The following is a 46,332-nucleotide window of genomic DNA, read 5'->3' on the forward strand; positions in this document are numbered from 1 at the left end:
GTGCCGCTAGATCTACGGCACAGGTTCCAAGCCCAAAGGCTGGCGACGGCGTGCACCCGCTCCGCCCGGGTTGCCCCGAACTCTTAGAGTCTAGGAAAGAAACATACAAGGCTGGCGGTGAGCACCGCGAACCCCAGCGATCCAGCGTAGCGCAGCGAGCTGGGGTTCGCCTGCGGCTCACCACCAGCCTACGGTTTGCGATTCAACCGCACAGGGCCGCACCAGGTGTGATTCGCGCACGGCGAACGAGGGTGGCTTGCCCTGGATTCAGCGTGCCGCGGGTGCGGACAGGTGAACGCAGAGGACGCAGAGATTACGCAGAGAGCGCAGAGAGCGCAGAGAAGTCAGAAAACCATTTCATGATGATCTTCTCTGCGCCCTCTGCGAAACCTTTGCGTCCTCTGCGTTCGTCTTGCTCAAATCGCCACAGGCCCTCGAACACGCCACGCATGGCGCACCGCAGCGTGGCTCAGCCCTCAGCCCCGGACTGCACGCTTGGCTGTGCGACGACGACACGCAAGGTCGTGCGGTTCCTACAGCGCAGCAAATTCACGCTTCCTAAAGTGGATGGCACAGGTGGTCGCGATCCCCGTGGCCCGAAGCAGTTTCATATCGGAGTGAATTCCATGAACACCAAGATCGTCTCCGCGGCCGTGCTGGCCGCCTCCCTCCTGGGCCTGGGTGGCTGCGCCACGATGGACCGCCAGACCGTGGGTACCGTGGGTGGTGCCGCCGTGGGCGGCCTGGTCGGCAGCGCCATCGGTGGCACGGGCGCCACCATCCTGGGCGCCGGCGCCGGCGCGCTGGTCGGCAACCAGATGACCAAGCCCGGTCATACGCTGAACAAGTAATTCACTTCAAAGAGTCGCAAGCGACTTTTGAAGTGGCTGATCGGTGCGAAGTGCCGCTGTGCGCTTCGGGTCCGTGCCGGCACAAACCGTAGGCTGGTGGTGAGCCGCAGGCGAACCCCAGCTTGCTGCGCGACGCTGGATCGCTGGGGTTCGCTCTCGCTCACCCCAGCCTACGGTGGAGTGCCGCAGGTGGGGCCGGGTGCGCGCCGCAGATTCAGATCGGGTAGATCAGCGAGTTGAGGATCATCTCGCTGTCGTAGACGCACGTCCTGCGGGCGAACTTCAGGCCCTCGGGCGTGCGCACGATCTCGTCGATGTAGCGGCCGACGTTGTAGACCTCGCTGGCGTCGCCGGGACGCGTGCGGAAGACTGCGTAGTGCGTTTGCGCGCGGATGCGCTCGCCCTCGGGCGAGAGCAGTTGCGCGGGGCTCAGCACGTGGCGCGTGTAGTAAGGGCCGTGGAAGATGGTCTGCGTGATGCCGTACACGCGGTCCTTCATCATGCCGCGGCTTTCCAGCGCGATGAGCGCGAGCGGCAGTCCGCGGTCGAAGTTCTCGCGGGCCTGCACGGTGTAGCGGCCGTCTTCCAGGAAGAACGCGGGCCAGTCGTCGAAGCGGCGCTCGTCAAGCGCAGCGGCGTAGCGCGCATTGAGCTGGTCGATCTCCAGCTGCAGCAGCAGTTCGTCGCGATTCATGCGCCCATGACCTTGCGCCAGTAGGCGTACATGCTGCGGATCAGCGTCTCGGTGACCATGTGCTCGGTTCCCTGCGTGTCCGTGCCCCCGAGCTCGCACAGCGTCTCGCCGTCCTCGCCCCATTGGCGGAAGCCGTCCTGGCTGAACTGGATCACCTCGCCGTCGTCGGCGCTGACGAAGCCGGCGGGTCCGAACAGGTTCGCCTGCCGCAGGCGCCGGCGCGTCATCTCCTCGCTGTCGTCGGCGAAGCCGAAGTGCGTCCAGACGAAGTCGAACTCGCCCTCGCCGCGCGGCACGATGTGCCGCGTGGACAGCGAGTTCACCTGCTGCTGGATGATGAGGCTGGGGAACAGCGTGATCATGGTGACCGACGGCATGATGTCCGTGCCGGGGTTGGCGGGATCGGGCACCTTCCACCAGGGCTCGGGCACGACGTCGAGCAGGCGCGTGTCGTTCAGCGCCATGTCGGCCTTGAAGCTGGTGACGCCCTGCGTCACCGCCTTGTTCTCGCCGCCCTCGTTGCGCCGCGAGATCATCACGGCATGCCGCCCTTGCGCGTCCATCACCATGCGGCTCTTCTGGTCGGCGCGCCACAGGCCGAAGGTGACGAACCAGGTGTGGAGCAGGCCCGGGTGGTACGGGTCCTTGATGTTCTCCATCATCAGCTTCCAGTTGCCCGGGATGCGCTGGCGGTTGTAGCCCAGCAGCGTGAGCTGGCGGCCGGAGAAGATGCGGTCCAGCCACGGCAGGATCTGAGGGCCGAGGTACTCCTCCAGCGGCTCAGCCTCGTCGCTGAACGTGGCGAACACCAGGCCATGCAGCACGGCCACGCGCAGTTGCCGCAGGCCATGCTGCTTCACGTCGAAGTCCGCGGGCATGCCGCCTTGCACGCAAGGCTGGCCGGCGGCATCCACCGCCGGCACGCCTTCCTTGAACGGCAGCCCCGCCAGTTCGCCATTCAGCTTGTACGTCCACTGGTGGTAAGGGCACACGAAGCTGCGCGCGTTGCCGTGCGGCTGCTGGCAGAAGCGCACGCCGCGATGGGCGCAGCGGTTCTCGACGACGCGGATCCCTGTATCGGTGCCACGGTCCTTCGGCGCCACACGATCGCGCACCAGGATCACGCTGCGCTCGCCGACCCAGGTGAGCCGGTAGTCGCCGACCTTGGGCACCTCGATCTCCAGTCCCACGTAGCACCAGTGCGGGCCGTAGAAGATCTTCTCCAGCTCCTCCCGATACAGCTGCGGGTCGGTGTAGGCCCAGAAGGGCACGCGGCTGGAGCCGGCGCGGCTCCAGCGCGGCAGGGATTCGGGGGCGTTCATGGCGGGTCTCCTGCCCCGATCATATGAACGCTTAGCGATCGGGTCCAGCCGGGGTGCAGCCTCAGGCCTGCGCGCCGACCGCCTTGCGCCGGGACTTCCACGCCCCGAACAGCACCAGCAGCCCGGGCACGAGGATCATCGCCCAGATGATTTTCTCGAGGTTGTCCTTCACCCAGGGAATGCTGCCGAAGAAATAGCCGGCGGTGATGACGCCGCCGACCCACAGGGTGCCGCCCGTGACGTCGAACAGGGTGAAGCGGCTGCGCGTCATCTCCGCGACGCCGGCCACGAAGGGCGCGAAGGTCCGCAGGAAGGGCATGAAGCGCGCCAGCACGATGGTGATGCCGCCGTACTTCTCGTAGAAGGCATGGGCCTGCTGGAAGGCGCGCTTGTTGAAGTAGCGCGAGTCCTCCCACTGGAACACCCGCGGGCCGAAGTGCCGCCCTATCGTGTAGTTGCTCTGGTTGCCCAGCACCGCCGCGGCGATCAGCAGCAGGACGGAGACGGGGTAGTTCATCGTGCCGACGCCGCACAGGGCGCCCACAACGAACAGCAGCGAGTCCCCCGGCAGGAAGGGGAACACCACTACGCCCGTTTCCACGAAGATGATCAGGAACAGCAGCGCGTACACCCAGGCGCCGTAGTGCGTGACGAAGGCTTCGAGGTACTTGTCGACGTGCAGCACGAAGCCGACGAGGGTCATGAGGACATCCATGCGGGGATTATCCCCGGCTGGCCGCATGCAGGCGCTGCGCGTGCACGCCCAGGCCCTGCGCCACGCTCGCATGACGGTCGCCCTGGATCGCGCGGGCCCGCGGCACGGCGGCCGCGATGCGCTGCACCAGCGGGGTGAAGCCGGTGGAACCGCCGGTGAGATAAAGCACCTCCACCGCCTCGGGACCGACGCCGGCGGCGCGCAGGGTGTCCCGCGCGGCCTGCACGATGCGCTCCAGGTCCGCCTCCAGCGCGGCCACCGCCTCACGCTCGTCCAGCGCCGAGGCCAGTCCCCGCTCCAGGCGGCCCAGGTCGATGCGCGTGGCGCCACCTTCCGCCACGGCGATCTTCGCCGCCTCGGCCTGGCCCAGCAGCGCGTGGCCCAGGTGCTCCTCGACGACGGTCATCAGCCGCGCGTGCTGGCGCGGATCGCCGTAGAAGGACTTCATGCGGCGCAGTTCGTGCACGCGCGGCGCCGTGTACACGGTGTTCACCAGGTGCCACGTCGCCAGGTCGAAATACACGCGGCTGGGCACTTCGCGCGGCTCGACACCGGGGCGCGCCGGACCCAGCCCGCGGTAGCCGCACGCCGGCAGGATGGTCGCCAGCTCCACCTGCCGGTCGAAATCGGTGCCGGCCACGTGCACGCCGTGGTTGGCGAGGATGTCGGCGCGCCGGTCCAGCCGCTGCCGCCGCTCGGGCCCGACGCGCACGAGCGAGAAGTCGGAGGTACCGCCGCCGATGTCGGCCACCAGCACAAGCTGCTCGTGGTCGGCCTGCAGCTCGTAGTCCAGGGCCGCCGCGATCGGCTCGTACTGGAAGCTCACGTCGGTGAAGCCCACCGCGCGCGCCGCGGCAGCGAGCGCGTCCTGCGCCTGCGCATCGCGCCTGGGGTCGTCGTCGACGAAGTGGACGGGGCGGCCCAGCACCACGCGCTCCAGCGCAGCGGCGCTGGCGCGTTCGGCCAGGGTCTTCAGGTGCTGCAGGTAGCCGCCCACGATGTCGAGATAGCGCACCGCGTGGCCGCCGCCCACTTCGGTCTGCTGGTCGGCCAGCGACGATCCGAGCACGCTCTTCATCGAGCGCATCAGCCGGCCCTCGTGCCCTTCGATGTACGCCGCCAGCGCGGCGCGGCCGTACAGGCGCAGCGGCGGCTCGTGCGCGGCGCGTCCCTCCACCTGGTAGAACACGGCGGTCGGCATGGTGACCTGCCCGTCCTCCACGTCCACCAGCGCCATGCGGCCATCCGCGCCGGGCACCGCGATGGCGGAGTTGGAAGTGCCGAAGTCGATGGCGCAGAAGGCGGAGGTCTGGGGGGATCGGGACATGGGGGCGCGGATTGTAGCGAGGGTGTCTGGTGCCGGGGCTCCTAGAATGCAGCCCAGATGAGCGCCGTCCTCTCCCCTGCTGCCCGCCGCCCGATCCGCGAACTGCCCGACGAGCTGGTCAGCCAGATCGCCGCGGGCGAAGTCGTGGAGCGCCCCGCGTCCGTGGTGCGCGAGCTGGTGGACAACGCGCTGGACGCGGGCGCCACGCAGGTCACCGTGCGGCTGCTCGCCGGCGGCGTGCGCCTGATCGCTATCGAGGACGACGGCTGCGGCATCGAGCGCGAGCAGTTGCCGCTGGCGCTCAAGCGCCACGCCACCAGCAAGATCGGCTCGCTCGCGGACCTGGAGTCCGTCGGGACCATGGGCTTCCGGGGCGAGGCGCTCGCGGCGATCGCGTCGGTGTCGGAGCTGCACCTGCTGTCGCGGACCGCGGGCCAGGCCAGCGCCTTCCTGCTGGACGCCTCCAGCGGCGAACTGCGGCCCGCCGCGCGCTCGACCGGCACGACGGTCGAAGTGAAGGAGCTGTTCTTCTCGACGCCCGCCCGCCGCAAGTTCCTGAAGACCGACGCCACCGAGCTTGCCCACTGCCTGGAGGCGGTGCGCCGCCATGCGCTCGCGCGCCCGGACGTGGGCTTCACCGTGTGGCACGAAGGCAAGCTGGTGGAGCAGTGGCGCGCCGGCGCGCGCGACCAGCGGCTGGCCGATGTGCTGGGCGAGGACTTCCTGGGCGACAGCGTGGCGATCGAGCACGTGGCCGGGCCGCTGCGCATCACGGGCCGGGCCGGCATCCCCGACGCGGCCCGTTCGCGGGCGGACTGGCAGTACGCGTACGTCAACGGCCGCTACGTGCGCGACAAGGTGATCACGCACGCGGCGCGCAGCGCCTACGAGGACTTGCTGCACGGCCAGCGGCAGCCGGTGTACGTGCTGCACCTGGCCATCGACCCGACGCGCGTGGACGTCAACGTGCATCCGACCAAGATCGAGGTGCGCTTCCGCGACAGCCGCGAGGTGCACCAGGCGGTGCGGCGTGCGGTGGAAGCCGCGCTGTCGGCGCCGCGCGCGGGGCAGGCCGCCCACCCGCAGGCCGTTCTGCCCGTGGCGGCGCCCGCACCTTCGCTGCCCGCGTGGCGGCAACCGGGCATCCCGTTCGCCGCCGAGCGCAGCGCCGACCTGGCCGCCTTGTGGCAGCCGCCGCAGGACGACGGCGGCGGGGCCGCGGCGGCCTCGACCTGGAGTTCACCCGCGGAGCTCGCCCCTCCTGCAGCGCCGCTGCCGGCCGGCGACTGGCCGCTGGGCCGGGCGATTGCGCAGATCCAGGGCATCTACATCCTCGCGGAGAACGCGCAGGGACTCGTCGTCGTCGACATGCATGCGGCGCACGAGCGCATCGTGTACGAGCGGTTGAAGGCGCAGATGGATGCGCAGGCGATCCGCAGCCAGCCGCTGCTGATCCCCGCGACCTTTCCGGCCACGCCCGCCGAGATCGCCACGGCCGAAGCGATGCAGTCCACGCTGGAACTGCTGGGCCTGCAGGTCACGCCCTTCACGCCGAAGACGCTGGCGGTGCGCGCCGTGCCGGCCACGCTCGCCCAGGGCGACGCCGTGGCCCTCGCGCGCGGCGTGCTGGCCGAACTGGCGCAGCACGACGCCAGCAGCGTGGTCGAGCGCGCCCGCAACGAGTTGCTGGCCACCATGGCCTGCCACGGCGCGGTGCGCGCCAACCGCAAGCTCACGCTGGAGGAGATGAACGCGCTGCTGCGCCAGATGGAGGAGACCGAGCGCTCCGACCAGTGCAACCACGGCCGGCCCACCTGGCGCCAGCTCACGGTCAGGGAACTGGATGGTTTGTTCCTGCGCGGGCGCTAGAGCGCCTGGGCGGCGGGCGCGGCGTTCCTGCGCAGCAGGATGAGGCGGGTGGTCAGGCCGTCGTCGGTGACGTCCACGTGACCGAGCACCTCGCATCCTTGCAGGCTCACGGTCAACCAGTTCTCGAGGTTCTTCGTGTCCCGGTAGCGGCGCCACTTGAAGATGGTCTTGCTGTCGCCTTCGCCGTGGTACTGCAGGTGCAGCTGGTCGTAGCCATCGACGGGCTCCCTGGTCCGGTGGACCTTCAGCCACTGCGTCAGCCTGCCATGTTCCTCGTCGTAGACCCGGTAGTCCATCGACACGCGGCGGGCGCCCTCGCCGATGAAGGCCTTGTAGCGCCGCATCATCTCCCCGTCCGGGAACAGCAGGTTGGGGTCGTAGGTGCCGGCATCGCCGGCCCCGAGCCGCTCGTCGAAGTTCCCGAGCAGCACGTCGAACAGCACGTAGTCGTTCTCGGCGACACCGCTCCAGAAGGTGGGGAAGAACTTCTGCAGGCCGGCGTCGAGGTTGGACACCGTGTTGCCCAGGATGGAGAAGAGGCGCGGCCGGGGCTGGCCCGCGAGCAGGTGCCGGAAGGCGTCCCAGCCGTATTCGAAGTCGCCGAGCACCCCGAAAGGCATGGGGGCACCGGCGTGTTCCATGCGCAGGCGTTTCATCGTCAGGAGCAACAGGCCCTCGCTGATGTCGATCGGCACATAGGATGGCCTGCTGCCCTTGCCGCCCAGCAGCGACATCAGCGCGGCGTCGACCTTCCCGTCGCCGGGCCCCAGCGAGACGAGGCTGCCCAGGGGCCGGTCCACCCGGGCCATCACATCGGCGAACGCGGAGCGCAGCTTGCCTTCGCTGATGTCGTAGTCCTCGTGCTCGCTCACGCGCAGCCAGCTGCGCGCGCCGTCCACGCCCACGTAAAGCGCACGCTGGCCCCAGCCTACCTTGCCCTTTTCGAGGTGGGTCTTGAGGTCGTCCACGAAGCCGGGGGGCGAGTAGAGGACGAAGGCATCGGCTTCGTCGACCTCGGCTGCGCCTGCAGGAGCGCGCGCGGTCATCCCGCCCGCCAGGCGCGCTTCGGCTTCCCGCCGCCCGATGAAGGTGATCGCATAGAGCAGGAGGAGGAAAGCCAGCGCTATGGCGACTCCCCAGAACACGGCCTGGATCGCTTCGGGGCCGGCTGTCACCGCGGCCAGAATGCCGGGCACCGACGCCACCGAGACGGCCGCAAGGATGCCGAACACGCCGCAGGAAAGGACCACCCAGGCGAACCGGGACAGCAGGCCGATGCGTTCGCCCCAGGTGCGAACCGGTTCCAGGGGATCGTTCACCACGGCCATGGCCCACCCTCCTCGCGCCCGCGCCGGGCTCTGGCCGGCTTATAGCACCCGGCGGCGCGCCCGCCATTCCCCCGACACGGAACTTGACCTGATCGCCCTACTCTCACCCTTCGATGAAGCGCCGCCTGCTGTTCGCCACCCTCACCGCCGCGGTCGCCCTGACGCTGGGCTGCGCCACCCTCGAAGAGAAACAGCGCGCCTGGATCTTTCAGCCCAGCGACCAGGCCTGGGGCTCGACAGCCGACGCGGCCCAGGGGATGCAGAGCATCTGGATCCCCTTCCATTCCCAGGTGACCGGCGACGACGCCACGCTGCACGGCCTGTGGCTGGCCGCCGACCGGCATCCGGAGACCGGCCCGGTGCTGCTCTATCTCCATGGCGCGCGCTGGAACGTCGAGGCCTCGGCGCCGCGCATCCGCCGCATGCAGCAACTGGGCTTCTCCGTGCTGGCGATCGACTATCGCGGCTTCGGCAAGTCCACGCGCGGCCTGCCCTCCGAAGACACGGCGTACGAGGACGCGCGCGCCGCCTGGGCCTGGCTGGGCGCGCACCACAAGGACCGCGCCCGCTACGTGTTCGGCCATTCGCTGGGGGGCGCCATCGCGATCGATCTCGCGTCGCGGGTGCACGACGAACAGGGCGTGATCGTCGAAGGCACTTTCACTTCGATTCCCGACGTGGCGAGTGCGACCAAATGGGGCTGGCTGCCGCTGCGCGGCCTGATCACGCAGCGCTTCGATTCGCTGAAGAAGATCACGCAGGTGCACGCGCCGCTGCTGGTGGTGCACGGCAGCGACGACGCGACGATCCCGAGCGCGCTGGGCCGCAGGCTCTATGACGCCGCCAAGGTCCGCAAGGAGTTCCTGCTCGTCGACGGCGGCACGCACTTCAGCACCATGGCCCGCGGCGAGGACCAGTACCGCGACGCCGTGACGCAGTTCTTCAGGCTGAAGTAGCGCGCTGCAGCACGGCGAGCGCCGCGCGCACGTCGGCGATCGCGATCTGTCCCGGCGCCGAGGCGTTCGAGCCCACCGCGAAGGTCAGGGCCGAACCGTAGACACCGCCGCACAAGCGCGTCACGGCGCCGAGCGCGCCCATGGACATCGCGATCACCGGGATCGCCAGCCGCTCGCTCGCGCGCAGCGTTGCACCGAGCAGGCGGTGCACGTCGCCCATAGCCTGCGGCATGACCGCGACCTTGGCGACGTCGGCCCCCAGTTGCGCGGCCTGCGTGAACCGCGCATCCAGTTCCGCATCGGCCGGCGTGCGCTGAAAGTCATGGAAGGACAGCACCAGCGGCAATCCGTGCCGGCGGCTGAGTTCCCTCGCCTGCGCGACGTGCGCGGGCTCGTGCGACATCTCGTAGTCCAGTGCGGCGATCGTGCCGCTGGCGGCCACGGCTTCATACAGCGCCAGCACCTGCGCTTCGTCCAGCGCGATCGGCTGGCCGCCTTCGCGCTGCGCGCGCCGCGTGAACAGGACGGGAATGCCGCGCGCGGCCTGCTGCACGGATCGCGCGGCGGCCAGCACGGCCGCCGTGTCGGCAATCCCTGCGAAGAAGTCGACACGCCACTCCAGCAGGTCGGGCTGCAAGGCGGCGACCGCCGCGGCTTCTTCGGCCAGGGCTGCGGGCGTGCGGGCCACCAGGGGGGCGCAGATGGCAGGCAGGCGGCCGCCTGCGAGGGGGCGTCCGCCCAGGGTGAGGGGGTGGGGCATTCGGCGCTCCGCGCCGGCAGGCGCAGGCGGCGATTGTAGAAGGCTTAGTCCGCGTGCTGGTCGGACGATGGGCCGTCGTCCTGGTTGCCTGCTTGCGGGTGGCCGGAGGCGGCCATCGCCTGCGGCTGTTGCTGCTGTTGCACGCTGCCGCCCTGCCCCGCCTTGCGGAAGCCGAGCTTGGCCAGCTCGCGCTCCAGCAACTCGCGGCGCAGCGACATCGGAAGCGTCTCCGAGGTCCACGTGCCGTCGTCGTCCGTTTCGCGATCCGTACTTCTCGCAGTCATGCCGACAGATTAGAAGAGTGCACGGCCGTGGACTGTCCGCACGCCGCCGCGATGCTTGTACGACTGCACTGACAGTCGGGCTGGCTCAGGAATTGGGGCACCCCTGGTCGCGCAGCGCGCAGAACCAGCCGATGAACGCCGCGGTTTCGCTCTTGTCGAACACGGCGGCCGCGCCGAGCTCCATGCAGTGCCGCCGCACGCCGGGCGTCGCGTAGCTGCTGAACACGACCACCTTGCCGCCGCCCGGCTCGGCCCGGCAGCGCCGAAGCACTTCCATGCCCGAGCCCTGGTCCAGCACGAGGTCCACGATGGCGACGTCCCATTCACCGGGATGCTCGGCGAGCCACAGCTTGGCTTCCGCTTCGGTGCGCGCGTACCCGGCCAGCGTCAGTCCGCCCAGCGAAGAGAACAGGTCCGCGAGCAGGCCGCGCATACCGTGCAAGTCTTCGACGAGGAACACCTTGAGATCCACCTGAGCTCCGCGTTGCCATTTGCGACCATTCTGGGACTACGGTCGCGCACGCCTTGTAGGCTGTGAACCTTACGACGTACCGGAGTTGGGACACAGGCATCTGCTAACCTCGACCGGATGCCCACCGACACGCTGCCCGCCGTGGTGGCGCTCGCGGGGCCGACGGCCTCGGGCAAGAGCGCCGCAGCCCTCGCCCTGGCCCAGGCGCTCCACGCCGAGATCGTCACCGTCGATTCGGCGCAGGTGTACCGGGGCATGGACATCGGCACCGCCAAGCCCTCGGCCGCGGACCGCGCCCGCGTGCCGCACCACCTGCTCGATATCCGCGACCCGGCCGAGAGCTACAGCGCGGCCGAATTCGCCGCCGACGCGCAGCGCCTCGCGCGCGAGATCCGCGGACGGGGCCGGCGCGTGCTGCTCGCGGGCGGCACCATGCTTTATTTCAAGGCGCTGTTCGAGGGACTCGCCGCGCTGCCGCCGGCCGACCCGCAGGTGCGCGCCGAGATCGAAGCGGAAGCGGCCGCACAGGGCTGGCCCGCGCTGCACGCGCGGCTCGCGCAGCTCGACCCGGTGACGGCGGCGCGCCTGGCGCCCAACGATGCGCAGCGCGTGCAGCGCGCCCTGGAAGTGCTGCGCCTCACGGGCGAGCCGCTGTCGCAGGTGCACGCGCGGTCGGCGCGCTCCCCGGCGCTGCGCCCCGATCGCTTCCTCTCGCTGGAGCCGGACGACCGCGGCTGGCTGCACGAGCGCATCGCCCGGCGCTTCGATGCGATGCTCGCCGCGGGCTTCCTGGACGAGGTACGTGCCCTGCGTGCGCGCGGCGACCTGCACGCGCAGCTCCCCAGCATGCGCAGCGTGGGCTACCGCCAGGCCTGGGAGGCACTGGCCGGTGACTGGCCGCTGGAGAGCGTGCGCGAGCGCGGCATCGCCGCCACTCGCCAGCTCGCCAAGCGCCAGCTCACCTGGCTGCGCGCGATGCCGCAGCGCGCCGTGATCGCGTGCGATGCGCCCGATGCCGTGCAGCAGGTGCTGCGTGCCTGTGGAGTGCCGGCCTGATGCTGGAGGTGCAGCAACTGGCGAAGCGCTACGGCGAGGTCACCGTCTTTCGCGACGTGTCGCTGCAGGTCGCGGCCGGCGAATTCGTGGCCATCGTGGGCGAGTCGGGGGTCGGCAAGTCGACGCTGCTCAATTGCATGGCGGGACTGGACCACTGGGACGAGGGCCGCATCCTCGTGGACGGCACCGACCTGTCGACGCTGGACGACGAGGCGCGCGCCTTGCTGCGGCGGCGGGAGCTCGGCTTCGTGTTCCAGGCCTTCCACGTGCTGCCGCACCTGGACGTGGCGCAGAACGTGGGCTTGCCGCTGCTGCTGCTGCAGCGGCCCGACGCGGCGCGCGTGCAGGCGATGCTGGAGGCGGTGGGACTGTCCGGGCTCGGTGCGCGCCTGCCGCAGGAACTCAGTGGCGGCCAGTTGCAGCGCGTAGCCATCGCCCGAGCGCTGGTGCACCGGCCGCGCCTGCTGCTGGCCGACGAGCCCACCGGCAACCTCGATCCGGCGACGGCGGCGCGGGTGCTGGAAGTGCTGCGCTCGCAGGCGCGCGCGAGCGGCGCGGCGCTGGTGCTGGTGACGCATTCCGCCTCGGCGGCCGGCCTCGCGGACCGCGTTCTGCGGCTGCAGGCCGACGGGATCCGCGGCTAGCGACTGCGCCGCAGTGCCACGGGCCTGCGCAGGCTGCTAGGAGCCTGCACCCGGCGTTGCGGTGGCCGGCGCCACCAGGCCCAGGCGCTGTGCCAGGCCTTGCGTGGCGATGGCGCCGTCGATGGTGACGAGCTCGCCCGAGACGGCATGCTTGCCCACGATGGTGGGCACGCCGCCGAAGCCGAACTGCGTGAACAGCTGCGTGTTGGCCTTGACCGGCGCGATCTGCGCGTCGCTCATGTTGACGGCGCTGATGCCGCCCGTGTGCTCGCGCACCGAGGCTTCGTTCTGCTCCATCGCGGCCACGGGGTCGGGAGCGGCGAGGATGGCGGCGCCTTGCGAGAAGCTCTTCTCGCCCAGCAGGCCCACCGGGATCCAGACGAAGCGCGCCTGCGGCTTCAGCGGCTTGGCGGCCTCCCACAGCGCCGCGCAGTGCGGGCACTGCGGATCGAAGAACACGTAGACCACGCGCGTGCTCATCGTGGAGCCCACGTTGAAGCCCTTCGCGTCCGACGCGATCTTCTCCAGCGACACCGGCACGCTCGCCGCGCCCGGCGCGGCAGCGGAGGTGGAGGACGTTTCGTCCTTCTTGCCGCAAGCGGCGAGGACGACCGCGGCAGCAGCGGCGGCCAGGCAGCTACGGCGCTTCATGCGGAGGGGGCGGCTTCCAGGCCGCCGAGTTCGGAACAGTAGTCCATGAATTCCCGGGTCTGCGATTTCAGGAACACGGCATCGGCGCCGAGGCGCAGGCAGTGTGCCCGGATGCCGTCGCTGGCGTAGTCGCTGAACACGATCACGCTGCCTCCGTGCCGGTCCGCGGCTTCCCTGGCCTGGGGGACCACCCCCATGCCGCTGCCCTGGTCCAGCACGAGGTCGACGATGGCGAGGTCCCATTCGGCCGGATGCTCGGCGAGCCACAGGCGCGCTTCCGCTTCCGTGCCGATCGCGCGGACCAGGCGGAAGTCGCCGACGCTCGCGAGCAGGTCCGCCAGCACGGACCGCACATGGAGCATGTCTTCGACCAGGAATACGCGCACGGTCACGGGGGATGAGGCCTCTCGTCTGCTACAGCACGGGGCATTCTAGTCGCTGTGCGCGGCGGTTCAGGACCGGCCGCCCTGCGCCTGCTGGAGGAGTTCCGTGACTTCCTCGAGCTCCTCGGCCGCCTCCTGGACCTTGCGCTCCAGCACCTTGTTCTGCTGGATGGCCCAGGCGATGTCGCCTTTCTTCACGTGCGGCGGCAGCTCGCGCTCGAGCGCGCCGTGGGTCAAACCGAGCTCCGCGCTCGCCACCTCGAGGTCGTGCTGGACCTGGTCGGTCCGGGAGCGCGCCTCGTCGAGGGCGGGATGGGAGGGCACCTGGTTCATGACGTTCCTTTCGTCCTTTCGCTGGGCGAAGGTTAGGTGCCGGCCAAAGCCTCAACCGTCATCCGCCGACCCGCGCGGGCGACGGAACAGCGCGCATGGCCCGGCGGTCCGTGACGCAACAGCCGTCGGTGTTGCGCACGCGCACGTGCCGCCGTTCTCCTACAAGGCGGCACCCGCCCCGTCCGGATCATCAGCGCATCTGTCACCCACAAGGAGAACGAATCATGGCGACCCGCACTGCCAAGGACGCATGCGACCTGCTCGACGCGGATCACCGCGCGGTCAAGAAACTGTTCAAGGAATACGAGGAGCTCACGAATTCGCGCGGCCGCACGGTCGCGCAGAAGAAGATGGACCTGGCGCGCCAGATCTGCCAGGAGCTGACCGTGCATGCGCAGATCGAGGAAGAGATCTTCTATCCGGCCCTGCGCAACGTGCTGAAGGACACCGACGTGATCGCGGAAGCCGAGGTGGAGCACCAGTCCGCCAAGGACCTGATCGCGCAGATCGAAGGCATGGGTGAAGCCGACGAGATGTTCGATGCGAAGGTGACGGTCCTCGGCGAGTACATCGACCACCACGTGAAGGAAGAGCGCAACGAGATCTTCCCCAAGGCGCGCGCGGCCCGCAAGCTGGACCTCGTCGGCATGCGCGACGAGCTGATGCAGCGCAAGGAAGAACTCATGGGCGAGACGGCCTGATTGGTCAAGCCGAAGCGGCACCCGTAGGCTGGTGGTGAGCCGCAGGCGAACCCCAGCTGGCTGTCGGACTCGATCGCTGGGGTTCGCCTTGCTTACCGCCAGCCTACGAACACCGGTCGCGAAGGCACCGCGCGGCACAATGCGTGCATGCTCGCGCTGCTCGCGACCTACTCCTGGCAGGAAGTCCGCCACCACGCGTGGCGCAGCATGACCGCCGTGCTGGCGGTCATGCTGGGGGTGGCCCTCGCCTTCTCCGTCCACCTGATCAACGCGTCGGCGCTGGATGAATTCGCCAGCGCCGCGCGCTCCGCCGGCGGCCAGCCGGACCTGGAACTGCGCGCCTCGCAAGGCGTGATGGACGAAGCGCTCTATCCGCGCGTTGCTACCGACCGCGACGTGGCGAGCGCGAGTCCCGTGCTGGAACTGCAGACCTTCGCCATCGCGCGCGATGGCAGCCGCGCCGGCGTGCGCGTGCTGGGCGTCGATGCACTGGTGGTCGGCAGCGTCGCGCCCCAGCTCGTGCCGGTGCCTGCCGGCGACGCCGACCGGCTGGCCGTGCTGGCCCCGGCGACCGCTTTCCTCAATGCCGCGGCGCAGGCGGTGCTGCCGGCCGATCGCGTGTCCCTGCAGGCCGGCCTCGCCTTGCGCCCCGTGCGCGTCGCGGGCACCAGCGCCGCCGCCGGCGGCCCGCTGCTGGTGATGGACATCGCCGCGGCCCAGGACCTGTTCGGCCGCGACGGCCAGCTCTCGCGCATCGACGTGCGGCTGCAACCCGGCGTCTCGCACGCGGCGTGGCTGCGCCGGATGAACTTGCCTCCGCAGGTGCAGGCCGCGGAGCCCGGGGATGCGGGCCAGCGGGTCAGCCAGCTGTCGCGCGCCTACCGCGTGAACCTCACCGTGCTGGCGCTGGTCGCGCTCTTCACCGGCGCGTTCCTGGTGTTCTCGGTGCTGGCGCTCAGCGTCGCGCGGCGCGCGCAGCAGTTCGCGCTGCTGGGCGTGCTGGGACTGACCGCGCGCGAGCGGCTGCGGCTCGTGCTGGCGGAATCCGCAGTGCTGGGCGTGCTCGGGAGCGCGCTGGGCATCGCGCTGGGCACCGGCCTGGCGCAGGCGGCCTTGTCGCTGCTGGGAGGCGACCTGGGCGGCGGCTACTTTCCCGGCGTGCAGCCGCAGCTCGAATGGAAGTGGTGGGCCGCCGCGGTCTATGGCGCGCTCGGCGTGCTCGCTGCGCTGGTGGGCGGCTGGTTGCCCGCACGCAGCGCCGCGCGCCTGCCGCTCGCGCAGACGCTCAAGGGCCTGGGCACGGCCCTGCCGCGCGGTCGCCGCCATCGGCTCGGCTGGATGGCCTTGCTGCTCGCGCTGGCCCTCGCGTTCCTGCCGCCGATCGCGGGCATTCCGCTCGCGGCCTATCTGTCGGTGGCCTTGCTGCTGGTCGGAGGCATCGCCGTCCTGCCCGCCGCGGTAGGTGCGCTGTACGACCGGCTCGCACCGCGGGTGGCGAACCGGCTGCTCCCGCTGCTGGCGGTGGAGCGTGCGCGCCGCGTGCGCGAGAGCGCCGCCGTCGCCGTCAGCGGCGTGGTCGCGGCGCTCAGCCTCGCCGTGGCGCTCACGGTGATGGTCGCGAGCTTCCGCCACTCGGTGGCCGACTGGCTAGCCGTGCTGCTGCCGGCCGACCTGTACCTGCGCACCAGCACCAGCGCCGCCGCCGGCGACACCGCCTTCCTCGAACCCCGGTTGGTGCAGGACCTCGCGCAAGTGCCCGGCGTCGCGCGCGTGGCGACGCAACGCGTGCGCACCCTGCTGCTCGACCCCGCGCGGCCGCCCGTGGGCCTGCTGGCGCGCCCCATCGGCGATCCGCGCCGCACCCTGCCCCGGGTCGGCGAGATCGTCGCCGTGCCCGCGGGCGCGATTCCGGTGTACGTCAGCGAGGCGATGGTGGACCTCTACGGCGCCCGCCGCGGCGCCCGCCTGCCCGTGCTGGAGAAGGCGCTGGGCGCGGCGCCGCTCGTGGTCGCCGGCGTGTGGCGCGACTATGTGCGCCAGAGCGGCGCCGTTCTGCTGGACCAGCGCGACTACCTGCGCCTGACCGGCGACACGCGCGTGAACGACGCGCAGCTGTGGCTCGCGCCCGGCGCTTCGGCGCAGGACGTGCAGGCGCGCGTGCGCGAGCTCGTCACGCGCGACACCGGCCGGCCGGACCTGGTCGACTTCGCTTCCGCGGCGGAGGTGCGCAACGTCTCGCTGCGCATCTTCGACCGCAGCTTCGCGGTGACCTACTGGCTGCAGGCGGTGGCGATCGCGATCGGCCTGTTCGGCGTGGCCGCGAGCTTCAGCGCCCAGGTGCTGGCGCGGCGCAAGGAGTTCGGGCTGCTCGCGCACCTCGGGCTCACGCGCCGCCAGATCCTCACGGTGGTCGCAGGGGAAGGCGCAGCGTGGACCGTGATCGGCGCACTCGCCGGCCTGGGACTGGGGCTTGCCGTCGCGATGGTGCTGGTGCACGTGGTCAACCCGCAGAGCTTCCACTGGACGATGGACCTGCTCGTGCCTTGGGGGCGCCTGCTCGCGCTGTGCCTGGCGGTCATCGCTGCCGGCACCTTCACCGCGTGGGCTGCCGGGCGCGCGGCGGCCGGCCGCGATGCGGTGCTGGCGGTGAAGGAGGACTGGTGATGCGCAGGCGCCCGCTGCTCGCAGCCTTGCCCGCGCTTGTCTTCGCACGCGCGGGCTGGGCGCTGCCGCCGCACCGCATGGCGTTTCCGGCGGACCACGGCGCGCATCCGCAGCAAAGCACCGAGTGGTGGTACATCACGGGCCACGCCGAAGCGCAGGGCCGGACCTTCGGTTTCCAGGTCACCTTCTTCCGCTCGCGCGTGGAGGCCACGCAGCAGATGCAATCGCGCTTCGCGGCGAAGCAGCTGCTGTTCGCGCACGCCGCCGTCACCGACGTGCAGGGCCGCCGGCTGTGGCACGACCAGCGCATCGCACGCGCCGGCTTCGGCATCGCGGAAGCCGCGACGGACGACGGCCGGGTGCGGCTGCGCGACTGGTCGCTGGCCCGTGCGGACGGCAGCTGGCAGGCGCACGTTCCCGCCACCGACTTCCGCCTGGACCTGCGCTGTGCCGAGACGCAGCCCGTGCTGCTGCAAGGCGAGGCCGGACTCTCGCGCAAGGGACCGCGCCCCGACCAGGCCAGCGAGTACTACAGCGAACCGCAGCTCGCGGTGAGCGGGCAGCTGGCGCTGCGCGGCCAGGTGTTCGATGTCACCGGCCGCGCCTGGATGGACCACGAATGGAGCGACGCCTATCTCGCGCCGCAGGCCGTGGGCTGGGACTGGATCGGGATGAACCTGGACGACGGCAGCGCGCTCATGGCCTTCCGCATCCGCCGCGAGGACGGCAGCACCTTGTGGGACGGCGGCGCCTTCCGCAGCGCGCGCGGCGACCTCTACGTCGCGCGTCCCGGCGAGACGCAGTTCGTGCCGCACCGTCGCTGGACCAGCCCGCTGTCCAACGCCAGCTACCCGGTGGAATGGGGCGTGCGCACGCCGGCGGATTTCTACACGGTGCGCGCGGTCATCGACAACCAGGAGCTGGACAGCCGCGGCTCCACGGGCGCGATCTACTGGGAAGGGCTGTCTGACCTCATCGACAGCAGCGGCAAGCGGGTTGGGCGCGGCTATCTCGAGATGACCGGATACGCCCACCGCCTGCGCATGTGAGCGCGCCTACTGCATGCCCTTGACGATCTTCTCGCCGTCGGCGCCCGCGCGCTTGCTCCATTCCTGGATCAGCACCTGGCTCACGCGTTCGAAGTCCGCCTTCATCGCCGGCGACGGCTCGTAGACCTTCAGCCCGTTCTTCGCGAGCGTGTCGGTCGACGCCTTCGCGGCTTCGCGCGCGAGCTTCCAGCCGCGCGCTTCCGCCTCGGCGGACACGCTCTCGATCGCCTTGCGGTTCTCCGGCGAGAGCTTCGCGAACTCGCGCTCGTTGACGATCACCGCATTGCGCGGATGCATGGCGTTGACGTCGTAGAAGGCGGTGAGGAACTCCCAGGCCTTGGTGTCCACCCCGATCTGCGGCGACGCGATCATGGTGGTCGCCACGTTCATCGTGAAGGCCTGGGCCAGCTCCGCGGCCTGGATGGTCGTGGGCTGCGCGCCCAGTTCCTCGGCGAAGCGCGCGGTGATGCGGTTGTAGGAACGGAACTTCGCGCCCTTGAAGGCGGCGAGCGAATCCATCGGCGTCTTGCTGAAGATGCCGTTGCCGGGCCAGGCGACCGAGTACAGCATGCGCATGCCCTGCTTGCCGAGCCGCTCCTGCAGCATCGGCTTCTGCAGCGTGTACAGCTTCCACGAGCGGTCGAAACCCGCGGCCAGGAAGGGCACCATGTCCGCCTCGAACAGCGCGTCCTCGTTGCCGTGGTTGGACAGCAGGATCTCGCCGATGGGCACCTGCCCGCCCTGCACCGCCCGCTTGATCTCGGGCAGCTTGTAGAGCGATGCGTTCGGGTGCACCGTGATCTCCACGTCGCCATGGGTGGCCTTCTTCACCTCGTCGGCGAACCAGCGCAGGTTCTGCGTGTGGAAGTTGTTCTCGGCGTAGCCGGCGGGCAGGTCCCACTTCACTTTTTCGGCAAGGGCGCCCGTGGCGCCGAGCGCCAGGCACAGCGTTGCCACGGCGGCGAACGTCGTCTTCATGATGTCTCCTGCTGGTTGTGGACTGCGGTACTGCGGTGCGGGCCGGGGCCCGCGCGGCTCAGGCGGGCACGTGGCCCCACTTGCGGACCCAGTCGTTGCCGACCAGGTCGACCACCTTGCCGTCGGCGTCGAAGAACTTGTTGGGCACCTGGAACACGGCGAGCATGAGGCCGCCCTCGGGCGTCCATGCGGCGTGGCGGCTGCCGGCGGGCCGGTACACGAATTCACCGGGCCCGACCTCCAGCCCCTTCTCGGGCCCTTCGATGTCCACCAGCCGGCCCTCCAGCATGTAGGTCTGTTCCACCAGCGTGTGCTCGTGGTCCGGCAGCTTCGCGCCCGCATCCATCTTCAGCAGCACGGTGAGCAGGCCGGCCTTCGGATCGACCATCAGCGTCTTGACGTAGCAGCCGGGATAGCGGATCGGCTCCCACTCCATCTCGTTGGCGTGGACCACGCGCGAGGCGAGCGGCCCCAGGTCCCGGTGGTTCTTCGCTTGCGGTGTGATGGGCGTGCTCATGTGCTCTCCGTTGGGACAACGGCAGCACAGTGCACGCAGTGCGCGCCCCGGCGAATGGGACTTCCCCTAGGACGGGCGCGGACTACAACCTCCGCACTACATCGCCGGATCCGGCCCGCGCCGGCGCGGGCTGCGCTGGCGCGCGCTATCCGGCGATGTGCGCGTCGCGCAGCCGCCCGAACTCGCCGGACGACATCCCCAGCACGTCGCACAGCACCTGCTCGGTATGTTCGCCGAGCCGCGGAGCGGGCGCCGGGGGAACGCGCGCGTGGGCCGAGAAGTCGAGCGGGATGCCCGCGGCCAGCATCTCGCCCACGCCCGGCTGCGCGATGGTCGCGAACATCGGGTTGACCGGCGAGCACTCGCGGTCCGAGGGCAGGTCCGCGACGTCCTGGTAGCGGCTCCAGCAGACGCCGTGCCGGTCGAACAGGGGCGCGAGCGTGGCGAGGGATTGCGCGGCGATGCGCGGGCCGACCAGGGCCGCGAGTTCGCGCCGCGCACGAAAGCGGTTGCCTTCCTGGTCGAGGTCAAGCCCGAGCCGCGAGCCGAGCGCGTCCACTTCCGCCTGGATGGCCAGCGCCTCGCACAGCGAGCGCCACTGCTTCAAGGTGAGGCCGACCACCATCACGTGCACGCCATCGGCGGTCGCGAAGTCGCGGCCGAACGCCCCGAACAGCTCGTTGCCGTGCCGCTCGCGCGGCTGGCCGCGCCGCGCCTCCTCGATGAAGCCCAGGTGGTTCATCACCGCGAGGCCGACGTCCTGCAACGCGAGCTTCACGTGCTGGCCTTCGCCGGTGCGGCGGCGATGCCGCTCCGCCGCCAGCAGGCCGACGGCGACCATCTGCCCGGTGACGAGGTCCCAGGCGGGCAGCACGTGGTTCACGGGCCCCTGCGTGCCCGGCGCGCCCGTGAAGAGCGGCACGCCCAGGCGCGCATTCACGGTGTAGTCGACGGCCGAACCGCCGTGCCGGTCGCCCATCAGGGTGAGCTGGATCAGGTCGGACCGGCGCGCGCGCAGCTTGTCGTGGGCTAGCCAGCCGCGCGGCGGGAAGTTGGTGAGGAAGAGGCCCGCGTCGTCGCCCGGCGCGCAGGCGATCGCCATCGCGATCTCGCGGCCTTCCGGGCGCGAGAGGTCCAGCGCCACCGAGCGTTTCGCCTTGTTCAGGCCGCACCAGAAGAGGCTCGTGCCGTCTTCCGTCACGGGCCAGCGCCGGTAGTCGAGCCCGCCGCCCAGCGTGTCGATGCGGATCACGTCCGCGCCCATCTGCGCCAGCGTCATGCCACCGAGCGGCGCCGCGACGAAAGCCGCCGCTTCGACGACGCGCATGCCGGCGAGGATGCCAGCGCCGCTCATGCTGCGCTCCCGGCGCGGCCGAGCGCGCGTTCGAGCAGGCTGCGCGCCACCACCTTCAGCGCCAGCGTCTCTTCCGCGCCCTCGAAGATGGACAGCACCCGCGCGTCGACGAAATAGCGGCTCACCGCACTCTCCTCCGCGTAGCCCATGCCGCCGTGCAACTGCAAGGCCTCGCGCGTCACCATCTCGGCCGAGCGGCACGCGAGCAGCTTCACGAGGCTGGACTCCATGCGGCCTGCACCGCGATCGACCTGCGCCGCGACCGCGCACGCCAGCTGCCTGCACGCGGCGAGGCGCGCGCCCATGCGCGCGAGCTTGGCCTGCGTGAGCGGGAAGTCGGCCAGCGCCTGCCCGAACACCTGCCGGTCCTGCGCATGGCGGATCGCGGCGCGCAAGGCGGCGCGCATGACGCCGCAGGCGCGTGCCGCGGTCTGCATCCGGCCGCCGACCATGCCCGTCATCGTCATGTAGAAGCCCTGGCCCAGTCCGGCCTCGCCGCCCAGCACATGGCTGTCGGGAACGAAGAAGCGCTCGAAGCTCAGGTCGAAGGAATGCATGCCGCGGTAGCCGATGGTGGCAATGGCGCGGCCGTCCAGCACGCCGCCCTGCGGCTGCCGGAACACGAACGCGTGCCCCTCGTACGAGGGCTTCTCCACCAGCAGCACGCTCAGGCCCTTGTGGCCCAGCGAGCGGTCGGGGTCGGTGCGCGCCACCACCATCAGCACGCCCGCCTTGCCGGCGAAGGTGCACCAGGTCTTGGCGCCATCGAGTTGCCAGCCCCCCGGCACGCGGGTCGCCTTCAGCGTGAGGCTCGCGACGTCCGAGCCGTGGTCCGGCTCGGTGATGGCGATGGCGCACAGGGGATCGCCGGCGGCCAGGCGCGGCAGCCAGTGGTCCTGCTGTGCCGGCGTGCCGCCGGCCAGCAGCGCGCGGGTGAGGATCTCCGGGCGCGTGATGAGGCTGCCGGCGGCCGCGAGCGAGCCCTCGGACAGCGCTTCGGTCACCAGCACCATCAGCAGCGCGTCCTCGCGGTCGTCGGGCGCGCTGCCGCCGTGGCGCTCCGGCACGGAGAGACCGAACACGCCCATCTCGCGCAAGGGCTGCAGCAGCGACTCGGGCACGGTGAGGTCTTCGCGGTGGATGCGCGCGGCCATCGGCGCGACCACCTGTTCGGAGAAGCGGCGGAAGCTGTCCTGCGCCAGCCGGTGCGGCTCGTCGAGTCGCACGCTGCCCACCTCGCCTTGCGAAGCGATCACCGCCGCACCGGCCGCGGCCAGCGCCCCGGTGCTCGCGGCCGCGCGCCGCAGCACGCGCAGCTCCGGGCTGCTGCGCAGCTGCTGCACCACGTCGTTGTCGCCATCGACGTCCAGGCCGATCACGTCGAGGCGATCCAGCAGCGACGCGGCCGCGTCCGCCGCGAACAGCAGCGCGAGCTGCGCGTCCAGCTCCGTGCTGTCTGCATGCAGGGCATCGACGGCGGTCTCGGCCGCCAGCAGTTCGGCGGCGGCCCAGGCCAGCTCGAAGCATGGCACCTGTTCGGCGTCGAGCTGCCGGGCGCCCAGCCGGCCCTCCACGCTGCAGCGCTGCGCGAGCGCGCGGGTCGCGGTGTCCAGCGCCGCGCGCAGGCGCGCGAGCACGGTGCGTGCAGCGCCCCGGGCGGGGGAAGAATCGGTCATGGGGTGCATCTCCTGCGTGCATTCTTGCGCAAGTGGGGACCGGCGCGGGCCGCCCGATTCCGCGCGCCCCGCCGCTCCCCCTATAGTTCGCGGCTGCATCACCTTCGCCATGCCCTTGCGCCTGCCTCGCACTCCCCTCCTCCTGGGCTGGGCCCTGCTCAGCGTGTCCGCCTACGGACTGATGTGGTTCACCCCCTGGGGCGACTTCGCGCCCACGGCCACGCCCGCGCACACCATCGTCGTGGAGACGACCATGGTGCTGGCGGGCTTCGCGTGCTGGGAGGTGCTGCGCACCGAGCGGGTCACCGCCCTGCGCGCGGTGGCGGGCGCCGTCGGCTTCCCGCTGGTACTGGTCATGCTGTGGACGCTCTGGTATGGTCTGCGACGCCATCTCGGATGGTGAGCCGCGATTCCTGGCAAAACGACAGGAGGCCCCATGGAAGCCCGCATCACCCTGGTCACGCTGTGTGTCGACGACCTCGAACGCGCGGTGCAGTTCTATCGCGACGGGCTGGGTTTCGCCACCGAAGGCATCATCGGCCAGCAGTTCCCCCATGGTGCCGCCGCCTTCTTCGACCTGGACAACGGCCTGCGCCTGGGGCTGTGGCCGCGCGCCAGCCTCGCACACGACAGCGGGCTCCCCGTGGGGCCGCGCAGCACGACCAACTTCTGCCTCGCGCACAACGTCGACTCCGAAGAGGAGGTGGACGAAGTGATGGCGCAGGCGGCGCTGGCCGGCGGCACCGTCGTCAAGCGCGCGCAGCCGACCTTCTGGGGCGGCTACGGCGGTTATTTCCAGGACCCCGACGGCCACTTGTGGGAGGTCGCCTTCAACCCCGAGCTCCTGCCGGCGGACTGACTCGTTCCCTGCACGCAACGCCGACCGCGTCCCTGAAAGCTCGCGTCACACATTCGACCGGCCCGGCGTGGACGCTCCCCCTGCACGCCCCGACAATGCGGGCATGCGCGCACGCGTCCTGACGTCCGTCCTCCTCGCCCTCGCCGTCCACCCGGCCGGTCGGGCGCAACCGGCCTCCTCCTGGAACAAGGAATGACCGGCCTGCCTCCCCTGCCCGCCACGCCCCTGGGCCGCTACCGCCACTACAAGGGCGGCGAGTACGAAGTGATAGCCGTCGCGCGCCACAGCGAGACCCACGAGCCGCTGGTGGTGTACCGCCCGCTGCGCGACGACGCCGGCTGGTGGGTGCGCCCGCACGCCATGTTCTTCGAAGAGGTCGTCATCGACGGCGTCCGCCAGCCGCGCTTCGTCCGCATCGCCGCCTGAGGTCCGCATCATGTGGCGCGTGCTTCCCTTCCAGTGGCTGGTGTACTACTTCCTGTTCGGGCTGGTGCTCGTGTTCCTGGGCATGTGGTGGTTCCAGGGCCGGCCGCACTACCTGAAGAAGGGCGGCAAGGGCTTGTTCAAGCTGTTCACCACCTTGTGGACGACGGTGACGATCTTCACGCTCATCACGGCGGCCGCGGGCAAGTTCCTGTGGTCGCCGCTCGCGTCGACTCGCTGGTTTTCCGAAGCGGTGTTCGCCGACGTGTCGGGCGACTGGCAAGGCGTGCTGCAGACGGCGGCGGCCGGCCAGTCCGCGGGCAGCCGCTCGCCGGATCCGGTGGAAGTGCACATCGAGCAGGATTTCTTCCAGCTGGAGATGAGCTTCACCTCCAACCGGCACCGCACCGACGCGCGCACGATCGCGCTGTGGCCCGAGCGCGATGCGGTCACGCGCAAGCAGCGCCTCTGGTACGTGTACGAAGCGCGCACGCCGGGTCCGCTGCCCGGCGATCCCGCCGTCTACCAGGGCGCCGGCTTCCTCGACGTGCGCAAGAACCGCTCGGGCGTGCTGCTCGAAGGCCTGTTCTGGACCGACCGCAACTGGCAGCGCAACGCCCACACCGCCGGCACGATCCGGCTGCACGCGGCCGGCGTCGGCCTGCCCGCTGCCGCCGGCGGCGTGCCGATGTAGCGCTCGCCGGCACGCGGCCGCCGCGTGACCCGGCAGCGGATCCGTCCTACAGTCCGCCCACTGGCGAGCGCGGAAGATAGGCGCCAGCACGACACGAGGTGAACGATGGCGCTGCCCCATGCGCAACTGATGGACGTGATCAACGTGGGCCCGCTCGGCGAGCAGCTGGAGGGCCTCGTCAGCACGAGCCTGATCAAGACCGAGCGGGTGCAACTGCTGCACCTGGTGCTGGCCGCGCACCAGGACATGCCGCAGCATCACGTGGACGACGAATGCACGATCCATTGCCTGGAAGGCGAGGTGGAGATCGTGACGGGCGCGGGCGTGCGCCAGCTGCGCCCCGGCAACCTGGTGGTGCTGCCCGCGCGCGAGAAGCACTCGCTGCGCGCGCGCAGCCGGGCCGCCGTGCTGCTCACGCTGCTGCTGGACCACGGCGACGCCGCCCGCCAGGGCGGTGGCGGCAACCGGCGCGCGCTCGACAAGGACACGCCGCTCAAGCCCTAGCGGCGCTCACGCGCAGGATGGGTACGATGCGGGCAGGAGATCCGCCATGCCCAGCCATCGCCGAATCCGGAACGCCCTCCTCGTCGCAGCCGCGGCGCTGCTGCCTGTGCTCGCGGGCGCGCAGGCTTGGCCGACCAAGACCATCCGCATCCTCGTCGGTTCGCCGCCCGGGGGCCCCTCGGACATCGTGACGCGCGTCTTCGCCGAGCAGTTGAGCCAGCGCTTCAAGGAGCCGGTGGTGGCCGAGAACCGGCCGGGGGTGGGCAACAGCATCGCCGCCGGCGTCGTCGCCCGGGGCGAGCCCGACGGCTACACGCTGGTGATCAGCCCCGACACCGTGGTGACGGTGAATCCCCTCGTCTACAAGAAGCTCAACTTCGACGCCCGCACGGAGCTGGTGAACGTTTCCACCCTCGCGGCGTTCACGCAAATGCTCGTGTGCAACCCGGCCACCGGCGTGCACACCGTGCCGGAACTGGTCGCGAAGGCGAAGTCTTCGCACATGACCTACGCGTCGGGCGGCCCCGGCGTGCCCGGCCATCTGGCGGCGGAGATGTTCCTGCAGACCGCCGGCGTGAAGATGCAGCACGTGCCGTACAAGGGGCCGGCGCCGGCCACGCTGGCCGTGGTGGCCGGCGAATCCGATTGCGGATTCCTCGCCACGCCCACGGTGCTGCAGCAGGTGAAGGCCGGCAAGCTGAACGCGCTGGCCGTGTCGTCCGCGGTGCCGTCGCCGATGGCGCCGGAGGTGCCGACGCTGGCCAAGGCGCTGAACCGGCCCGACCTGGACATCAGCTTCAAGCTGGTGCTGCAGGCCGCCAGGGGCACGCCGGCCCCGGTGATCGCGGAGCTCGAACGCGCGGCCATGGAGATCATGCAGAAGCCGGAAGTCCGCGCGCGCCTGCAAGCGGCCGACCTGGTGGCGATCGGCAGCAGCACGAAGGACGCCGAAGCGGCGATGAAGGCGGAGACCGCACGCTGGGCGCCGGTGGTGAGCCGGCTCGAGATCAAGACGGAGTGAACGGCGCAGCCCCGCGCAAGGAGACCTCATGATCCCGAAGCTGGCCGCCTTCGTAGTCGCCGCGTTCGCCCTGGCGGGCGTGGTGCCCGAAGCAACGGCCCAGGGCTGGCCCAACCGCATGACGATCACGGTCGTGGTGCCGCTGGCGCCAGGCGACGGCGGCGACATGACCGCGCGTGCCATGTCCGAGGTACTGGCCAGCGATCTCGAGGCTCCGGTGGTGGTGGTCAACAAGCCCGGCGCGGGTGGCGCGCTGGGGGTGCACTCGGTGATCTCGGCGCACAAGGACGGCTACGTCGTGCTGTTCACGCAGAACAGTCCGCTGACCATCCGCCGGGTGCTCGATCCCGCCACGGCCAACTACGACCCGCTGAAGGACCTGGTGCCGCTCGCGATCACCACGCGCTCGCCCTCGGTGCTGGTCGTGCGCAAGGACGCGCCCTTCCGCAGTTTCCAGGAGATGGTGGCGTACGCGCGGCGGAATCCCGGCCGCGTGCGCATCGGCAATGCCGGCCCGGGATCGGCCGGCGACCTCAGCGTGCAGGTGATCAACAGCGTGGCCGGCACGGACCTCGACTCGATCCCGTACAAGGGCGCGGCGCCGGCCGTGAACGACGTGATCGGCGGCCAGGTGGAAGGCGTGATCCTCGCATTGGGCGCCGTGTCGGCGCAGATCCGCAGCGGCACGCTGCGGGCTATCGCCATCTCCAGCGAGTTCCCCGAGCTCCCGGAGGTGCCGACGCTCACCCGGCTCGGCTACCGGCAGGACCTGCTGGGCGTGTGGTTCGCGTGGATGCTGCCGGCCGGCGTACCGGACAACGTGGTGCAGGAGCTCACGGCGGCGCTGCACAGGGCCACGCGCAACGGCGAGGTCGCCTCGCGCCTGCAGCCCTTCGGGCTGGTGCAGGACTGGGAGCCTGCCAGCCGCGTGGAAGCGGAGATCACGCGCGAATACGACATGATCGTGCAGGTCACGAGCCGGCTGAAGAAGCCCTAGCCTGCGCCCGTCTCCCCGAGCTGCCCGGCGCCATGTCCGACCCGCACGATCTCGATCGCTTCGTCACCGCGCAAGCGCCCGTGATGGGGCAGGTCCTCGACGAACTGCGCGCGGGCAGCAAGCGCAGCCACTGGATGTGGTTCGTGTTCCCGCAGCTGCAGGGGCTCGGCACGAGCGGGATGGCGCAGCGGTATGGCATTGCTTCGCTCGCCGAGGCGCGCGCGTATCTCGCGCATCCGGTGCTGGGTCCGCGCCTGCTCGCCTGCTGCGGCCTGATGCTGCAGGTCCAGGGGCGGTCCGCGCAGGCGATCCTCGGCTCGCCGGACGACCTGAAGTTCCGCTCCTGCTGCACCCTGTTCGCCCTGGCGGCGCCGCACGAGCCCGTGTTCCAGCAATGCCTCGACCGTTTCTACGGCGGCGTGCCGGACCCCCGCACCGTCGCTCTTTGCGGCACCATGGGCCCATGAAACAGCAGCAACAAGCCACCGGCGGCTCGGCCGTCGTCTCGAACAACGAAGCCCGGTCCCGCTACGAACTGCAGCAGGACGGCGAAGTCGCCGCCATCGCGCAGTACGAGGTGCAAGGCGATCGCGTGTGCTTCACGCACACCGAGGTGGACCAGCGCTACGAAGGGCAAGGCCTCGGCTCGAAGCTCGCGGCGTTCGCGCTCGACGACGTGAAGCGCCGCGGCATGAAGGCCCTGCCGCAATGCAAGTTCATCGCGAGCTACATCGCGCGGCACGAGAAGGAGTACGGGGACCTGGTGGTGTCGTGAGGGGTGGCGCGGCAAGGGCCACTGATGCGGCCGTTGAAGCGGAAACCGTAGGCTGGTGGTGAGCCGCAGGCGAACCCCAGCTTGCTGCGCTACGCTGGATCGCTGGGGTTCGCGTTGCTCACCGCCAGCCTACGCGGGCCTCACGGGGCACAGTGTCACGGTGGTTGAATCGGAAACGTAGGCTGGTGGTGAGCCGCAGGCGAACCCCAGCTCGGTGCGCTACGCTGGATCGCTGGGGTTCGCGGAGCTCACCGCCAGCCTACGAGTACGAAGGCCCGTGAGTCTTGCGCGCAGGGGCCACACTGCCCATCGTCGCGGCAGGCGGCGTGCGGTGCAGGCCCGCATGAAGGGCATCGCCTGCAAGCCGGTCCGGGCGGCGGAGCGCGGCTACGAGAGCGTCAGCGTATCGAGCCGCGCGTACGTTTCATGCTACCGCGGCACTTGTCCGAGCAGAGAGTTTGACCGCGATCAGCGGGCAAACTCTCTGCGAGTTGTGCCGCGCGACGCCGGCCGGACCGGTTTCCAGGGGAGTCGGCGCGCGCAGCCGCCGACCGATGCCCAGCGGGCCTGCACCGCACGCCGCCTGCCGCGATGCCCACCCCCTACGAAGAGCGCACGTCTTCCTACCGCGCACGTCTTCCTGCCCCAACGCCGTCGAGCGTCGGTTGCAGCACGGCGTTCCGGCCGAGGCCGAGCGCTTATGCCGACCCTCGTCATTGCGGCAGCGCGCCGGGTTCCTGCGCGGAGCGGACCGCGGCCGCCACGCCGCGCCAGGAGCGCTGCATGGCGCGCCCGGCCATCGCGGGCAGGCTGGCGGCCAGTTCGCACAGCGTGCAGGGATCGAACAGCATCGTTCGCACCAGTCGCCCCTGGCTGCCCCGGTCGGCCAGCACCCGCCACCAATCGCGCGGACGCAGCAGCGGATGGCGCCGGTTGCAGCGCGCCAGCGAGGGCCGTTGCGGCTGCGCGCCGGCAGGCCACGACGTGCGCAGGCTTTCTGCGAGGAAGTTCAGGCCGCAGGCAGCCGGCATCGCGAGCGAAGCCCAGAAGCGCGGGTTCGACTCGAGCAGGTAGACGCGACCGGTCGCCTGCTCGATGCGTGCGTCCAGGTTCATCGGACCGCTGTAGCCCGTCGCGCGGCACAGCGCCGACGCCATCTCCTCGAGAATCGGGTCGCGGGTGAACTCCATCCAGCAGCCCTTGACCTCATGTGTCGTCACCGCGCGCAATTCGCCGTCGACCGCGAACAGGTCGACATCGATGTCGCGGCCCTCGATGTAGCGCTGCACGACGAGCGGCCCATCGCCGTAGGTGCGATCGAGCACGACGTGGTCCAGCAGGTCCTGCCCGCTGCGGACCACCACCACGCCGAGCGAGCCCGATGCATTGGTCGGCTTGACGACGAAGGGCAACCCCAGCGTCGCGGCGAGCTCGGTGAAATCCAGCTGGTGCTTGCCGGCGACGCACACGGCCGCCGGGACCGGCAGCGCCGATGCATCGCAAAGCAGGTGGAAGCGCCACTTGTCATCGAGTGTCTCCAACACCTGCGGGGTGGGAAGGGGCGTCGTCGCGAGCGGCACGCGCGGCCCCAGGCGATGCAGCAGCCGAATCGCCGGGCAATCGCACGGCACGATGACGCCCTGCGGTTGCTCGCGCGCGAGTTCTTCGAGTTGGCTCGCGCAGCGCTCCAGGTCGCCGAAGTCCGCCAGCACATGGCGGCGAACCCATGGCGACCAGCGCAGCTGACGGGTTTCCTGCGTGCCGAACACGACGACGCGCGGGCTGCCCATGGCGTGCGCCGCCTGCAGCACGGGAAGGACGATGCGGGTCTGGCACCCGAGCAGGATCAGGCTCATGCACCTCTCCGTCCGCCAGGACAGCGGAGGAGGCAGTCTGCCCCACCAGCTGAGCCAGGGGTTTGCCATCCGTCCGGCGGCCCCGGCCCGAAAGGGCTAACCTCCGCCCCCGCGACATCGCCGCGGGCCACCGGCCCGTGCCAAACAAAAAGGCCGCCCTGAGGCGGCCTCTTCGCTCAAGCGCGCAGGCTCACACGTTCATGATCGAGACAGCGCGGGCGTTCAGGTACGCCTCCAGCGACTCGGGGCCGCCCTCGGAGCCGTAGCCGGAGTCCTTGATGCCGCCGAAGGGCATCTCGGCGCTCGGCATCGCGGGCATGTTGATCCACATCATGCCGACTTCCACGCGGCGCGTGAGCAGGTCCGCGTTCTTCAGGGACCTGGTGAAGCCGTAACCGGCCAGGCCGAAGGAGAGCCGGTTCGCTTCCGCGATCGCCTCTTCCAGCTTGGTGAAGCCGCGGATGCCGGCGACGGGGCCGAACGGCTCGTCGTTGAACACCTTGGCTTCCAGCGGCACGTCCACCAGCACGGTGGGCTCCCAGAAATTGCCGGCATCACCGATGCGCTTGCCGCCGGTGAGCACCGTGGCGCCCTTCTGCACGGCGTCCTGGTGGAACTCCGCCATCGCGGTGAGGCGGCGCGGGTTGGCCAGCGGGCCCATCTGCGTGCCGTCGGCCAGGCCGTCGCCGACCTTCAGGCCTTGCGCGTACTTGGCCAGGGCCTGCGCGAATTCTTCCTTGACGCTCTCGTGCACCAGGAAGCGCGTGGGCGAGATGCAGACCTGCCCCGCGTTCCGGAACTTGGCGGCGCCCGCGGCCTTGACCGCGAGCTGGATGTCGGCGTCCTCGCAGACGATCACGGGTGCGTGGCCGCCCAGTTCCATCGTCACGCGCTTCATGTGCTGGCCGGCGAGCGCGGCGAGCTGCTTGCCCACGGGCGTGGAGCCGGTGAAGGTGATCTTGCGGATCAGGCGGTGCGGCACGAGGTAGCCGGAGATCTCGGCCGGGTTGCCGTACACGAGTTGCAGCACGCCGGGCGGGATGCCGGCGTCGGCGAACGCCTTCATGAAGGCAGCGGGACCGGCCGGCGTTTCCTCGGCGGCCTTGACCAGCATCGAACAGCCAGCCGCGAGCGCGGGACCGACCTTGCGGACCACCTGGTTGATGGGAAAGTTCCAGGGCGTGAAGGCGGCGACGGGGCCGACCGGATCCTTCACCACCATCTGGCGCAGTTCGGGCTTGCCGCGCGAAGGCACGAGGCGGCCGTAGACGCGCAGGCCTTCGTCGGCGAACCAGTCGATCAGGTCGGCGGCGGCCAGGGTCTCACCCTTGGCCTCGGCGAGGGGCTTGCCCTGTTCCTGCGTGAGCAGCGGCGCGATCTCGCCGGCGCGCTCGCGGATCAGCGAGGCGGCCTTGCGCATGATCTTCGCGCGGTCGGCTGCGGGCATGTCGCGCCAGATCTCGAAGCCCTTCTGGGCGGCTTCCAGCGCCTTGTCGAGGTCGGCCCTGGAAGCATGGGCGACGCGGCCGATCTCCTTGCCGGTGGCCGGATTGAAAACGGCAAGCGTGCGGCCTTCGGCGGCGTCCTGCCACTGGCCATTGATGAAGAGCTGGGTATTGGGGTAGGTCATCGCGGTCCCTTGTGCGGAGTGCACCGGGGATTATGCGTTGACCGGAACACCCCGTCCGGCGCGGGGCCGGCACGCGGCCGTCCCCGCGAGCCGGTTCACTGGGCAGTAGCGGCAGGCGTGCCGGCCAGCGTGGTCACGGGCAGCGCCGGGCCGCGGGCTTGCGCCAGGAAGGCGGAACCGCTGTCCTCGCCGGTCAGGGCGCGGACTTCGTTGCGCGAGGCGAGGTACTCGCCGGTCACGGCAGCGCGCGTGGTCGTGCTGTGGAACGTCGTCAGCGGCTGGTACCACGTGGCCCAGGGATTCACGCCGGCGAGCTGGTAGGCGGACAGGTCCGCGGCCACCTCGGCGCGGGTCTTCGTGGAGTGGAACGTATCGTTCACGACCGTAGGGTCGTCGGCCAGTGCGTTGCCGGCGAAGGCGGCGAACACGAGGGCGGAGAGGGCGAGCTTGGCTTGCATGATCAGGGTTCCTTCGGGATGGTGTCTGTGGATCGGCCCGCACACCTGCGCCGACCGTGCATGCACTCTAGGCAGCCAGGCTGAGCCCGGCATGAGCACTCTCTTAGCTGGGCGTGAGGGGCGAAAGCGCCATGGCTGGGGCAGATCGCAGGACAATCGCGCGATGCACGCGGCCACCCCGGGCGTTCTCGAGGTGGGCTGTCACCCAAGGAGATCGGCCATGGACGACGAAGTCTTCAACCTCAGCCTGCGCAAGTTCCTGAAGATGGTCGGCGTGAGTTCGCAGCGGGAGATCGAGCAGGCGGTCGCGCGCGCCCTGCAGGAAGGCGGCATCCAGGGCAACGAGAGCTTCCCCGCGACGATGACGCTCGAGATCGCCGGACTGAAACTGCGCACCGTCTTCGACGGCGAGATCCGCTTGCAGTAGCGCGTCTCAGGGCTGCGTGCCGGGCACGACGCGCTCGTAGACGATGGGGTGGCCGTGGACGGGGTCCACGCCGGCGAATTCGTTGCGCGTGTGGAAGGAGATCGGCAGCACCACCAGGGGCGTGTTCAGGCGCGACGGCGACTGGCCGTTGATGGTGTCGTACTTGCGCTTGAGCGTGGTGCCGTCGTACCGCCACGTGCCTTCATTGACGAAGTCGTCTTCCTTGCCCCCGGGTTCGACGACATGCGAGACCTCGCGGAACTCGCCCTTGCTGTCCATCACGAGCACGCGGCGCACAGCGAAGCCCTCCTCGCTGTACTTGCGCAGCCAGGTGCCCGGCAGCAGGTCACCGGCTTCGTCGGCGTAGGCGACAGCCAGTCCGCGGGAGCTGCGGTCGGGCGGGTTGGCGAGGGTGGAGAGAAAGGCCCCGACGCAGAGCAGGGCCGGCAAGGCGATCGCCCAGGTGAGCGGGACTGCATGGCGCGGCATCCCGAAATGATTCCAGAAAACGTGCGGCCTGTCTGCCCCGAGCAGATCACCCGCCGCTGGCGCGGGCCGCCCGCGCGGCGCCGGTGGCGCTCAACCTTCGTAGTTCTCGACGGTGCCGATATCGCGCGGCTGCGCGGCCTCGGGGTCCTGGCCGAACTCGCGGCGCGCGCGGCGCTGGCGCAGCAGGTCCCAGCACTGGTCGAGCTCTTCTTCGACGTGCTTCAGGCGATTCGCCTGCTCGGGCACGGCGGCCGCACCCGAGCGCAGCTTGTGCTCCTCCTCCATCAGCGACGTGATGTGGTCCAGGATGCTCTTGTCGTTCATGGCCGGCTCCGGAAGGGGGTGCGGACCATTCTAGAACCCGAAGTCCCGCCCAGCTTCACCTGCGTGAAGCCCTTGGAACGGCGCACTAAGGCCGGCGCCCGAACTCCACGACCCGGTTCGCCGGGAGGTGGAAGTAGTCCGAGGCGCGGCTCGAATTGCGGTGCAGCCAGGCGAACACCGCCTGGCGCGCCCGCGTCATCGCACGCAGGTGGCCCGTGGCCACCGTCTCCCGCGAGACGAAGTACGAGGTCGTCATGCTCTCGGTCGGGATCCCCTTCTGGTACGTCAGCAGCTTCATGAACTCGGGCACGTCGGGTTCTTCCATGAAGCCGTGCCGCACCGTCACCTGCCAGAAGCCGGCGCCGAGCTCCGTCACGGACAGGCGATGCGCCGCGTCCACGCGCGGCGAGTCGGTGGCCACGACCTGCAGCACGATCACGCGCCGGTGCAGCACCTGGTTGTGCTTGAGGTTGTGCAGCAGCGCGTGCGGCACGAACTGCGGTTCGGCAGTGAGGAACACGGCGGTGCCGTTGACGCGGTGCGGCGGATCGCGCAGCAACGATTGCACGAAATCGTCCAGCGGCACCTGGTCTGCCGCGGCCATCTCGCGCAACAGCGTGCGGCCGCGCGACCACGTGGTGAAGATGCCCATCACCAGCGCCGCGACCAGCAGCGGCAGCCAGCCCCCATCCGCGATCTTCAGGCTGTTGGCGAACAGGAACAGCGTGTCCACGCAGAGGAACACCAGCGAGCCCACGGCGACCGCATAGCGATTCCAGCCCCACAGGCGCCGCGCCACCAGCGCCGCGAGCACCGTCGTGGTCACCATCGTCACCGACACGGCGATGCCGTAGGCGGAGGACAGCGCGCTGGAGGAACGGAAGCCGATCACCAGGGCCACCACGCCCAGCATCAGCAGCCAGTTCACCGCGGGCATGTAGATCTGCCCCATGGCCTGGCCCGAGGTCTGCACGATGCGCAGGCGCGGCAGGTAGCCCATGCGGATGGACTGCGCGGTGAGCGAGAACGCGCCGGAGATCACCGCCTGCGACGCGATGACCGTCGCCGCCGAAGCGAGGGCCACCATGGGCACCACGCCCCACGAAGGCAGCAGGCGGAAGAAGGGATTGTCGATGGCGGACGCGTCGGAGAGCACCAGCGCGCCCTGCCCGAAGTAGTTGAGGACCAGCGCAGGCAGCGCGACGAAGAACCAGGCCTGGCGGATCGCGCGCGCGCCGAAGTGGCCCATGTCCGCATAGAGCGCCTCGCCGCCCGTGACCGCGAGGAACACCGATCCGAGCACGGCCAGCGACTGCGCCGGATGCGACGCGAGGAAGGCGATCGCCCACCAGGGATTGAGCGCCTGCAGCACGCGCGGCTGCGCGGCGATGTGCTGCAAGCCCAGCAGCCCGAGCGCCGCGAACCACACCACCATCACCGGCCCGAACACCTTGCCGACGGCGCCCGTGCCGAAGCGCTGCACGATGAACAGGCCCACCAGGATGGCCAGCGTGAGCGGGATGACGTAGGGCTCGAACACCGGCGTCGCGACGTTCAGGCCTTCCACCGCGGAGAGCACCGAGATGGCGGGCGTGATCAGGCTGTCGCCGTAGAACATCGCCGCACCGGTGAGTCCCATGGCGGCGACCAGCGACAACAACCAGGCCGGCGACTGCGCGTCCGTCACCGCATGGCGCGCGAGCGCCTGCAAGGCCATGATGCCGCCCTCGCCGTCGAGGTCGGCGCGCAGCACGAACACCACGTACTTGAGCGTGACGACGATCGTCAGCGCCCAGAAGATCAGCGACAGCAGGCCCAGCACGGCTTCGGGCGTGAGCGCCACGCCGTGCGCGGGGCTCAGGCACTCGCGCAGCGCGTACAGGGGCGAGGTGCCGATGTCGCCGTAGACGACGCCGAGCGCGGCCAGGGCGAGCGCCGGGCGCAGGCCGGAGCTTGCAGGAGGGGCCGTGACGTGGGCAGTCATGAGGTTAGAGCCTGCCTGGATTGTCGGCTGCCCCGACCGGCGCCGACGCTCCCTGCGCTGCCGGGCCGCGATTTTTACGGCTTCTATATGCGGCACCTCAAGTTCACTGCCACTTCTTTACGCGCAAGTGGCAAGACTCACCCATCCTGACCGCAAGGAGGGCTTCCATGTCGGATCTTCTGTTCCTGCTGCTCGGCGGGGGCCTCTGGGGCTTGATGGTCCTGCTCGCACTCGGCCTCAAGCGCCTGGAGCCGGCGCCCAGGGAGCGGCCGTGATTGCGGCCGCCGTGCTGTACGGATTCGCCGGCTTCTGCGCCCTGCTGCTGCTGGCGTATCTCGTGTACGCGCTGATCCGCGCGGAGGAGTTCTGAGATGACCGCATCTGCCTGGGGGCTGCTGGCCCTCTTCCTCGTGCTGGTCGTGCTGCTGGCGTGGCCGCTAGCCCGCTGGATGACGGCGCTGATGGAGGGCCGCCTGCCCGCGTGGCTGCGCCGCGCCGAGGCACCGCTGTACCGGCTGGCCGGCGTGGACCCGGAGCGCTCCATGCCCTGGCTGCAGTACGCCCTGGCCTTGCTCGCGTTCAACACCGTCGGCGCGCTCTTCGTCTACGCATTGCAGCGCCTGCAGCAGTGGCTGCCGCTGAACCCGGCCGGGATGGCTGCGGTCCCGGCGGACTCGTCCTTCAACACGGCCTTGAGCTTTGCCACGAACACCAACTGGCAAGGCTACGGCGGCGAGAGCACGATGGGCTACCTCGTGCAGATGGTGGCGCTGGAGGGCCAGAACTTCTTTTCCGCCGCGACCGGCATTGCCGTCGCCTTCGCGCTGATCCGCGGCTTCGCGCAGCGCTCGGCGGCCGGCGTCGGCAACTTCTGGGCGGACCTCGTGCGCTGCACGCTGTGGCTGCTGCTGCCCTTGTCCCTCGTCATCGCGCTGTTCCAGGTGTCGCAAGGAAGCATCCAGAACTTCGCGCCCTACCGCAACGTGACCACGCTGGAGGCGCAGGCGTACCAGCAGCCGAAGAACGGCCCCGACGGGCAGCCCCTGAAGGACGCCAGGGGCCAGCCGGTGCTCGAAGACGTGAAGACGCAGACGCAGACCCTCGCCATGGGCCCCGTCGCCTCGCAGGAGGCGATCAAGATGGTGGGCACCAACGGTGGCGGCTTCTTCAACGCCAACTCCGCGCACCCCTACGAGAACCCGAATGCCTGGACGAACCTGGTGCAGATGGTCGCCATCTTCCTCATCCCCGCGGGCCTGTGCTTCACCTTCGGCCGCGGCGTGGGAGACATCCGCCAGGGCTGGGCCGTGCTGGCCGCCATGTCGGTGTTGTTCGTCGCGATGGTGCTGGTCGTCATCCCGGCGGAGCAGGCCGGCAACCCGCACCTGGCCGCCCTGGGCGCGGCGGGTCCCAACACGGAAGGCAAGGAGGCGCGCTTCGGCATTGATGCGTCCGCCCTGTTCGCCGCCATCACCACGGCAGCCTCGTGCGGCGCCGTGAACGCCATGCACGACTCGTTCACGCCGCTGGGCGGCATGGTGCCGCTGGTGCTGATCCAGCTGGGCGAGGTGGTCTTCGGCGGCGTCGGCTCGGGCCTGTACGGCATGCTGGTGTTCGCCATCCTCGCGGTGTTCATCTCGGGACTGATGATCGGCCGCACGCCCGAATACCTGGGCAAGAAGATCGAGGCCTACGAGATGAAGCTCACCTCGGTGGCCATCCTCGTGACGCCCATCGTGGTGCTGGCGGGAACGGCGATCGCGGTGATCGCCGACGCGGGCAAGGCAGGCGTCGCCAACCCGGGCGCGCACGGCTTCAGCGAGATCCTCTACGCCTTCTCGTCGGCGGCCAACAACAACGGCAGCGCCTTCGCCGGCCTGTCGGCGAACACGCCCTTCTACAACACGATGTTGGGGCTTGCCGTGTGGCTGGGACGCTTCGGCGTGATCGTGCCCGTGCTCGCCATCGCCGGCGCGCTGGCGGCGAAGAAGCGGGTGCCCGTCAGCGCGGGGACCATGCCCACGCACGGTCCGCTGTTCGTCGCACTGCTCATAGGCACCGTGCTGCTGGTCGGGCTGCTGAATTACGTACCCGCGCTGGCCCTCGGCCCCGCGGTGGAGCACCTGCAGTTGTGGAGCGGCAAGTAGCCGGGGGGATACACCATGAGCAAGCATGCCAAGACGGAACTGCGCCTGTTCGACCCGGCGCTCCTGAAACCGGCGCTGAAGGGCTCGTTCACCAAGCTGAGCCCGCGCGTGCAGCTGCACAACCCGGTGATGTTCGTCGTCTACATAGTCAGCATCGTCGCCACGCTGCTGTGGATCGAGGCGCTGCGCGGCGGCGGGGAAACGTCCGCAGGCTTCGTCTTCGCCGTGGCGCTGTGGTTGTGGTTCACCGTGCTGTTCGCGAACTTCGCCGAGGCGCTGGCCGAGGGCCGCAGCAAGGCGCAGGCGGCGTCCCTGCGCGGCATGCGCAAGGAAGTCTGGGCCAAGCGCTACGAGCACGCCGGCGCCGACGGGCGCTACCACGGCAAGTCGTGGCTGCCGCGCAAGGGCGAGGAGCTGCGCAAGGGCGACGTCGTGCTGGTGGAGCCCACTGACATCATCCCGCTGGACGGCGACGTGATCGAGGGCGTGGCATCGGTCGACGAGAGCGCGATCACGGGCGAGTCGGCGCCCGTGGTGCGCGAAGCCGGCGGCGATTTCTCCTCGGTCACGGGCGGCACCCGGCTGCTGTCGGACTGGCTGGTGGTGCGCATCACCGTGAACCCCGGCGAGTCGTTCCTCGACCGCATGATCGGAATGGTCGAAAGCGCACGGCGACAGAAGACGCCGAACGAGGTCGCACTGCACATCCTGCTGATCGCGCTGACCATCGTGTTCCTGGTGGTCACGGCGACCCTGCTGCCCTACTCCCTCTTCAGCGTGGAAGCCTCGGGCTTGGGCAAGGTGGTGACGCTCACGGCGCTCATCTCCCTGCTGGTGTGCCTGATCCCGACCACCATCGGCGGCCTGCTGTCCGCCGTGGGTGTGGCGGGCATGAGCCGCATGATGCAGGCCAACGTCATCGCCACCTCGGGCCGCGCGGTGGAGGCGGCGGGCGACGTCGACGTGCTGCTGCTGGACAAGACCGGCACGATCACGCACGGCAACCGGCAGGCGTCCGCGTTCTATCCGGCCGCCGGCGTCACGCAGGATCATCTCGCGCGCACGGCACTGCTCGCTTCGCTCGCCGACGAGACCCCCGAGGGCCGTTCCATCGTGGAGCTCGCGCGGCGCATGCAGGTGGATGACAGTCCCGTGGCCGGTGCGCGCTTCATCCCCTTCAGCGCGCAGGACCGCATGAGCGGCGCGGACTTCCCGGAAGCGGAAGACGTGGGCGACGGCGCCGTCGTCGCCGCACGCGTGCTGGCCGTGCGCAAGGGTGCCGCCGACGCGATCCGCAAGTACGTGCAGGCGCAGGGCGGCACCTCGCCGGCCGACGTGGCACGCACCGCCGACGAAGTCGCGCGCCGCGGCAGCACGCCGCTGGTGGTCTGCGAGCGCACGAAGGTGCTGGGCGTCATCGAGCTGAAGGACATCGTCAAGACCGGCATCCGCGAGCGCTTCGCGGAGCTGCGGCGCATGGGCATCCGCACGATCATGATCACGGGCGACAACAAGCTCACGGCGGCGGCGATCGCGGCCGAGGCGGGCGTCGACGACTTCCTGGCCGAGGCCACGCCCGAGGCCAAGCTGAAGCTCATTCGCGAGTACCAGGCCGAGGGCCGGCTGGTGGCGATGACAGGCGACGGCACCAACGACGCACCGGCACTCGCGCAGGCCGACGTCGCCGTCGTGATGAACAGCGGCACGCAGGCGGCCAAGGAGGCCGGCAACATGGTGGACCTGGACTCCGATCCCACCAAGCTGCTCGAAGTCGTTGAGACCGGCAAGGCGCTGCTCATGACGCGCGGCTCGCTCACCACCTTCTCCATCGCGAACGACGTCGCGAAGTACTTCGCCATCCTGCCGGCGATCTTCGTCACGACCTACCCGCAATTGCAGGCGCTGAACATCATGCGGCTTGCGACGCCGGAGTCCGCCATCCTGTCGGCGGTGATCTTCAACGCGCTGGTAATCGTGTTCCTGATCCCGCTGGCGCTGCAGGGCGTGCGCTTCCGGGCGATCGGCGCTGCCGCGCTCCTGCGCCGCAACCTGGCCATCTACGGCCTCGGCGGCCTCGTCGTGCCCTTCCTGGGCATCAAGCTGATCGACATCGTCCTGGCTGCCATCGGGCTGGCCTGAAGGAGGAAGCATGGAAGCCATGAAGGAATCCGTCGTGCGTCCCACGCTGGTGCTGTTCGCGATGCTCACCGTCATCGTGGGACTGGCGTACCCGGGCGCCGTGACCGCGATCGCGCAGGCCATGTTCCCCGACCAGGCCAACGGCAGCATCGTGCTGAAGGACGGCAAGCCCGTGGGCTCGGCGCTGATCGGCCAGGCCTTCAGCGATCGCGGGCACTTCTGGGGCCGGCCGTCCGCGACTTCGCCCATGGCGTACAACGCGGCGAATTCGGGCGGCTCGAACCTGGGCCCGCTGAACCCGGCACTCGCGGACACGGTGAAGGCGCGCATGGCGGCGTTGCGCGCAGCGGACCCGGGCAACACGGCGCCCGTGCCCGTCGATCTGGTCACTGCCTCGGCCAGCGGCCTGGACCCGCACATCAGCGTCGCGGCGGCGCGCTACCAGGTGGCGCGCGTCGCCAAGGCGCGCGGGCTGCCGCAGGAGGAGGTGGCCGCACTCGTGGAGCGCTCGATCGGGCGTCCCAGCCTGCCCCTGATCGGCGAGCCGGTCGTGAACGTGCTGCGGCTGAACCTCGCGCTGGACGGCGCACGCTGACGTGCTAGCCTGACGCGATGGCGATCGCCGCCGACCAGCGCCCCGACCCCGACGAACTCCTCGCCCAGCTGCAGGCGCAGGACGAGCGCGCGCGCCGCGGGCGGCTGCGGATCTACTTCGGGGCGAGCGCCGGCGTCGGCAAGACGTTTGCGATGCTGGGCGCCGCGAAGCGCGAGCACCAGGCCGGCCGCGACGTGGTGATCGGCCTGGTGGAGACGCACGGGCGCAGCGAGACCCAGCAGCTGGCCGAAGGCCTGCCGCGGCTGCCGCTGAAGGAGCTGCCCTACCGCGACCGCGTGCTGCCCGAGTTCGACCTCGACGCGGCGCTCGCGCGCAAGCCCGCCGTCCTGCTGGTCGATGAACTCGCCCACTCCAACGTGCCGGGCTCGCGCCATCCCAAGCGCTGGCAGGACGTGCAGGAGCTGCTGGACTCCGGCATCGACGTCTGGTCGACGCTGAACGTGCAGCACCTGGAAAGCCTCAACGACACGGTCGGCGCGATCACCGGCATCCGCGTGCACGAGACCGTGCCGGATACCGTCCTGGACGGCGCGGACGAGGTGGTGCTGGTCGACGTCACCCCAGACGAACTCATGGCTCGCATGAAGGCCGGCAAGGTCTACCTGCCGCAGCAGGCGGAGCGCGCGGCGCAGAACTTCTTCCGCAAGGGCAACCTGATCGCGCTGCGCGAGATGGCGCTGCGCCGCACCGCCGAACACGTCGAGGAAGACGTGCGCGGCTGGCGCGTGGAGCAGGCGATCGCGCCGGTGTGGATCACGGGCGGTGCCATCCTCGCCTGCGTAGGCCCGCGAGAGGGTGACGAGCAGACGGTGCGCGCGGCCGCGCGGCTGGCGGGACAGGCCAGCGTGCGCTGGTTCGCCGCCTACGTCGAGACACCGCAGCTGCGCCGGCTGCCGGCCGATGCGCGCGACCGCATCCTCGCCGTGCTGAAGCTCGCCGAGGATCTGGGTGCGGAGACGGCGGTGCTCGCAGGCACGGATGCCGCAGCCGAACTCGTCGCGCATGCCCAGCAACTCCATTGCGCGACGCTGATCGTCGGCCGCACGCACGGAGCGCGCCTGCCGTTCGGACTGGCGCGTGCCACCATGACGCGCCGGCTCGGCACGCTCGCCCCGGCGCTCGATGTGTTCGAGGTCGGCCAGCGCGAGAGCGTGCGCCGGCTCGGACGCGTGGTGCAGGCGCAGGCGGAGGTGGACGAGGAACAGGGCCGGTGGCAGGAGTGGCCGCGCTACGCCTGGGTCGTCGCCGCCTGCGTGGGCACCACCCTCGCCGCCTGGCCGCTCGGGCACGTACTCGCGCAGGCGAACATCGTGATGCTGTTCCTCCTCGCGACGGTGGCAGTGGCGATGCGCCTCGGCCGCGGGCCGGCGGCGCTCGCCGCGGTGCTCAACGTGGCCGCCTTCGATTTCTTCTTCGTTCCGCCGACGATGACGTTCGCTGTCGCGGACGTGCAGTACCTCCTCACCTTCGCCGTGATGCTGGTTGTGGGCCTGCTGACGGGCCAGCTCACGGCCGGCCTGCGCTTCCAGCTGCGCATCGCCGCCAGCCGCGAACGCCGCGTGCAGTCGCTGTTCGAGCTCACGCGCGACCTGTCGGCAGCGCTGCTGGCCGCACAGGTCGCCGAGCTGGGCGAGAACGCCGTGCGCAGCCACTTCGGCGGCGAGGCGGTGGTGCTGGCGACCGACGCGCACGACGCGCTCCTGCCCCGGGCGCAGGCGCCGGACGGCTTCGACGCCAGCGTGGCGGACTGGGCTTTCCGCAACGGGCAGCCGGCGGGACTGGCCACCGCCACGCTGTCGGCCCAGCCCTGGCACTACGCGCCCCTGCACGCGCCCATGCGCGTGCGTGGCGTGCTCGCGCTCAAGCCCGCGCAACCCCGCTGGCTGGTGATTCCCGAGCAACGCCGGCACCTCGACACGCTCGCCCGCCAGATCGCCATCGCGCTGGAGCGCGTGCACTACGTGGAGATCGCGCAGCAGGCCGTCGTGGAGATGGAGTCCGAGCGCCTGCGCAACGCGCTGCTCGCGGCCATCTCGCACGACGTGCGCACGCCGCTCACGGCGCTGATCGGCCTGGCGGAGTCCCTGCGGCAGGCGCAGCTCGCACCGGCGCAGGCCGAGACCGCGGAGCACATCGCGCAGCAGGCGCGCTCGCTCGCGCACCTGGTCAACAACCTGCTGGACATGGCACGGCTGCAAAGCGGCAGCGTCAACCTGCGGCTGGACTGGCAGTCGCTGGAGGAAGTGGTGGGCTCGGCACTCCGCAGCGCGGCGACGCAACTGGCCGGCAAGCCCGTGCAGGTGCACCTGCCGCCGGACTTGCCGCTGGTGGAGTTCGATGCGGTGCTGATCGAACGCGTGCTGGTGAACCTGCTGGAAAACGCGGCGAAGTACGGCGCGCCACCGATCGAAGTGGACGCCCGCGTCGAACCGCGGGCCCTGGTGGTCACGGTGCGCGACCACGGCCCCGGCCTGCCGACCGGCGTGCAGGGTCGCGAGGACGTGCTGTTCGAGAAGTTCACGCGCGGCGAGCCCGAATCGAGCACGCCGGGCGTGGGCCTCGGTCTCGCCATCTGCAAGGCCGTCGTCGACGCGCACCGCGGCAGCATCCGCGCGGCGAACGCGCCGGGCGGGGGCGCAGAATTCAGCTTCCGCCTGCCGCGCCGGCCGCCGCCGGCTGCGCCCGCCTGAACCCGCCATGGCCGATCCCGTTGCCCTCATCGTCGAAGACGAACCGCAGATCCGCCGCTTCGTGCGCAGCGCGCTGGAGGCCGAAGGCTGGCAGGTGCACGAGGCCGGCACGCAGCAGCGGGGGCTGATCGAAGCAGGCACGCGCAAGCCCGACCTGCTGGTACTGGACCTGGGCCTGCCCGATGGCGACGGCATGGACCTGATCCGCGACGTGCGCGCCTGGTCGTCGGTGCCCATCATCGTGCTGTCGGCGCGCGCCGACGAGAGCGACAAGGTCGCGGCGCTCGACGCGGGCGCCGACGACTACCTCACCAAGCCCTTCGGGGTGGGCGAGCTGCTCGCCCGCGTGCGCGCCAACCTGCGCCGCCCGCGCGCAGTGGCAGCGGATGGCGACGAGCCCGTCGCGCGCTTCGGTGCGATCGAGGTCGACCCGCGCGCGCGCATCGTGCGGCGCGACGGCGCGGAGGTGCACCTGACCCCGATCGAATACCGCCTGCTGTCGGTGCTGGTGGCAAACGCCGGCCGCGTGCTCACGCACCGCCAGCTGCTGCGCGAAGTGTGGGGCCCCTCCCACGCCGAGCAAAGCCACTACCTGCGCATCTACATGGGCCACCTGCGCCAGAAGCTGGAAGCCGACCCCGCGCAGCCGAAGCACCTGCTGACGGAGACGGGCGTGGGGTATCGGCTCGTGACTGGTTGAGGGCAAGAGCGAGAGCGAGAGCGAGAGCGAGAGCGAGAGCGAGCAATCAGAACGCAGAGGACGCAAAGGTTTCGCAAAGGACGCAAAAGGAATTCAATGGAAGGTTGAAGTCCTTGCATTCTTGCGGCTTCTGCGCTTTCCAGTTACTTGGGCAGGACGCACTGCTCGCACGACGAGAACACCTTCCATGGCTGTCCTTTTGCGTCCTCTGCGTAACCTTTGCGTCCTCTGCGTTCTAGTTGTCCGCCTCCCTCACCGCGCCAGCTCCGGCACCACCTCCACCCGCCGCTGCTGCACACCTCGCAACAAGCCGATCTCCGTCGCGCGGCCGATGCGATCGCGGGAGAGCAGCCGCAGCAGCTGGTCCACTTCGCGCACCGGCGTCTCGCCGATCCGGATGATGCGATCGCCATCGCGCAGGCCGGCGCGGTCGGCGGGGCCGTCGCGGATCACCTCGTCCACCAGGATCGCGCTGTCCTGGTCCAGTCCGAAATGGCGCGCAACGCGGCGCGCGAGCGGCACCGTGTGCGCGGTGAGTCCCAGCCACGCGCGGCGCACGGCGCCATGCTGCAGCAACTCGCTCACCACCCATTGCGCCGTGTCGGACGGCACGGCGAAGCACAGGGACTGCGCGCCCGCGATGATGGCGGTGTTGACGCCGATCACCTGCCCGCGCGTGTCGAGCAGCGGGCCGCCGGAGTTGCCGGGGTTCAGGCTCGCATCGGTCTGGATCACGTTGTCGATCTGCCGTCCAGACGGCGCGCGCAGGCTGCGGCCCACCGCGGACACCACGCCGGTCGTGACCGTGTGGCCCAGGCCCAGCGGGTTGCCGATCGCGATGGCGACCTGCCCTGCGCGCACCTGCGCCGAGGCTCCCAGCTGCAGGTGCGGCAGCGAGCCGCTCGCGCCCGCGCGCACCAGCGCGAGATCCGTGTGCGCGTCGCTGCCGACCACCGTGCCCGCAAGCACCGCACCGTCCTCGAGCGCGACCTGCACTTCGGCCGCGCCCTGCACCACGTGGAAGTTGGTGAGCAGGTAGCCGTCCGGCGTGATGAGGAAGCCGGAGCCCGCGCCGCCCGCCTCGCGGCCGCGCGCATCGTGCTTGCGCACCCGCAGCGACACGACGCCGGGCCGGGCGCGTTCCAGCACGTCGACGACAGCGCGCGAATAGGCGTCGAGCAGCGGCAGGTCCTGCACGGAACCATCCATGGTCTTGGTCCTTCAGAGTCCGATGAGTCCGAGGCGCAAGCCCTGGCGCACGGCTTCGGTCCGCGTGGCGGCGCCGGTCTTTTCCAGGATCTGCGCGACGTGGAATTTCGCGGTGTGGCTGGAGATGCCCAGGGCGAGCGCGATGTCGCGGTTGGCGAGTCCCTTCGCCAGCAGCTCCAGCACTTCCAGTTCGCGCGGCGTGAGCGGCTCGCTCAGTTCGGCGGTGGCGGCCGCAGGAGCCTTGCTTGCGGTGTCCTGCACGTTCAGTCCGTGCGCCAGCGCGTTCACGGCGGCAGCCAGCGCTTCGTCGCTCGCGTCGGCCGAGAGGTGCCCGGTCGCGGCGCCGCGCGGTGCATCGGCGGCGTCACCGAGCCAGAGCAAGGGCAACTCGTTCGGCACCTGCGCCGCCAGTTGGCGCGCGGAGTGCGCATCGGCGGGAGCGAGCAACAACACGTCCAGGGCCGGCAGGCGAGCGAGCGACGCGAGCAGGAGCGGCTCGCAGCCCGCGCGCTGCAGCGCCTGCGCCAGGCCCTGCAAGGCCCAGCGCTGCGCTCCCGCGATGCCGACGCGCCAGCCCATGCCGTCCTTCAGCAGCGCCCCTGCCAGCGCTTCTCGTCCACTTCCACGCTCAGCTCCTGGCGTGCGCCGCCGCGCAGCAGCACCACGCGCAGGCGCGAGCCGATCTGGTCGCCCGTGAGCAGGTCGCGCAAGGCTTCGATGCTGGAGACGGGGCGGCCACCGACCGAGACGAGCACGTCGCCGACCAGCATGCCTGCGCGCGCTGCCGCGCTGCCCTCGCCCACGCCCGCGACCAGCAGCCCGGTGTCGCTGTCCACGTCTGCGGCGGTGCGCATGGCGGGGGACAGCGGCACCGATTGCGCCGCGATGCCCAGGTGCCCCCGCCGCACGCGGCCGTGGGCGAGCAAGGCGTCGACGACCTTGTCGATCGTGGCTGCCGGAACCACGATGCCGTGGTGGCGCGCGAGCGCCGCGCTGGCGAGGCCGAGCACCTGGCCTTGCGCGTCGCAGACCGGCGCGCCCATGTGCCCGGGATAGAGGCCGCCGTCGAGGCGCACGTAACGGTCCAGCGAGGCGCCGCGCCAGCTGCGCCAGCCGCCGGCGACGGCGCCGATGCGGCCGAAGCTCGCGTGCACCATGCCGGCCGCATCGCGGCCGACCGCGAACACGAAGTCGCCGACGCGCGCCGGGGGATCCAGCCGCCGCTCCACGACCGGCCAGTCGCCTTCCGCGGACACGACGGCGAGATCGGTGCCGGGATCGATGCCGCGCACCGAGCCCGCGACGGCGCTGCCATCGGCCAGGACGACCTGCACGCGATCGGCATGGCCGACGGCGGACGCGGCCGTGACCAGCACGCCCGGCCGCCAGCAGAACGCGCTGGACGTGCCCAGCCGGCGCGCCCGCACGCCGGCCACGGACGGCGCGACGCGCTCGACGGCGTCGGCCACGGAGAAGGTTTCGGAAGGAACGCTCGTCATCGCCTGCACCTCGGTTGTCTTGCACGCATGGTGCGCGTGCAGGCGCGGGGGAGGAACCGCCCGACCGGGCAGGTGGACCTGCCCGGGCAGGCAGGTCAGATGGGAGCGGGAGGGGAAGGATTCAAGCTGGGGTTCGCTGCGCTCACCGCCAGCCTACGAGAGGGAGCGGTGGGTTGAGGTGCGACCCGTAGATACTGTGTTCTCCGTCAAGCGGAGTGGAGTGCCGGATTGAATGGAAGTCCGGATTTCAACACTCCGTAGGCGATCGCCACCAGCTTGCGCATCAGAGCTCCGAGAACGAGCTTCT

Annotated in this window: 48 protein-coding genes and 1 pseudogene; 24 read left to right on the plus strand and 25 right to left on the minus strand. The window is 70.5% G+C overall.

What is annotated here, in order from left to right:
* Positions 1 to 626 precede the first annotated feature (626 nt).
* Positions 627 to 851 carry a glycine zipper 2TM domain-containing protein gene (locus JJB11_RS24970; RefSeq protein ID WP_201177912.1) on the plus strand — a complete coding sequence of 75 codons (225 nt, stop codon included), beginning with the start codon at positions 627 to 629 and terminating at the stop codon, positions 849 to 851.
* Positions 852 to 1,065: 214 nt separating this feature from the next.
* Here the strand turns inward: JJB11_RS24970 and JJB11_RS24975 are convergent, their stop codons facing one another.
* The 4 genes from JJB11_RS24975 to JJB11_RS24990 form a co-directional block, all read right to left on the minus strand.
* Entirely contained in the window at positions 1,066 to 1,545 is a 480-nt protein-coding gene (locus tag JJB11_RS24975; RefSeq protein ID WP_201177914.1) for an aromatic-ring-hydroxylating dioxygenase subunit beta, read from the minus strand.
* On the minus strand, positions 1,542 to 2,867 hold the full coding sequence (locus tag JJB11_RS24980; RefSeq protein ID WP_201177916.1) for an aromatic ring-hydroxylating dioxygenase subunit alpha: 1,326 nt from the start codon (positions 2,865 to 2,867) through the stop codon (positions 1,542 to 1,544). The genes JJB11_RS24975 and JJB11_RS24980 overlap by 4 nt, the downstream gene beginning before the upstream one ends.
* Before the next feature lie 61 nt (positions 2,868 to 2,928).
* Positions 2,929 to 3,582 (minus strand): VTT domain-containing protein, encoded by a 654-nt coding sequence (locus JJB11_RS24985; RefSeq protein ID WP_201177918.1) that lies wholly within the window; start codon positions 3,580 to 3,582, stop codon positions 2,929 to 2,931.
* A gap of 7 nt (positions 3,583 to 3,589) precedes the next feature.
* Complete coding sequence (locus JJB11_RS24990) at positions 3,590 to 4,909, minus strand: Hsp70 family protein (protein ID WP_201177920.1); 1,320 nt, start codon at positions 4,907 to 4,909, stop codon at positions 3,590 to 3,592.
* Positions 4,910 to 4,966: 57 nt separating this feature from the next.
* Here JJB11_RS24990 and mutL point away from each other — a divergent pair, with 57 nt between their 5' ends.
* Entirely contained in the window at positions 4,967 to 6,778 is a 1,812-nt protein-coding gene (mutL, locus tag JJB11_RS24995; protein ID WP_201177922.1) for a DNA mismatch repair endonuclease MutL, read from the plus strand.
* On the opposite strand, the gene JJB11_RS25000 is transcribed toward mutL, so the two are convergent.
* Positions 6,775 to 8,106: an L-histidine N(alpha)-methyltransferase gene (locus tag JJB11_RS25000; protein WP_201177924.1), complete on the minus strand. Its 1,332-nt coding sequence runs from the start codon at positions 8,104 to 8,106 to the stop codon at positions 6,775 to 6,777. The two genes, mutL and JJB11_RS25000, sit on opposite strands and share 4 nt — an antisense overlap.
* Positions 8,107 to 8,219: 113 nt before the next feature.
* Here JJB11_RS25000 and JJB11_RS25005 point away from each other — a divergent pair, with 113 nt between their 5' ends.
* A complete protein-coding gene (locus JJB11_RS25005) occupies positions 8,220 to 9,062 on the plus strand; it encodes an alpha/beta hydrolase (RefSeq protein ID WP_201177926.1) in 843 nt (280 codons plus the stop codon).
* Here JJB11_RS25005 and aroD read toward each other — a convergent pair.
* From aroD to JJB11_RS25020, 3 genes are all read right to left on the minus strand, one after another.
* Positions 9,049 to 9,822, minus strand: coding sequence for a type I 3-dehydroquinate dehydratase (gene aroD, locus JJB11_RS25010; protein ID WP_201177928.1), 774 nt, complete (start codon positions 9,820 to 9,822; stop codon positions 9,049 to 9,051). The two genes, JJB11_RS25005 and aroD, sit on opposite strands and share 14 nt — an antisense overlap.
* Positions 9,823 to 9,866: 44 nt before the next feature.
* On the minus strand, positions 9,867 to 10,106 hold the full coding sequence (locus JJB11_RS25015) for a hypothetical protein (protein WP_201177930.1): 240 nt from the start codon (positions 10,104 to 10,106) through the stop codon (positions 9,867 to 9,869).
* Positions 10,107 to 10,191: 85 nt separating this feature from the next.
* The gene (locus JJB11_RS25020) at positions 10,192 to 10,578 is read right to left on the minus strand and encodes a response regulator (RefSeq protein WP_201965098.1); all 387 of its coding nucleotides are present in this window, start codon (positions 10,576 to 10,578) and stop codon (positions 10,192 to 10,194) included.
* A 117-nt stretch (positions 10,579 to 10,695) separates the two neighbouring features.
* On the opposite strand from JJB11_RS25020, the gene miaA reads away from it, so the two are divergent.
* Both miaA and JJB11_RS25030 read left to right on the plus strand, forming a co-directional pair.
* Positions 10,696 to 11,634 (plus strand): tRNA (adenosine(37)-N6)-dimethylallyltransferase MiaA, encoded by a 939-nt coding sequence (miaA, locus tag JJB11_RS25025; protein ID WP_201177932.1) that lies wholly within the window; start codon positions 10,696 to 10,698, stop codon positions 11,632 to 11,634.
* On the plus strand, positions 11,634 to 12,278 hold the full coding sequence (locus tag JJB11_RS25030; protein ID WP_201177934.1) for an ABC transporter ATP-binding protein: 645 nt from the start codon (positions 11,634 to 11,636) through the stop codon (positions 12,276 to 12,278). Before miaA ends, JJB11_RS25030 begins: the two co-directional genes overlap by 1 nt.
* Positions 12,279 to 12,314: 36 nt before the next feature.
* Here the strand turns inward: JJB11_RS25030 and JJB11_RS25035 are convergent, their stop codons facing one another.
* Genes JJB11_RS25035 through JJB11_RS25045 form a run of 3 tightly spaced genes read right to left on the minus strand, consistent with a single transcriptional unit; the run spans position 12,315 to position 13,645 of the window.
* Positions 12,315 to 12,929, minus strand: coding sequence for a DsbC family protein (locus tag JJB11_RS25035; protein ID WP_201177936.1), 615 nt, complete (start codon positions 12,927 to 12,929; stop codon positions 12,315 to 12,317).
* On the minus strand, positions 12,926 to 13,321 hold the full coding sequence (locus tag JJB11_RS25040; RefSeq protein WP_201177938.1) for a response regulator: 396 nt from the start codon (positions 13,319 to 13,321) through the stop codon (positions 12,926 to 12,928). Before JJB11_RS25040 ends, JJB11_RS25035 begins: the two co-directional genes overlap by 4 nt.
* A gap of 60 nt (positions 13,322 to 13,381) precedes the next feature.
* On the minus strand, positions 13,382 to 13,645 hold the full coding sequence (locus JJB11_RS25045) for a hypothetical protein (RefSeq protein WP_201177940.1): 264 nt from the start codon (positions 13,643 to 13,645) through the stop codon (positions 13,382 to 13,384).
* Between the two features lie 224 nt (positions 13,646 to 13,869).
* Here JJB11_RS25045 and JJB11_RS25050 point away from each other — a divergent pair, with 224 nt between their 5' ends.
* The 3 genes from JJB11_RS25050 (at position 13,870) to JJB11_RS25060 (ending at position 18,059) form a co-directional block, all read left to right on the plus strand.
* Positions 13,870 to 14,346 (plus strand): hemerythrin domain-containing protein, encoded by a 477-nt coding sequence (locus JJB11_RS25050; RefSeq protein WP_201177941.1) that lies wholly within the window; start codon positions 13,870 to 13,872, stop codon positions 14,344 to 14,346.
* Positions 14,347 to 14,493: 147 nt separating this feature from the next.
* A complete protein-coding gene (locus JJB11_RS25055) occupies positions 14,494 to 17,010 on the plus strand; it encodes an ABC transporter permease (RefSeq protein WP_201177943.1) in 2,517 nt (838 codons plus the stop codon).
* Entirely contained in the window at positions 17,010 to 18,059 is a 1,050-nt protein-coding gene (locus JJB11_RS25060) for a lipocalin-like domain-containing protein (RefSeq protein ID WP_201177945.1), read from the plus strand. Before JJB11_RS25055 ends, JJB11_RS25060 begins: the two co-directional genes overlap by 1 nt.
* Positions 18,060 to 18,065: 6 nt before the next feature.
* Here JJB11_RS25060 and JJB11_RS25065 read toward each other — a convergent pair whose 3' ends face one another.
* The 4 genes from JJB11_RS25065 to JJB11_RS25080 form a co-directional block, all read right to left on the minus strand.
* Positions 18,066 to 19,037, minus strand: coding sequence for a TRAP transporter substrate-binding protein (locus JJB11_RS25065; RefSeq protein ID WP_201177947.1), 972 nt, complete (start codon positions 19,035 to 19,037; stop codon positions 18,066 to 18,068).
* 58 nt (positions 19,038 to 19,095) lie between these two features.
* Positions 19,096 to 19,554: a cupin domain-containing protein gene (locus tag JJB11_RS25070; RefSeq protein WP_201177948.1), complete on the minus strand. Its 459-nt coding sequence runs from the start codon at positions 19,552 to 19,554 to the stop codon at positions 19,096 to 19,098.
* A 145-nt stretch (positions 19,555 to 19,699) separates the two neighbouring features.
* Positions 19,700 to 20,908, minus strand: a complete 1,209-nt coding sequence (locus JJB11_RS25075) for a CoA transferase (RefSeq protein WP_201177949.1) — start codon at positions 20,906 to 20,908, stop codon at positions 19,700 to 19,702.
* Positions 20,905 to 22,584 carry an acyl-CoA dehydrogenase family protein gene (locus JJB11_RS25080; protein WP_201177950.1) on the minus strand — a complete coding sequence of 560 codons (1,680 nt, stop codon included), beginning with the start codon at positions 22,582 to 22,584 and terminating at the stop codon, positions 20,905 to 20,907. The genes JJB11_RS25075 and JJB11_RS25080 overlap by 4 nt, the downstream gene beginning before the upstream one ends.
* A 109-nt stretch (positions 22,585 to 22,693) precedes the next feature.
* Here JJB11_RS25080 and JJB11_RS25085 point away from each other — a divergent pair, with 109 nt between their 5' ends.
* The 9 genes from JJB11_RS25085 to JJB11_RS25125 all read left to right on the plus strand — a co-directional run bounded on the left by JJB11_RS25085 (position 22,694) and on the right by JJB11_RS25125 (position 27,857).
* Positions 22,694 to 22,987 (plus strand): hypothetical protein, encoded by a 294-nt coding sequence (locus tag JJB11_RS25085; protein WP_201177951.1) that lies wholly within the window; start codon positions 22,694 to 22,696, stop codon positions 22,985 to 22,987.
* 33 nt (positions 22,988 to 23,020) lie between these two features.
* Positions 23,021 to 23,443 (plus strand): VOC family protein, encoded by a 423-nt coding sequence (locus tag JJB11_RS25090; RefSeq protein ID WP_201177952.1) that lies wholly within the window; start codon positions 23,021 to 23,023, stop codon positions 23,441 to 23,443.
* Between the two features lie 192 nt (positions 23,444 to 23,635).
* Positions 23,636 to 23,869: a DUF1653 domain-containing protein gene (locus tag JJB11_RS25095; protein ID WP_201177953.1), complete on the plus strand. Its 234-nt coding sequence runs from the start codon at positions 23,636 to 23,638 to the stop codon at positions 23,867 to 23,869.
* A gap of 19 nt (positions 23,870 to 23,888) precedes the next feature.
* Positions 23,889 to 24,560: a hypothetical protein gene (locus JJB11_RS25100; RefSeq protein ID WP_201177955.1), complete on the plus strand. Its 672-nt coding sequence runs from the start codon at positions 23,889 to 23,891 to the stop codon at positions 24,558 to 24,560.
* Between the two features lie 105 nt (positions 24,561 to 24,665).
* On the plus strand, positions 24,666 to 25,064 hold the full coding sequence (locus tag JJB11_RS25105; RefSeq protein WP_201177957.1) for a cupin domain-containing protein: 399 nt from the start codon (positions 24,666 to 24,668) through the stop codon (positions 25,062 to 25,064).
* Between the two features lie 46 nt (positions 25,065 to 25,110).
* Positions 25,111 to 26,085, plus strand: coding sequence for a Bug family tripartite tricarboxylate transporter substrate binding protein (locus JJB11_RS25110; protein ID WP_201177959.1), 975 nt, complete (start codon positions 25,111 to 25,113; stop codon positions 26,083 to 26,085).
* A gap of 28 nt (positions 26,086 to 26,113) precedes the next feature.
* Positions 26,114 to 27,082 carry a Bug family tripartite tricarboxylate transporter substrate binding protein gene (locus JJB11_RS25115; protein ID WP_201177961.1) on the plus strand — a complete coding sequence of 323 codons (969 nt, stop codon included), beginning with the start codon at positions 26,114 to 26,116 and terminating at the stop codon, positions 27,080 to 27,082.
* A 32-nt stretch (positions 27,083 to 27,114) separates the two neighbouring features.
* Positions 27,115 to 27,549 (plus strand): DUF1810 domain-containing protein, encoded by a 435-nt coding sequence (locus tag JJB11_RS25120; RefSeq protein ID WP_201177963.1) that lies wholly within the window; start codon positions 27,115 to 27,117, stop codon positions 27,547 to 27,549.
* Positions 27,546 to 27,857: a GNAT family N-acetyltransferase gene (locus JJB11_RS25125; protein ID WP_201177965.1), complete on the plus strand. Its 312-nt coding sequence runs from the start codon at positions 27,546 to 27,548 to the stop codon at positions 27,855 to 27,857. Before JJB11_RS25120 ends, JJB11_RS25125 begins: the two co-directional genes overlap by 4 nt.
* Positions 27,858 to 28,570: 713 nt before the next feature.
* Here the strand turns inward: JJB11_RS25125 and JJB11_RS25130 are convergent.
* The 3 genes from JJB11_RS25130 to JJB11_RS25140 all read right to left on the minus strand — a co-directional run bounded on the left by JJB11_RS25130 (position 28,571) and on the right by JJB11_RS25140 (position 31,801).
* Positions 28,571 to 29,713 (minus strand): ATP-grasp domain-containing protein, encoded by a 1,143-nt coding sequence (locus JJB11_RS25130; RefSeq protein ID WP_201177968.1) that lies wholly within the window; start codon positions 29,711 to 29,713, stop codon positions 28,571 to 28,573.
* Positions 29,714 to 29,903: 190 nt separating this feature from the next.
* On the minus strand, positions 29,904 to 31,343 hold the full coding sequence (locus tag JJB11_RS25135) for an NAD-dependent succinate-semialdehyde dehydrogenase (RefSeq protein ID WP_201177970.1): 1,440 nt from the start codon (positions 31,341 to 31,343) through the stop codon (positions 29,904 to 29,906).
* Between the two features lie 95 nt (positions 31,344 to 31,438).
* Complete coding sequence (locus JJB11_RS25140) at positions 31,439 to 31,801, minus strand: DUF4148 domain-containing protein (protein WP_201177972.1); 363 nt, start codon at positions 31,799 to 31,801, stop codon at positions 31,439 to 31,441.
* A gap of 220 nt (positions 31,802 to 32,021) precedes the next feature.
* Here JJB11_RS25140 and JJB11_RS25145 point away from each other — a divergent pair, with 220 nt between their 5' ends.
* Entirely contained in the window at positions 32,022 to 32,228 is a 207-nt protein-coding gene (locus JJB11_RS25145; protein WP_201177974.1) for a DUF6494 family protein, read from the plus strand.
* Positions 32,229 to 32,234: 6 nt separating this feature from the next.
* Here the strand turns inward: JJB11_RS25145 and JJB11_RS25150 are convergent, their stop codons facing one another.
* The 3 genes from JJB11_RS25150 to JJB11_RS25160 form a co-directional block, all read right to left on the minus strand.
* Positions 32,235 to 32,717 carry a hypothetical protein gene (locus JJB11_RS25150; protein ID WP_201177976.1) on the minus strand — a complete coding sequence of 161 codons (483 nt, stop codon included), beginning with the start codon at positions 32,715 to 32,717 and terminating at the stop codon, positions 32,235 to 32,237.
* A gap of 90 nt (positions 32,718 to 32,807) precedes the next feature.
* On the minus strand, positions 32,808 to 33,041 hold the full coding sequence (locus tag JJB11_RS25155) for a DUF2630 family protein (protein ID WP_201177978.1): 234 nt from the start codon (positions 33,039 to 33,041) through the stop codon (positions 32,808 to 32,810).
* A gap of 85 nt (positions 33,042 to 33,126) precedes the next feature.
* Positions 33,127 to 35,025, minus strand: coding sequence for a potassium transporter Kup (locus tag JJB11_RS25160; protein ID WP_201177979.1), 1,899 nt, complete (start codon positions 35,023 to 35,025; stop codon positions 33,127 to 33,129).
* Between the two features lie 271 nt (positions 35,026 to 35,296).
* Here JJB11_RS25160 and JJB11_RS26285 point away from each other — a divergent pair, with 271 nt between their 5' ends.
* The 6 genes from JJB11_RS26285 to kdpE are packed head-to-tail and all read left to right on the plus strand — an operon-like array spanning position 35,297 to position 43,317.
* A complete protein-coding gene (locus JJB11_RS26285) occupies positions 35,297 to 35,395 on the plus strand; it encodes a potassium-transporting ATPase subunit F (protein ID WP_201177981.1) in 99 nt (32 codons plus the stop codon).
* Between the two features lies 1 nt (position 35,396).
* Positions 35,397 to 37,172 carry a potassium-transporting ATPase subunit KdpA gene (gene kdpA / locus JJB11_RS25170; RefSeq protein WP_201177983.1) on the plus strand — a complete coding sequence of 592 codons (1,776 nt, stop codon included), beginning with the start codon at positions 35,397 to 35,399 and terminating at the stop codon, positions 37,170 to 37,172.
* Between the two features lie 15 nt (positions 37,173 to 37,187).
* Complete coding sequence (kdpB, locus tag JJB11_RS25175) at positions 37,188 to 39,311, plus strand: potassium-transporting ATPase subunit KdpB (RefSeq protein WP_201177985.1); 2,124 nt, start codon at positions 37,188 to 37,190, stop codon at positions 39,309 to 39,311.
* A 10-nt stretch (positions 39,312 to 39,321) separates the two neighbouring features.
* Positions 39,322 to 39,906, plus strand: coding sequence for a potassium-transporting ATPase subunit KdpC (gene kdpC / locus JJB11_RS25180; RefSeq protein ID WP_201177987.1), 585 nt, complete (start codon positions 39,322 to 39,324; stop codon positions 39,904 to 39,906).
* A 17-nt stretch (positions 39,907 to 39,923) separates the two neighbouring features.
* Positions 39,924 to 42,617 (plus strand): DUF4118 domain-containing protein, encoded by a 2,694-nt coding sequence (locus JJB11_RS25185; RefSeq protein ID WP_201177989.1) that lies wholly within the window; start codon positions 39,924 to 39,926, stop codon positions 42,615 to 42,617.
* Positions 42,618 to 42,624: 7 nt separating this feature from the next.
* On the plus strand, positions 42,625 to 43,317 hold the full coding sequence (gene kdpE / locus JJB11_RS25190) for a two-component system response regulator KdpE (protein ID WP_201177991.1): 693 nt from the start codon (positions 42,625 to 42,627) through the stop codon (positions 43,315 to 43,317).
* A gap of 252 nt (positions 43,318 to 43,569) precedes the next feature.
* On the opposite strand, the gene JJB11_RS25195 is transcribed toward kdpE, so the two are convergent.
* From JJB11_RS25195 to JJB11_RS26290, 4 genes and pseudogenes are all read right to left on the minus strand, one after another.
* Entirely contained in the window at positions 43,570 to 44,526 is a 957-nt protein-coding gene (locus JJB11_RS25195) for a S1C family serine protease (RefSeq protein WP_201965099.1), read from the minus strand.
* 12 nt (positions 44,527 to 44,538) lie between these two features.
* Positions 44,539 to 45,105 carry a helix-turn-helix transcriptional regulator gene (locus JJB11_RS25200; RefSeq protein ID WP_201177993.1) on the minus strand — a complete coding sequence of 189 codons (567 nt, stop codon included), beginning with the start codon at positions 45,103 to 45,105 and terminating at the stop codon, positions 44,539 to 44,541.
* A gap of 8 nt (positions 45,106 to 45,113) precedes the next feature.
* Complete coding sequence (locus JJB11_RS25205) at positions 45,114 to 46,025, minus strand: S1C family serine protease (protein WP_201177995.1); 912 nt, start codon at positions 46,023 to 46,025, stop codon at positions 45,114 to 45,116.
* A gap of 206 nt (positions 46,026 to 46,231) precedes the next feature.
* Positions 46,232 to 46,332, minus strand: a pseudogene (locus tag JJB11_RS26290) (IS110 family transposase); the annotation flags it as partial.

It is taken from the genome of Ramlibacter ginsenosidimutans, from assembly GCF_016654015.1.
Taxonomy (GTDB): domain Bacteria; phylum Pseudomonadota; class Gammaproteobacteria; order Burkholderiales; family Burkholderiaceae_C; genus Ramlibacter; species Ramlibacter ginsenosidimutans.

What these genes read in the sequence shown, in the direction of transcription:
- JJB11_RS24990 (WP_201177920.1), bottom strand. Translation starts at nt 4,909, where the DNA reads ATGTCCCGATCCCCCCAGACCTCCGCCTTCTGCGCCATCGACTTCGGC.
- JJB11_RS25050 (WP_201177941.1), top strand. Translation starts at nt 13,870, where the DNA reads ATGGCGACCCGCACTGCCAAGGACGCATGCGACCTGCTCGACGCGGAT.
- JJB11_RS25075 (WP_201177949.1), bottom strand. Translation starts at nt 20,908, where the DNA reads ATGAGCGGCGCTGGCATCCTCGCCGGCATGCGCGTCGTCGAAGCGGCG.
- JJB11_RS24980 (WP_201177916.1), bottom strand. Translation starts at nt 2,867, where the DNA reads ATGAACGCCCCCGAATCCCTGCCGCGCTGGAGCCGCGCCGGCTCCAGC.
- JJB11_RS25105 (WP_201177957.1), top strand. Translation starts at nt 24,666, where the DNA reads ATGGCGCTGCCCCATGCGCAACTGATGGACGTGATCAACGTGGGCCCG.
- JJB11_RS25125 (WP_201177965.1), top strand. Translation starts at nt 27,546, where the DNA reads ATGAAACAGCAGCAACAAGCCACCGGCGGCTCGGCCGTCGTCTCGAAC.
- JJB11_RS25130 (WP_201177968.1), bottom strand. Translation starts at nt 29,713, where the DNA reads ATGAGCCTGATCCTGCTCGGGTGCCAGACCCGCATCGTCCTTCCCGTG.
- JJB11_RS25135 (WP_201177970.1), bottom strand. Translation starts at nt 31,343, where the DNA reads ATGACCTACCCCAATACCCAGCTCTTCATCAATGGCCAGTGGCAGGAC.
- JJB11_RS25035 (WP_201177936.1), bottom strand. Translation starts at nt 12,929, where the DNA reads ATGAAGCGCCGTAGCTGCCTGGCCGCCGCTGCTGCCGCGGTCGTCCTC.
- JJB11_RS25140 (WP_201177972.1), bottom strand. Translation starts at nt 31,801, where the DNA reads ATGCAAGCCAAGCTCGCCCTCTCCGCCCTCGTGTTCGCCGCCTTCGCC.
- JJB11_RS25045 (WP_201177940.1), bottom strand. Translation starts at nt 13,645, where the DNA reads ATGAACCAGGTGCCCTCCCATCCCGCCCTCGACGAGGCGCGCTCCCGG.
- JJB11_RS25060 (WP_201177945.1), top strand. Translation starts at nt 17,010, where the DNA reads ATGCGCAGGCGCCCGCTGCTCGCAGCCTTGCCCGCGCTTGTCTTCGCA.
- JJB11_RS25110 (WP_201177959.1), top strand. Translation starts at nt 25,111, where the DNA reads ATGCCCAGCCATCGCCGAATCCGGAACGCCCTCCTCGTCGCAGCCGCG.
- JJB11_RS25085 (WP_201177951.1), top strand. Translation starts at nt 22,694, where the DNA reads ATGCCCTTGCGCCTGCCTCGCACTCCCCTCCTCCTGGGCTGGGCCCTG.
- JJB11_RS25200 (WP_201177993.1), bottom strand. Translation starts at nt 45,105, where the DNA reads ATGGGCTGGCGCGTCGGCATCGCGGGAGCGCAGCGCTGGGCCTTGCAG.
- miaA (WP_201177932.1), top strand. Translation starts at nt 10,696, where the DNA reads ATGCCCACCGACACGCTGCCCGCCGTGGTGGCGCTCGCGGGGCCGACG.
- JJB11_RS25005 (WP_201177926.1), top strand. Translation starts at nt 8,220, where the DNA reads ATGAAGCGCCGCCTGCTGTTCGCCACCCTCACCGCCGCGGTCGCCCTG.
- kdpB (WP_201177985.1), top strand. Translation starts at nt 37,188, where the DNA reads ATGAGCAAGCATGCCAAGACGGAACTGCGCCTGTTCGACCCGGCGCTC.
- JJB11_RS25090 (WP_201177952.1), top strand. Translation starts at nt 23,021, where the DNA reads ATGGAAGCCCGCATCACCCTGGTCACGCTGTGTGTCGACGACCTCGAA.
- JJB11_RS24975 (WP_201177914.1), bottom strand. Translation starts at nt 1,545, where the DNA reads ATGAATCGCGACGAACTGCTGCTGCAGCTGGAGATCGACCAGCTCAAT.
- JJB11_RS25055 (WP_201177943.1), top strand. Translation starts at nt 14,494, where the DNA reads ATGCTCGCGCTGCTCGCGACCTACTCCTGGCAGGAAGTCCGCCACCAC.
- kdpC (WP_201177987.1), top strand. Translation starts at nt 39,322, where the DNA reads ATGGAAGCCATGAAGGAATCCGTCGTGCGTCCCACGCTGGTGCTGTTC.
- JJB11_RS24985 (WP_201177918.1), bottom strand. Translation starts at nt 3,582, where the DNA reads ATGGATGTCCTCATGACCCTCGTCGGCTTCGTGCTGCACGTCGACAAG.
- JJB11_RS25095 (WP_201177953.1), top strand. Translation starts at nt 23,636, where the DNA reads ATGACCGGCCTGCCTCCCCTGCCCGCCACGCCCCTGGGCCGCTACCGC.
- JJB11_RS25120 (WP_201177963.1), top strand. Translation starts at nt 27,115, where the DNA reads ATGTCCGACCCGCACGATCTCGATCGCTTCGTCACCGCGCAAGCGCCC.
- JJB11_RS25205 (WP_201177995.1), bottom strand. Translation starts at nt 46,025, where the DNA reads ATGACGAGCGTTCCTTCCGAAACCTTCTCCGTGGCCGACGCCGTCGAG.
- kdpE (WP_201177991.1), top strand. Translation starts at nt 42,625, where the DNA reads ATGGCCGATCCCGTTGCCCTCATCGTCGAAGACGAACCGCAGATCCGC.
- JJB11_RS25065 (WP_201177947.1), bottom strand. Translation starts at nt 19,037, where the DNA reads ATGAAGACGACGTTCGCCGCCGTGGCAACGCTGTGCCTGGCGCTCGGC.
- JJB11_RS25155 (WP_201177978.1), bottom strand. Translation starts at nt 33,041, where the DNA reads ATGAACGACAAGAGCATCCTGGACCACATCACGTCGCTGATGGAGGAG.
- JJB11_RS25185 (WP_201177989.1), top strand. Translation starts at nt 39,924, where the DNA reads ATGGCGATCGCCGCCGACCAGCGCCCCGACCCCGACGAACTCCTCGCC.
- JJB11_RS24970 (WP_201177912.1), top strand. Translation starts at nt 627, where the DNA reads ATGAACACCAAGATCGTCTCCGCGGCCGTGCTGGCCGCCTCCCTCCTG.
- JJB11_RS25115 (WP_201177961.1), top strand. Translation starts at nt 26,114, where the DNA reads ATGATCCCGAAGCTGGCCGCCTTCGTAGTCGCCGCGTTCGCCCTGGCG.
- JJB11_RS25030 (WP_201177934.1), top strand. Translation starts at nt 11,634, where the DNA reads ATGCTGGAGGTGCAGCAACTGGCGAAGCGCTACGGCGAGGTCACCGTC.
- JJB11_RS25070 (WP_201177948.1), bottom strand. Translation starts at nt 19,554, where the DNA reads ATGAGCACGCCCATCACACCGCAAGCGAAGAACCACCGGGACCTGGGG.
- aroD (WP_201177928.1), bottom strand. Translation starts at nt 9,822, where the DNA reads ATGCCCCACCCCCTCACCCTGGGCGGACGCCCCCTCGCAGGCGGCCGC.
- JJB11_RS25000 (WP_201177924.1), bottom strand. Translation starts at nt 8,106, where the DNA reads ATGGCCGTGGTGAACGATCCCCTGGAACCGGTTCGCACCTGGGGCGAA.
- mutL (WP_201177922.1), top strand. Translation starts at nt 4,967, where the DNA reads ATGAGCGCCGTCCTCTCCCCTGCTGCCCGCCGCCCGATCCGCGAACTG.
- JJB11_RS25160 (WP_201177979.1), bottom strand. Translation starts at nt 35,025, where the DNA reads ATGACTGCCCACGTCACGGCCCCTCCTGCAAGCTCCGGCCTGCGCCCG.
- kdpA (WP_201177983.1), top strand. Translation starts at nt 35,397, where the DNA reads ATGACCGCATCTGCCTGGGGGCTGCTGGCCCTCTTCCTCGTGCTGGTC.
- JJB11_RS25195 (WP_201965099.1), bottom strand. Translation starts at nt 44,526, where the DNA reads ATGGATGGTTCCGTGCAGGACCTGCCGCTGCTCGACGCCTATTCGCGC.
- JJB11_RS25080 (WP_201177950.1), bottom strand. Translation starts at nt 22,584, where the DNA reads ATGACCGATTCTTCCCCCGCCCGGGGCGCTGCACGCACCGTGCTCGCG.
- JJB11_RS25015 (WP_201177930.1), bottom strand. Translation starts at nt 10,106, where the DNA reads ATGACTGCGAGAAGTACGGATCGCGAAACGGACGACGACGGCACGTGG.
- JJB11_RS25145 (WP_201177974.1), top strand. Translation starts at nt 32,022, where the DNA reads ATGGACGACGAAGTCTTCAACCTCAGCCTGCGCAAGTTCCTGAAGATG.
- JJB11_RS25150 (WP_201177976.1), bottom strand. Translation starts at nt 32,717, where the DNA reads ATGCCGCGCCATGCAGTCCCGCTCACCTGGGCGATCGCCTTGCCGGCC.